We start from the raw sequence: 55,849 nt of genomic DNA, 5'->3' as shown, positions 1-55,849 counted from the left end.
CACGTGCTGGAAACGGACCCGAAAGAAAACGAAGTGCGCGCCATCTTCCGCCAGCGCGCGCAAAGCTACCAGGCGCGCATTGATGGCTTGCCCGCTTCCTGGGAACAAGGCCATCTGACGGCCCAGCGCCAGCTCGATAGTTTGCGCCAGCGCAATGCTTCGCTGTTCGACATCCGCAACGCGGAGCGCTACCTGATCGCCTATCCGAAAAGTCCGGACGAGGCACGCGTGCTGTGGCAGGCGGCACAGGCGCAAAACCAGAAACGCGCCGAGCCGATCATTCCGCACGCGCAGCCGTTTCCCGCCGCCGACCGGGAACAATCCGACATCAAGCGCAACAATTTCCTGGCCCTCGTGTTCTGCATGATGCTGGGCACGGCCGCCCTGCCCCACATCCTGATGCGATCGTACACCACGCCGTCCGTGCACGAAACGCGCGTATCCGTCTTCTGGACACTGTTCTTCATCTTGTTGATCTACCTCACGATTCCCGCACTGGCCGTGCTGGTCAAATACGATATTTACTCGGCGCTGGTGGGCACGCAATACGCGAACCTGCCCACCTGGGTGTCCTACTGGGCCAACGTGGACAAGCTCAGTCCCCTGATCAGCATCGTCGACGTCAACCGCGACGGCATCGTGCAGCTGGCGGAAATTTCCATCGACGCCGACGTGCTGGTGCTGGCCACGCCCGAGATCGCCGGCCTGCCCTATGTGATTTCCGGCCTGGTGGCGGCCGGCGGCCTGGCTGCCGCCCTGTCGACGGCCGACGGCTTGCTGCTGGCCATCTCCAACGCCCTGTCGCACGACATTTATTACAAGGTCGTCGATCCCACGGCCTCGACGCAAAAGCGCGTGACGATTTCAAAATTGCTGCTGCTGGCCGTGGCCTTCATCGCCGCCTATGCGGCCTCGCAAAAGCCGGCGGACATTTTGTCGCTCGTGGGCGTGGCCTTTTCCCTGGCCGCCTCGACCCTGTTTCCGCCGTTGGTGCTGGGCGTGTTCTGGAAACGCGCCAACCACCAGGGCGCGCTGGCCGGCATGCTGGCGGGCTTTGGCGTGTGCCTGTATTACATGCTGCACACGAGCACCATGCTGGGAGGTAATGCCAGCGGTCAATGGTTTCATATCGCTCCCATTTCCGCCGGCATCTTCGGCGTGCCGGCTGGCTTGGCCGCCGCCGTGCTGGTCAGCTGGCTGACGCCGGCGCCTGGGCGCCGTAGCACGGGGCTGGTCGAGCATATCCGGGCGCCGGAATAGCAGCGCATCCCGGCCAAGGGATGAAATGGAGAAATTCCACGACAGAACTATCGGAAAAACTGCGCCCCGGCAAAAAGGGAGTAGGCTGGAGGGCCGTTCCATTTACGAGGAAATCCCATGCCGTCTGGAAAAATTCTTGTCGCCCAAGGGGGCGGCCCCACCGCCGTCATCAACCAGTCGCTGGTGGGCGTGGTGCTCGAATCACGGCGCTTCCAACATGTCACGCGCGTGTATGGCGCGCTGCACGGCGTGCGCGGCATCATTAATGAAGAATTCGTCGATCTGACGCAGGAGACCAGCCATAACCTGGAACTGGTGGCCGCCACGCCCTCGTCGGCGCTCGGCTCCACGCGCGACAAGCCCGATATTGCCTACTGCCAGCAGATCTTCGAAGTGCTGCGCGCGCACGAGATCGAACACTTCTTTTACATCGGCGGCAATGACTCGTCCGACACGGTGCGCATCGTCAGCGAGGAAGCGCATAAGGCCGGCTATCCGCTGCGCTGCATCCACATCCCGAAAACCATCGACAACGACCTGGTGGGCAGCGACCACACGCCCGGCTTTCCCTCGGCCGCGCGCTTCGTCGCGCAAGCGTTCGCCGGCGCCAACCTCGATAACGCGGCCTTGCCCGGCGTGTACGTGGGCGTGGTGATGGGCCGCCACGCGGGCTTTTTGACGGCCGCCTCGGCGCTGGGCAAGAAGTTCCCCGACGATGGCCCGCACCTGATCTACCTGCCCGAGCGCGTCTTTGCGCTGGATCAATTCCTCGCCGACGTGAAGGCCACGTATGAAAAACATGGCCGCTGCGTGATCGCCGTGTCGGAAGGCATCCACGACGCCTCGGGCGAGCCGATCGCCAGCCTGCTGGCCACACAGGCGGGCAATGCGGTCGAGCGCGATGCGCACGGCAACGTGCAATTGTCCGGCACGGGCGCGCTGGCCGACCTGCTGTGCGACGAGATCAAGGCGAAACTGGGCATCAAGCGCGTGCGCGGCGATACCTTCGGCTATCTGCAGCGCTCCTTCATCGGCTGCGTCTCTGATGTAGATCAACGCGAAGCCCGCGAAGTGGGCGAAAAGGCCGTGCAATTCGCCATGTGGGGCGAGCGCGACGGTTCCGTCGCCATCAAGCGCACGGGCTTTTATTCCGTCGATTACGAGTTGCTGCCACTTTCCGATGTGGCGGGCAAGACGCGCACCATGGAAGACGAATTCATCAGCGCCAGCGGCACGGACGTGACGGATGCTTTCCGGCTGTACCTGCGCCCGCTGCTAGGCTCGGGCATGCCGGACGCCTTCCGCCTGCGCGCGGCCAAGGTGGCGAAGGTCTTGAAACCCTAGCTGTTTTCTGCCAGCAGCAGCGGCCGCAGCTTGACGGCCGCCTCCTTGAGCTGCGGTACGTGCTGCAGCAACTGCTCCACGGACTTGCGCGCCACAGGCGCGTGGCAGGCCACGGCCGCCACGATGCGTCCGTCGGCCGCGCAGATGGGCACGGCCACGGCCACCATGCCATGCACGAATTCCTCGTCGTCGATGCCGATGCCCAGGCGGGCGATGCGCACGATCTCGCGTTCCAGCAGGACAGGATCCGTGATGCTTTTCGGCGTGCGCGCCTGCAGGGTCAGCATGGCCAGCAATTCGCGCCGCTCCAGCAAAGTCATATGCGCCAGGAATAATTTTCCGCTCGCCGTGCAATGCATGGGCGCGCGCGTGCCCAGCACCAGGTGCAGGCGCAGCGGTTCCTGCGTTTCCACGCGATCCACATACACGATCGCATTGCCCTCGGGAATGGCGAGATTGCACGTCTCGCCCGTGGCCGCCACCAGGCTGCCCAGGATGCTGCGGCTCACACGGATCAGGGCATTGTTGCGCAGGGTCGCCAGCGCCAGGTTGGTGGACGCGGCACCGGGCACATAGCCGCGTCCCACGGGCGTGCGCAGCACATAGCCATGTTGCTCCAGGGTATCGAGCAGGCGCATCATGCTGGCCTTGGGCACCTGCATGCGTGCGGCCAGTTGCGACAGGGTCAAGGGCTGGCTGGCGCTGGCCAGGTGCTCGATCAAACGCAGCACGCGCAAGCCCCGCGCCTCGTCGCCATGGCTGGCCGCCGTGCTGGGCGCCGCCTGGCTACCCTCTTCGGCCTCGGCCGGCCGTTTTTGAAACGCATCATGCATGTTCTGTTTCACCTCTCGCTTATGCGGCTGTTTCCGCTTGTCCCGGTGCTGCACGTCTTTTATAAATGGAACAAGACGTTCCAAAAATAATCAATAAAGACCAGTGTATCGCAAAAAACGCCCGCCGAGGCGGCGCGATACCGCAACGCAGGAGACAAGCACCATGTTGCAAACACACTATGATTACATCGTCGTCGGCGCCGGTTCCGCCGGCTGCGTGCTGGCCAACCGCCTGTCGCACGACAGCAACAATCAGGTATTGCTGCTGGAAGCGGGCGGCAAGGACAACAATCCCTGGATACACGTGCCGGTCGGCTATTTCAAGACCATGCACGACCCGAATCTGGACTGGTGCTACCGCACGGAAGCGGACGCCGGCATCGCCGGGCGCCAGCTGCAATGGCCGCGCGGCAAGGTCTTGGGCGGTTCCAGCTCGCTCAACGGCTTGCTGTACGTGCGGGGGCAGAAGGAAGATTACGACCGCTGGGCCGAGCTGGGCAATGCTGGCTGGAGCTATGCCGAGGTGCTGCCCTACTTTAAAAAATCGGAAGACCAGGAACGGGGCGCCAGCGATTACCACGGCGTCGGTGGCCCATTGAAAGTGTCGGACTTGCGCCTGCGCCGTCCCATCGCGGAACACTTTATTGCGGGCGCCACGGAAAGCGGCATCCCTTTCAATGCCGATTACAACGGCGCCACGCAGGAAGGCGTCGGCTACTTCCAGCAGACGGCCAGCAAGGGTTTGCGCTGGAGCACGGCGAAAGCCTTTTTGCGGCCGGCCCGCAAGCGCGCCAACCTGCGCGTGGAAGTGCGCGCACAGATCACGCGCGTGCTGTTCGAGGGCAAGCGCGCCGTCGGCATCGAGTTTCGGCAAGATGGCCAGCTGCGCCAGGCGCGCGCCAGCGGCGAAGTGATTTTATGCGCGGGCGCCATCGGCTCGCCGCAGATCCTGCAATGCTCGGGCGTGGGTCCGCGCGCCCTGCTCGAGGAAGTCGGCGTGCCGCTGGTGCACGACTTGCCCGGCGTGGGACAGAACCTGCAAGACCACCTGCAAATCCGCCTCGTCTTCAAGACGCGCTTGAAAACCCTGAACGATGAAGTCAACAGCCTGTGGGGCAAGCTGTGGGTGGGCATGCAATATGTGTTTTCCCGCTCCGGGCCATTGACCCTGGCGGCCAGCCAGGTGACGGTATTTACCAAATCCTCGCCCGAGGTGGAGCGGCCCGACATACAGTTCCACATGCAGCCGCTGAGCGCCGACAAGCCGGGCGAAGGCGCGCATCCGTTTTCCGCCTTTACGTCGTCCGTGTGCCAGCTGCGCCCGCACAGCCGCGGCCACGTGTCGATCAAGTCCGCCGATCCCCTCGCTTATCCGGGCATCTACCCGAACTACCTGTCCGACCCGCGCGACCAGCGCACGGCGATCGCCGCCCTGCGCGTGGCGCGCAAAATCGCCGCCGCACCGTCGCTGGCGCCGCACATCATTGCCGAATTCGTGCCCGGCCCGCAATTCGAGACGGATGAAGAACTGCTGGACGCGGCGCGGCGCTTCAGCCAATCGATCTATCACCCCAGCGGCACCTGCAAGATGGGCCATGACGCGCTGGCCGTCGTCGATGCGCGCCTGCGCGTGCACGGCTTGCAGGGCTTGCGCGTGGTCGACGCGTCGATCATGCCGGAAATCGTCTCGGGCAACACGAACGCGCCCACCATCATGATCGCCGAAAAAGCGGCCGACATGATCCTGGCGGACGCCGTGCGGCTGCCGCAGGCGGCCTGACCCACCCGCTCCATTCCCAGCAAGGAGGATGCCAACGGCGGACAGACCGGCCCGCCCCCAATGACTCGGCAAGCAGCCCAGCATCAAAAAATACATAATCGATATCGATTGGAGACTAGATATGGACAACAATCCCAACAATCCGAAAAAAGCCAAAGAGCTACGGAAAGTCGTGATGGCCAGCGTGATCGGCGCCACCATCGAGTGGTACGACTTCTTTTTATACGGCGTCGTCGCCGGCATCGTGTTCAGCAAGCTGTATTTCCCGGGCGACGATCCGCTTGTTTCGACCATGCTGGCCTACGGCACCTTCGCCGTAGGCTTTTTGTCGCGCCCCATCGGCGGCGTGATCTTCGGCCACTTCGGCGACAAGATCGGCCGCAAGAGCATGCTGGTGATGACCCTGATGATCATGGGCATATCCACCTTCCTGATCGGCGTGCTGCCCACGTATGACCACATCGGCTACTGGGCGCCCGGCCTGCTGCTGTTCCTGCGCGTGCTGCAAGGCATCGGCCTCGGTGGAGAATGGGGCGGCGCCGTGCTGATGGCGTATGAATATGCGCCACCCAAGGAGCGCGGCTTCTATGCCAGCCTGCCGCAGATCGGCCTGGCCATCGGCCTGTGCCTCGCTTCCGGCGTGGTGGCGATCCTGTCGTACAGCCTGACGGATGCGCAATTCCTGTCCTGGGGCTGGCGCGTGGCCTTCATCCTGTCGGCCGCCCTTGTCTTCATCGGCATGTGGATACGCCTGAACGTGATGGAAACGCCGGAATTCCAGGCCGTCAAGGAAAAGAACGCGGAGACGCAGATTCCGTTTTTCGACCTGCTGAAACGCTACCCGGGCAACGTCTTGAAGGGCATGGGCGCGCGCTATATCGATGGCGTGTTCTTCAATATCTTCGGCGTGTTTTCCATCACCTATCTGACCAATACCATCAAGATCGCCCGCACGGAAGCGCTGATGGGCGTGATGGCGTCGGCCGTCGTGATGTGCTTTTGCATCCCGTTCTTCGGCCGCCTGTCGGACCGCATCGGCCGCACCAAGGTGTTTTTCTGGGGTTCGCTGATCACGGGCGTGTCGTCCATTCCTGCCTTCTGGATCATGCTCAACCACGCCGACAATCCGCTGCTGCTGTGGTGTTCCGTGATCATCCCGCTGGGCGTGCTGTATTCGGCCGTGTACGGCCCGGAAGCGGCCCTGTTCTGCGACCTGTTCGACGCCAAGGTGCGCTACACGGGCATCTCCTTCGTCTACCAGTTCTCCGGCATCTTCGCCAGCGGCCTGACTCCCATCATCGCCACCTACCTGCTGAAAACGGGCAATGGCGAACCGTGGCACATCGTCGGCTACATCCTGTTCGCGTCCCTCGTCTCGGCCGTCAGCGTGGCCATGATCGGCAGGGGCGGCTCGCAGCCGGATGGGCGCATGAAGCCGGCGCACGCAAGGTAAGCTGGCAACTGGCATAAAAAAAGCAGGCTCTCAAAGAGGCCTGCTTTTTTCTTACGAACGCCACAGCGCCTGACAAAGGCGTAGCGCGGCAGGGTTGGTCAGGTGATCAGATCACGATCGTCTGATGCTCGTCGCCCACGCGGGCACGGATGGTGCCGATGCGCGAGACGGTTTCGCCGGCCGCTTGCAGCTGGGCGATGGCGGCGTCCGCGTTTTCCTGCGAGACGATGACGGTCATGCCGATGCCGCAGTTGAAGACGCGGTGCATTTCGGCGTCAGCCACGCCGCCGTGCTGTTGCAGCCACATGAACAGCGGTGGCATGGTCCATGCCTTCGAGTCCAGCTCGGCCACCAGGCCAGGCTGCAGCACGCGCGGGATGTTTTCCACCAGGCCGCCACCGGTGATGTGCACCATGCCCTTGACTTCCATGGCATCCATCAGCGCCAGCAGCGGCTTGACGTAGATGCGCGTCGGCTGCATCAGCACGTCGGCCAGCTTGCGGCCGTGGAAGTCGCCTTCCAGGTCCGGTTTTGCCACTTCGATGATCTTGCGCACCAGCGAGTAACCATTCGAGTGCACGCCGGACGAGGCCAGGCCCAGCACCACGTCGCCCGGGGCGATCTTGGTGCCGTCGATGATTTTCGATTTTTCCACGGCGCCGACGGCAAAACCTGCAAGGTCGTATTCGCCGGCCGGGTACATGCTCGGCATTTCCGCCGTTTCGCCGCCGATCAGTGCGCAGCCCGCTTGTTCGCAACCCTGGGCGATGCCCTTGATGACATCGGTGGCGATCGCCACGTCCAGCTTGCCGCATGCGAAGTAGTCGAGGAAGAACAGTGGTTCGGCACCTTGCACCAGGATGTCGTTGACGCTCATGGCGACCAGGTCGATGCCGACCGTGTCATGACGGTTCAGTTCGAATGCCAGGCGCAATTTGGTACCCACGCCGTCGGTACCCGAGACGAGCACCGGTTCCTTGTACTTCTTGCTGATTTCAAACATGGCGCCAAAACCGCCCAGGCCGCCCATCACGCCTTCGCGCAGGGTGCGCTTGGCAAACGGCTTGATTGCTTCGACTAAAGCGTCGCCTGCGTCGATATCGACGCCAGCGTCACGGTAGGAAAGGGAAACATTAGAAGTCTGGTTCATGGTGTGGTGGCAGCGGAGGCGGTAAAATAGAAGGCGGATACCCGCCGGCACGCGCGCGCAAGCATGTTTTTCAACATCGTGCGGCAGGGCGCCAGCGGGTGAATTCGGTCGATCAAGTCGCTATTTTATCAAACTGCCCCGCCATTTCGTAATTAACTGCCTTTTTTTAACGCAACAGCACAAACTCCATGCCATTCGCCATCACCGCCGAACAGAAGCAAACAGCATTTTGGATCGCGGTCTGGCTGGCATTCCTGCTGCTGCTCGTCAGCCTGGGCCCCATCCTGACGCCCTTCCTGGCCGCCGCCATCCTCGCCTACGTGCTCAATCCCGGCGTGGACCGATTGCAACGCCTGCACTACAAGCGCTTTTACCTGCCCCGTCCGCTGGCCGTGCTGGTCGTCGTAGTGTTGTTTTTCCTCGCCATTACGGCGCTGGTGCTGATCGTCGTGCCCGTGCTGCAGAAGGAAATTCCCTTGCTGCAGGCGCAGATTCCCCAGTTTCTCAGCAAGGCGAACGAGTTCCTGGCGCCGAAACTGCGCGACCTGGGCATCCGCGTGCGCCTGGATGGCACGGGCATCAAACGCATGCTGAGCCAGCAGATGGCCACCAGCGGCGACGAAATCTGGAGCACAGTGCTGGCCTCGGCCCGTATCGGCGGCACGGCCGTGCTGGGCTGGCTGGCCACCGTGGTGCTGATTCCCGTCGTGCTGTTCTACCTATTGCTGGACTGGCATCCCATGCTGGCGCGCATCGCCGCCGCCGTGCCGCGCCGCTGGGTCGGCCGCACGGTGGGCATGGCGCAGGAAGTCGATACCCTGCTGGCGCAATACCTGCGCGGCCAGCTGCTCGTCATGCTGGTGCTGGCCACGTATTACTCGGCCGCGCTGGCCATCGCCGGTTTTGAGGTGGCATTGCCTGTGGGCATCATCACAGGCTTGCTGGTGTTCATCCCCTACCTGGGCTTCGGCCTGGGGCTGATGCTGGCGCTGATCGCCGCCCTGCTGCAGTTCGCCGACTGGAGCGGCGTGATCGCCGTGGCCGTCATCTACGGCTGCGGCCAGGTCATCGAGGGCTTTTTCCTCACGCCGCGCCTGGTAGGCGAACGCATCGGCCTGAACCCGTTGGCCGTGATCTTCGCCTTATTGGCTTTCGGGCAACTGTTTGGTTTCGTCGGCGTACTGCTCGCTTTACCCGCTTCTGCCGTGTTGATGGTCGCTTTTAAGCATCTAAGACGCCACTACCTGTCCAGCACCTTCTATAATGCATAATAAAAGCGGATATCATATCAACCTGGCAATACCAATGATGCACAAGCAGTAATGAAAAACAGGACAAGGCGTACGCCATGAAACAACTGGTGCTCGATTTAGGCACAGACCAGGCGCACAGCCTCGATACCTTCGAGGTGGGACAGAATGCCGAAGTGGCGCAGCTGATGCGCCAGTTCGCCGCGCGCACTTCGCGCGAACATTTTGCCTACCTGTGGGGCGAACTGGCCGCCGGCAAGAGCCATCTGCTCAAGGCCCTGGCCAGCACCGAGCGCGCGCGCTACATTTCGCCATTCTCGATCGAGTCCGAATTCGTGTATTCGCCCGACGTCGACCTGTACCTGCTCGACGACTGCGAAAAGCTGTCGCCGCTGGCGCAGATCGATGCCTTTGCCCTGTTCAATGAAATCCGCGCCAACAAGGCCTTCATGGTGTGCAGCGGCGCCGTGCCGCCGGCCGTGCTGCCCGTGCGCGAAGACTTGCGCACACGCATGGGCTGGGGCCTGATCTATCAAATCCACGGCTTGACCGACGATGAAAAAATCGCCGCCCTGACCCAGGCGGCCACCACCCGCGGCTTGACCTTGTCGCCCGGCGTGTTACCCTATCTGCTGTCCCATTTCCGGCGCGACATGCGTTCGCTGTCGACGATGCTGGACTCTCTCGACCTCTACTCCCTTGAAACCCAACGCCCGATCACCTTGCCATTATTGCGCGAGTTGCTGCAGGCGGAAGCGAAAGAATGATGAATCTGGCCCTGTTTGACCTCGACCACACCCTGCTGCCCATCGACTCGGATCACGAGTGGGGCGAATTCCTGGTACGCATCGGTGCCGTGGACGCCGCCGAATTCACCCGCCGCAACGACGAATTTTTCGCGCAATACCAGGCCGGTACGCTCGATCCGGTGGAATACCTGGAATTTTCGCTGGGCACCCTGGCGCAGTTTCCGCGCGAACGCCTGGAAGCGCTGCACAAGCAATTCATGGCCGAAGTGGTCATGCCGGCCATCCGCCCCGAAGTCGTGGCCTTGCTGAAACAGCACCAGGACGCGGGCGACCTGCTGGCCATCGTCACGGCCACCAACCATTTCATCACCAAACCCATCGCCGATGCGCTGGGCGTCGAACACCTGCTGGCCGCCATGCCCGAGTATGACGACAAAGGCAATGTCACGGGCAAGCTGGTGGGCACACCGACCCTGGGCGCGGGCAAGCTGACCCACACCCATGCCTGGCTAGAAAAAATGGGCAAGGAACTGGGGCAGTTCGAGCGCAGCTATTTTTACAGCGATTCGCACAACGACATTCCCTTGCTGTCGGTCGTGACTCACCCTGTCGCGACCAATCCCAATACCGCTTTGAGCGCACACGCATCCCTCCACGGCTGGCCATCACTCCACTTATTCAATGATTAAAAAATTCATCCGCAAGATCCTCGGCGTTAAAAAAGAGGCAGCGCGCGACACCACGGCACCCATCGTGCTCGGTCCTGCGCAACACGGAATCGACCCGAAACTGGTGTCGTCGAATGCCATTCGCGTCACCAGCAGCCTGCAGGAAGCGGGTTTTGAGGCCTTTGTCGTCGGCGGCGCCGTGCGCGACCTGCTGCTGGGCGTCAAACCGAAAGACTTCGACATCGCCACCAACGCCACGCCGGAACAGGTCAAGCGATTGTTCCGCCGCGCCTTCATCATCGGCAAGCGCTTCCAGATCGTACACGTGATGTTCGGCCAGGATTTGCTGGAAGTGACGACCTTCCGCGGCGCGGGCGCCGATTCCGCGCCCAAGGATGAACATGGCCGCGTCCTGCGCGACAATACCTTCGGCCTGCAGCACGAAGACGCGCTGCGCCGCGACTTCACCATCAACGCCATGTACTACAACCCGGCCACGCAGGAAGTGCTGGACTACCACGGCGGCGTGGAAGACATCCGCGCCAAGACCTTGCGCATGATCGGCAAGCCGGAAGAGCGCTACCGCGAAGACCCCGTGCGCATGCTGCGCGTGGTGCGCTTCGCCGCCAAGCTGAAATTCACCATCGAGCCGCATACGGCCGCGCCGATCCCCGTCATGGCGCCGCTGATCAACAATGTGCCCGCGCCGCGCGTGTTCGACGAGATGCTGAAACTGCTGATGAGCGGCCATGCGCTGGCCTGCCTGCAGCAGCTGCGCAAGGAAGGCTTGCATCACGGCTTGCTGCCGCTGCTCGACGTGGTGCTGGAGCAGCCGCTGGGCGCGAAATTCGTCACCCTGGCGCTGGACGCCACCGATGCCCGCATCGCCGCCGGCAAGACCGTCTCGCCAGGCTTCCTGTTTGCCTCGCTGCTGTGGCACCAGGTGCTGGAAAAATGGACGGCCTACCGCGCCGCCGGCGAATCGACGATCCCCGCGCTGCACCTGGCGGCCGACGACGTGCTCGATTCGCAAACGGAAAAACTGGCCTTGCAGCGCAAGATCGGCTCCGACATGCGCGACATCTGGTCGATGCAGCCGCGCTTCGAGCGCCGCGTCGGCAAGGCGCCGTATAAATTGCTGGAGCACCTGCGCTTCCGCGCCGGCTACGACTTCCTGCTGCTGCGCTGCGCCTCGGGCGAGATCGACATGGACATCGGCGAATGGTGGACGGCCTTCTACGAAGGCGACGAGGAAACGCGCGAAGCGCTGCTCGTCAGCGCCAATGCCGCGCCGGGCGCCGTCAAGAAGAAGCGTCCGCCACGCCGCAGCACGCGCAGCAAGACGGGCACCGGCGGCTCGACCAGCGGCAGCACCAGCGGCGAGTAAACGCAGCCATGCAGACAGCAACGGCAGTTATCGCTTATATCGGCATCGGGGCGAACCTGGGCGACGCGCGCGCCAACGTGCAGGATGCGCTTGCGCGCCTGGCGCGCCTGCCCGGCGCCAGCTTGCTGGACGCCTCGGCCAGCTACCGCACGGCGCCCATCGATTCGAGCGGCGACGACTACATCAACGCCGTGGCGCGCATCAGCACCACCGTGCCGGCAGAGGAACTGCTGCTGGCCCTGCACGCCATCGAAGCGGCGCACGGGCGCGAACGGCCCTACCGCAACGCCCCGCGCACGCTGGACCTGGACTTGCTGCTGTACGGCGACGAGCAGATCGCCAGCGCCACCCTGACGGTGCCGCATCCGCGCCTCACCGAGCGCGCCTTCGTGCTGGTGCCGCTGCTGGCCCTGGCGCCAGCCATCGCCGTGCCCGGCCTGGGGCCGGCGCAGGACTACCTGGCAAGCGTGGCCGACCAGGCCATCAGCCAGCTCTGACCCCGCCTCTGCGCCATCTCGCTCCCATCCTCTACAATGCCGCTCCTGCAGCGCGCCGCATAAAGTACTACACTAGCGGCGTCGCAATCGCATCACCCCCTTTCACTCTAGAGAATACCTATGTCCGCTTATTTGCAAGGAACAGATCTGGCAGCCAAAGACAAGGCCGCCGCACCGGCGCCGGCGCCATCCAAGCCTGTCGCCAACAAGGCCGTGACCATCCATACGCTGGCCACGCTGCGCGCCGCCGGCGAGAAGATCACCATGCTGACCTGCTATGACGCCAGCTTCGCGTCCCTGATGGACCGCTGCGGCGTGGAAATCCTGCTGATCGGCGATTCGCTCGGCATGGTCTGCAATGGCCACAGCTCCACCCTGCCCGTCACCGTGGCCGAACTGGCCTACCACACGGCATCCGTGGCGCGCGGCAGCAAGTCGGCCATGATCCTCGCCGACCTGCCGTTCGGCGCCTATGGCACGCCCGAGACAGCCTATGCCAACGCCGTCATCCTGATGCAGGCTGGCGCGCACATGATCAAGATCGAGGGCGGCGCCTGGCTGGCCGAGATCGTCCGTTTCCTCACCGAGCGCGGCATCCCCATCTGCGCCCACATCGGCCTGACGCCGCAATTCGTGCACCAGCTGGGCGGCTATAAAGTGCAGGGCAAGAGCACGGAAAGCGCCACGGAGCTGAAGAACGACGCGCTGACGCTGCAAAACGCGGGCGCCGCCATCGTGCTGATGGAAGCGATGCCGTCGCAACTGGGCAAGGAAGTGACCGAGATGCTGACGATCCCCACGATCGGCATCGGCGCCGGTCCCGATTGCTCGGGCCAGGTCCTCGTCATGCACGACATGCTGGGCGTCTTCCCAGGCCGCAAGGCACGCTTCGTGCGCAACTTCATGGAAGGCGCGGCCAGCATCGACGACGCCGTCATCGGCTATGTCAAAGCCGTCAAGGATGGCAGCTTCCCGGCGCTGGAACACTGCTTCTGATGTCATTCCGCCTGTCGGCCTGCGCGCTGCGCGCCAGGCCGACAGCGCTTCGCTTTACCCCACCTGTATCCACGTCGTCTTCAACTCCGTGTACTTGTCCAGCGCGTGCAGCGACTTGTCGCGCCCGTTGCCCGACTGCTTGTAACCGCCGAACGGCACGGTGATATCGTCGCCGTCGTACTGGTTGACGTGCACGGTGCCCGCGCGCAGGGCGCGCGCCGTCTGGATGGCCTTGGTGATGTCAGAGGTCCACACGGCCGCCTGCAAGCCGTACGGCGTGGCGTTGGCCTGTTTCACCGCCTCGGCAATATCCGTAAAGCCCAGCACGGACAAGACGGGCCCGAATATCTCTTCGCGCGCGATCGTCATGCCGGCGTCCACGCCGAAGACGGTGGGCTGCACATAGTAGCCCCCCGTATCAAGGCGCACGGCCTCGCCGCCGCCCAGCAGCTGTGCGCCTTCCTGCTTGCCGGAAGCGATATAGTCCATCACGGTCTTCATCTGCGTGGCGTCGACGATGGCCCCCATGACGGTGGCTTCATCGAGCGGGTCGCCCGGCTGAAAGCGGGGCAGCATAGCTAATGCCTTGGCCATGAATTCGTCCTTGATCGATTCTTCCATGAACAGGCGCGAAGGCGCATTGCAGCTTTCGCCCTGGTTGAAAAAGATGGAGCCGACGGCGGCCGCCACGGCCTTGTCCAGGTCAGGACAATCGGCGCAAACGATGTTGGCGGACTTGCCGCCCAGTTCCGTCCACGCCCGTTTCAGATTCGACTGGCCCGCCATCTGCACGATTAATTTTCCCGTGCGCGTGGAACCCGTAAAACCGATGCAATCGACATCCATGTGCAGTGCCAGCGCGGCGCCCGCCTCGTGGCCATAGCCGGGCAGCACATTGAAGACGCCTGCCGGCACGCCGGCTTCGAGCGCGATGTCGGCCAGGCGCAGCGCCGTCAGCGGCGATTTTTCGGATGGTTTCAAGATCACGCTGTTGCCGGCGGCGAGGGCTGGCGCGATCTTCCAGGCCGCCATGATCATCGGGTAATTCCACGGCACGATGGCGGCGACGACACCCACCGGTTCGCGCGTGATCAGGGCCAGACTGTTGGCAGGGGTGGGGGCGATTTCATCGTAGACCTTGTCGATCGCCTCGCCATACCAGCGCAGGCAGTTGGCCGTGGCGCCCACGTCCACGCTCTGGCTGTATTTGATCGGTTTACCCATGTCCAGGGTTTCCAGCAGGGCCAGCTCGGGACCGTATTTTTGCACCAGGTCGGCGAACTTGATCAGCACGCGCTTGCGCTGCGCGGGCGATTTTCCTGCCCAGCGGCGGTCGTCAAAGGCGGCACGGGCGGCCTGCACGGCCGCATCCACGTCCGCGCCATCGCAGCGCGCCACCTGCCCCAGCAAACGCCCATCGATGGGCGACAGATTGTCGAAGGTCTGGCCGGACCTGGCCACGACCCGCTCGCCATTGATGAAGGCACGCCCATCGATCTTGATCTCTGCGGCACGTGCGTGCCAGCTGGTGTTTTCCGTCATGGTCGTCTCCTGCAAGATGAAAACGCCAGCTTACTCCTAGTCCGCCAAATACGCCGCAGACAGTTGCTTGCGGCGGCGTCGGTCGGCGCGCGCCAGCATCACGGCATACGCGATCACGGCAAGTGTCACGACGAGGATGGTCAGCGCGGCGATGGCGTTCACGCGCGGATCGAGCCCGAGGCGCGCGCGCGAGAAGATCACCAGCGGCATGGTCGTCGAACCGGGGCCGGACAGGAAAGCTGACAGCACCACGTCATCGAGCGACAGGGTAAACGTCAGCAGCCAGGCCGATGCCAGGGCCTGCGTGATGTTCGGCAGGGTCACGAGGAAGAACACCTGGTGCGCGCGGCAGCCCAGGTCCATGGCCGCTTCGGCCAGGGATTTACTCATCTCCTGCAGGCGCGACTGCACCACCACGGCCGCATACGCCATGCCCAGCAGGGTGTGGCCGAGCCAGATGGTCAGCACGCCACGTTCGGGGAAACCGAAGACCTTTTGCATGGACACCAGCATCAGCAGCAGGGACAGGCCGATGATCACTTCCGGCATCACCAAAGGCGCGCTGACCATGGACGAGAACAAGGTGCGGCCACGGAAGCGCTGGTAGCTGGTCAAGGCGAAGGCGGCGAACGTGCCGAGGATGACGGAAGATGTCGCCGACATGAAGGCGATCTTCAAGGACAAACCGAAACCCGCGATGATTTCCGTGTCGCTCATCAGCTCCTGGTACCAGCGCAGCGAGAAGCCGCTCCACACCATGTCCTGGCGCGAGCTGTTGAACGAAAAGACGATCAGCACGATGATGGGCAAGTACAGGAACAGATAGCCAAGCGAGAGCCAGCCGCGCCCGAACCAGCGCTGCAGGAAATTACGTCCGTTCATGTGCGCTCCTCCGCGTCCTGGTCCGTCTTGTATTTGTTAAAAATGGCCATCGGCACGAGGATCAGCAGGATCACCAGCACCGTTACCGACGAAGCCATGGCCCAGTCGTTATTGGTGAAGTACTCATCCCACAGCACCCTGCCGATCATCAGGGTTTCCGGGCCGCCCAGCAGCTCGGGAATCACGTATTCGCCCACGGACGGGATGAACACCAGCATGGCGCCGGCGATGATGCCCGACTTCGACAGAGGCACCGTGATGCGCCAGAACGCCTGCAATGGCGTGGCGCCCAGGTCGGCCGCTGCTTCCAGGTAGCGCATGTCCATTTTGACCAGGTTGGCGTACAGGGGCAGGATCATGAAGGGCAGGTAGGCGTACACCATGCCGACCACCAGGGAAAACGAGGTATTCATCATGTGCAGCGGTTCGCTCACCACGCCCAGCGCGATCAGCAAGTCGTTGAGCAAGCCGTGATTGGCCAGGATGCCCTTCCACGCATACACGCGCAGCAGGAACGAGGTCCAGAACGGCAACATCACCAGCATCATCAGCACGGGGCGGATCGACGGTTTGGCGCGCGCCATGAAGTAGGCGAACGGGTAGCCGATAAACAGGCAGATGGCCGTGGTAATGGCCGCGTACTTGATGGAACTGAGGTAGGTAAGCAGATACAGTTCATCGGCGGCGATGAACAGGTAATTGGCGATTTTCACCTTCAGCACGACGATGCCGTCGACATACGACAGCAAGCCGCCGAACGGGCTGCCCGCCGTGTCCATGTCGGACAGGCTGATGCGCAGCACGATCAGGAAGGGCACCAGAAAGGCGGCGGCCAGGAACAGCGACGGCACGGCGATGACAACGTTGCGGCCCGCATTTTTCCCCGTTATCCAGCGCAGGGTGACGAGATTGCGCAGCAATTGCAGAATAGGCGTCATGATGGCCTCAGCTGGTCAGCACGACGATGTCGGCGCCATCCCACCATACCCACACGCGCTGCTCGCGCTCGAGGCGCGAGACATCGTGGCGGGCCGCGTTGGTGCGCGAGACTTTCACCACCGTGCCGCTGTCGAGGCGCACGTGGTAACTGGTTTCATTGCCAAAATACGCCATGGCGACGATCACGCCCTGGGCACAGTTGTAGCCATGTTCCGCCGGCGACGCGCGCTCCTCCAGGGCGGGAGGCTCGATCTGGATGCCGATTTTTTCGGGGCGCACGGCCACCGAGACATCCATGCCCAGGTTGCCCGTGATGCCATGCGCGACATACTGGCGGCCGTCGGGCGTATCGATGATCACGTGATCCGGTTCGTCTTCCGTGATGCGGCCATCGAACAGGTTCACGCTGCCGATGAAGTCGGCCACGAAACGGCAGTTCGGCGTTTCGTAGATTTCGCCGGGCGCGCCCACCTGCAGGATGCGCCCTTCGCTCATGACGGCGATGCGCGTCGCCATGCTCATGGCCTCGTCCTGGTCGTGCGTGACCATCACGCAGGTGACGCCCACCTGCTCGATGATGTTCACCAGTTCCATCTGCGTGCGTTCGCGCAGTTTTTTATCCAGCGCGCCCAACGGCTCGTCGAGCAGCAGCAATTGCGGCCGCTTGGCCAGGCTGCGCGCCAGCGCCACACGCTGCTGCTGGCCGCCCGACAGCTGGTGCGGCTTGCGCTTCGCGTATTGGTCCAACTGCACCAGCGCCAGCATCTGTTCGACGCGCGCCGCCACTTCCGCTTTCGGCAAGCCGTCGCGGCGCAGGCCGAAGGCGATGTTGTCCCACACGGACAAATGGGGGAACAGCGCGTACGACTGGAACATCATGTTGATGGGGCGCTGGTGCGGCGGCACATCGACGATGCTGTTGCCCGCCAGGGCGATGCGGCCCGACGTCGGCGTCTCGAAACCGGCCAGCATGCGCAGCAGGGTCGACTTGCCGCAACCTGAACTGCCCAGCAAGGCGAATATCTCGCCCTTGTTGATCGTCACGGAAATATCATTGACGGCGCGCACGCCATCGAATTCCTTGACCAGTTGATCAATCAGCAAAAAAGGCGCAGGGGCGTCGCTGGCCGAAGCAAAGGGTGTTGCTATCGTCATGTGTGGGTGGCTTCTGGGTAAGAGGGTGTCAAAATGAAAAACTGGCCGCTATAGTAGCGGCCAAGATGGAAGTTTAGCGGAACTGCCGCCATTGCGGTCCAAAAAATGCGCAGATGGCGGCAAAATGGGGCAAAAACCTACACCCAGCCCTTCGCCTGCACGTCCACATGGGTCTTGTCCAGGCATACCCGTATCAAGCCCACCATTTCGTCGATCTGCGCGCGCGTCATGACCAGCGGCGGGGCGACGATCATGCGCTCGCCCACGGCGCGCATGATGACGCCATTGTCGAACATGTGGCCGCGGCAGATCATGCCCACGCCCTGGTCCTCGTCGAACAGTTCGTTGTCATGCACGGTGGCGCCCTTCCGACGCACCAGGTTCAGGCCCGCGACCAGGCCGCAGCTGTCCGCATAACCGACCAGCGGATGTTCGCCCAGGCTGGCAAAGCACTGTTTCAGGTACGGTCCCGTATCCTCGGCCACCTTGGCCACCAGTTGCTCGTCCTCGATGATGCGGATATTTTCCAGCGCGGCCGCGCAGGCCACGGGGTGGCCTGAATACGTGAAACCGTGCGTGAATTCGCCGCCCTGCTCGATCAGCACCTTGGCCACCCTGTCCCCCACCAGCACGCCGCCCAGCGGCACATAGCCCGAGGTGACACCCTTGGCAAAGGTGATCAGGTCGGGCTTGATGCCGAACAGTTCGGAGCCGAACCAGCGCCCCAGGCGGCCGAATCCGCAGATGACTTCATCGGCGATGAGCAAAATGCCGTACTTGTCGCAGATGCGCTGGATCTCGGGCCAGTAGGTCGATGGCGGGATGATGACGCCGCCGGCGCCCTGTACCGGTTCGCCGATGAAGGCGGCCACCTTGTCCGCGCCGATTTCCAGGATTTTTTCCTCCAGCCAGCCGGCCGCCTTGATACCGAATTCCTCGGGACTCAAGCCGTGACCCGATTCCAGGTAATTCGGCTGGCCGATGTGCGCGATGCCAGGTATCGGCATACCGCCCTGCGCATGCATGCCATCCATGCCGCCCAGCGACGCTCCAGCCACCGTGCTGCCGTGATACGCATTGTGGCGGCTGATGATGGTGTGGCGTTCCTTGTGGCCAAGAATGTCCCAGTAGCGGCGCACCATGCGCAAATTCGTGTCGTTGCCCTCGGAGCCGGAGCTGGTGAAGAACACGTGCTGGAACTGCGGCGGCGATATTTGCGCCAGCTTGGCCGCCAGCTGCGCGGCCGGCACGTTGGTCGTGCCAAAGAAGCTGTTATAGAACGGCAGCGTCTCCATTTGCCGGTACACGGCCTGCGAGATCGACGTGCGGCCATAACCCACGTTCACGCACCACAGGCCCGACATGCCATCGACGATTTTTTTGCCCTGGCTATCCCACAGGTAAACACCATCGCCGCGCACCATCACGCGCGCCCCCTTGCTGGCGAGGTCCTGGAAATCGGTGAACGGGTGCAGGTAGTGGGCCGAGTCCATCTGCTGGATGGCGGCCGTGTCGTACACCTGCGGCGCCGCGTTTTTCTGCGCCACGGAGGCGACCAGGGCGGCGCTGGGCGCCAGCGGATTGTGTGTTGTGCTCATTGCGATCCTTTCCTATACATGCAGCAGCAGATGTTCGCGCTCCCACGGACTGATGACGGTCATGAATTCCTGGTGCTCGAGATCCTTGATGGCCGCATACACGTCGATGAAGCGCTCGCCCAGCACCGTGCGCAGCTTGTCTTCCGCGCGCAGCAGCTGCAACGCCTCGGGCAAGCCTTGCGGCAGTTCGAATTTCAGGTCATACGCGCTGCCCACCATCATCGGCGTCGCTTCCAGCTGTTCCGTCATGCCGAGATATCCGCAGGCCAGGGTCACGGCCAGCGCCAGGTATGGATTCGCGTCGGCACCGATGATGCGGTTTTCCACGCGCCGGTCCTGCACGCCCGACTCGGGCACGCGGAAGCCCACCGTGCGGTTATCCAGGCCCCACTGGATGTTGATGGGCGCGGCCGTGTGGCGCACGATGCGGCGATATGAATTCACGTAGGGCGCGACGATGGCCATGGCCGACGGCATGTAGCGCTGCAGGCCCGCGATGTAATGCTTGAAGATAGGCGCAGCCGAACCGTCCTCGTTGCTGAAGATGTTCAGGCCCGTCTTCGCATCGACGACACTCTGGTGCACGTGCATGGCGGAACCCGGTTCGCCCGCCATGGGCTTGGCCATGAAGGTGGCGTACATATCGTGTTTCAGGGCCGCTTCGCGCAGGGTGCGCTTGAAGAAAAACACCTTGTCGGCCAGGCCCAGCGGATCGCCGTGCAGGAAGTTGATTTCCATCTGCCCTGCGCCGATCTCGTGGATTAAGGTGTCGACGTCGAGGTTCATCAGTTCGCAGTAATCGTAGATATCCTCGAACAGCGGGTCGAACTCGTTGACGGCGTCGATGCTGTACACCTGGCGGCTCGTCTCGGCCCTGCCGCTGCGGCCAATCGGCGGCTTCAAGGGCAGGTCCGGGTCCGTGTTTTTCGCCGTCAGGTAGAACTCCAGCTCCGGCGCCACCACGGGTTTCCAGCCCTTGTCCGCATACAGCTTCAGTACACGGCGCAGCACGGAGCGCGGGGCGAAATCAACCAGCATGCCGTCGGCGAAATAGCAATCGTGGATGACTTGCGCAGTAGGATCGGTAGCCCACGGCACCATGGTGATGGTGGTGGGATCGGCCTTCAAAATCATGTCGCGGTCGGTGCTGGAAATAGCGCGGTCGTAGCCGCCGTCGTCGACCGGGTAATTGCCCGTCACCGTCATGCCCAGCACCGCTTCCGGGATGCGCATGCCGCGCTCCTGGGTGAATTTTCCGCGCGGCAGGATCTTCCCCCGCGCCACGCCCGTCAAATCGGGCACCAGGCATTCGATTTCCGTGACGCGCTTTTCATTGAGCCACAAATCCATATCCGTATAGGTGAAATTTTCGCGTATTGCCATGTTTCCCTCTCGTTGGTCTTGCGCTTTTCCTGATTAAGCGCCGCATGGTGCCGGTGCGGCGCACCTGTCATCCTTGCCTGTTATCTTTCCTTTCTGTGCTGCTGTTCCTGGTAATCGCGGCAAGCCTGGCCGAAGGCATCGAACAGGCGCATGGACTGCGGATTGTCTTCCACCTGCCATTCCGGGTGCCATTGCACGGCCAGGGTAAAACCGGCGGCACTGGCCACGCTATACGCTTCCACCAGGCCGTCATCGGCCAGGGCTTCCACCAGCAAGCCGTCGGCCAGCCGGGCGACGCCCTGGCCATGCAGGGAATTGACCATCATCTCGCTCTCGCCGCCCAGCAGGCGCGACAGCAGGCCGTCGGGCATCAGCTTGATGCGGTGCGCGGGCGCATACTGGCGCCCCAGGGGATCGAGCACGTTCTCCCGGTGGTCTTGCATGCCCGGCACGGCGTGCACGGCCTGGTGCAGGCTGCCGCCAAGGGCCACATTGACTTCCTCGAAGCCGCGGCAGATTGCGAGCAAGGGCAGCTGGCGCGCCAGCGCGGCGCGGATCAGGGGCAAGGTGGTGGCGTCGCGCGCGGGGTCTTGCGGCAGGTCGGGATGCAGGATGTCTTCGCCATACAGGCGCGCGTCGACGTTCGAGGCGGAACCGGTCAGCATGACGCCGTCGGCGATGTGCAGCGCCGCTTCCAGGTCCGCAGCTGCGCCCAAGGCGGGCAGCAGCAGCGGCATGCAGCCGGCGCCGTGCAACACGGCGTGCAGGTATTTTTCCTGCGCCATGTGCCAGGCGTGGCTGCCAAGCTGGCGCTGGCAGGCGGGGACGAGAACGATGGGACGGCGCATAGAGTGCTACCTCGCTGGCGTGACGATCCAATGACAGCGCATGACGGCGCTGCCGCTCGCTTCACTGTACAGCAGAGCCGGCAGGGGCGGCCACACCGATGACCGTGGCCAGCGGCGGCACACATCGCCTACACTACGGCTTTGCAATATTGCCTTTGTTAAAATCATCATATGCCCGTCCGGCGCCAAATACCAGCGCCACCGGCAAAGTCTTCTTACTTTCCCATGCATCCACACCGTTTTCCAGCCTTTCCAAGTCCCTGTTCCACCCTGCGGGAGCAGCCATGAAGCACATGCCATGGCGCGACTTCTTCGCCCTCGTGGTGAGCATCGGCGTGGTGGGCCTGGGCCTGGGCGCCACCATGCCGCTCACCGCGCTGACCCTGCACCAGCGCGGCGTGGGCACGGACATCATCGGCATGATCACGGCCGTCAGCGCCCTCGGCATCCTGGCCGCCTCGCCATTCGTCTCGCGCTGGGTGGGACGCTTCGGCGCGCGCGCCACCATGCTGGGCGCCGTCTGGGTGGCGTCGCTGGCGACGGTCGCCATGCAGTTCACCGACCATCTGCTGGCGTGGAGCGTGCTGCGTTTCCTGTTCGGCGGCGCCATGGGCGTGCTGTTTACCATCGGCGAGGCGTGGGTGAACCGCCTGGCGCCCGATAATTCGCGCGGCCGCGTGGTGGCCATGTACACCACCAGTTTTACTTTCTTTCAGCTGATCGGCCCTGCCCTGGTGGCGCTCTTCAACGACAAGATCAGCTGGAGCTTCGCCGCCTGCGGCCTGCTGTTTTTGCTGGCCGTGCCGGGATTGATGCTGATCTCGAACAGCGGCCCGGAACGCGAACCGGAAGAACACGGCGTGAAGTGGACCCTGATCCTGCCGCGCATGCCGATGATCGTGCTGGGCGCCGCCTTCTTCGCCCTGTTCGACACGCTAGCATTGAGCCTGCTGCCCCTGTACGCGATGGAGCACGGCATCGGCACGGACCTGGCCCTGCTGTCGGCCACCGTGGTGCTGGTGGGCGACACGGGCCTGCAATTCGTACTCGGATGGATGGCCGACCGCTTCGGCCGCGCCAAAGTGCACGCGGGCTGCGGCGTGGCCGTCTGCCTGCTGCTGCCGCTGCTGCCGTTCGCCGTCGGCACGCCGTGGCTGTGGTGGACCTTGCTGCTCTTGCTGGGCGCGGCGGCGGGCGGCATCTACATGCTGGCGCTGGTGGCCTGCGGCGAACGTTTCACGGGACTGTCGCTGACCAGCGCCAGCGCCATCGTCAACGCCACCTGGGGCGTGACCAGCGGTGGCGGCCCCCTGCTGACGGGCGTCCTGATGCAATCGGTGGGCGTCAACGCGCTGCCGGCCGTGATGTGGGTGTGCGCCGCCATTTTCGTGGGCAGCGCCGTGTGGGAACGCCGGAAGGGGATCGTTTAACTTCCGCTACTTCTTTTCCAGGCGCCGCTGCAATTCCTCGGCCACGGGATAATCGGGATACGCCTGCCGGAACGCCGTCCACTCCTCGTGCGCCAATGCGCCTTCGCCAGCCTTGAGCAAGGCGTCGATCTTCACCAGCCACACGGAAGCGTCGAGCTTTGCGGAAGGCGGCAGCGGGGCGGAACGGGCCGCGACGGGCGCGGGCATGGCCAGCGCGCGCTGCACGGGCGCCTGGCGCTGCATGCTGGACTCGGCCTGCATGGCCGCTTGCTGCCCCATGGCCTGAGGCATTGTCGTGGCAGGAGGCGGTGGGGCCGGTGGCGCTGGCGGAGGCACGGGTGCTGGCATGTGTGCCGGCACTGGCTCGACCTGCACCGGCGGCCTCGGTACCGCCTTGGCCATGGCGCGCGGTGCCGGGGGCGGTGGCGCAGACTCCGTCGCGGGCGCAGCGGCCGGTTCGGACATCACCTCCTGCGTGACCGGTTCCCCGACCACGGGAAATTGCGCCGGCTTCGAGCCGAACCAGTCCACGCCGATCAGGTTGACCGTCAACAGCACGGCCGCCGCCAGTCCCAGCGGAACGCGCCAGCGCTGCAGGTAGTCCGGTGCTTTCTTGGCGGGCAAGGTGCGCAGCACACCATCGGCGCTGTCGTTCGCGGCCGCCGGCTGCTGCAGGGCTTTTTCAGCGTCCGCCAGAATGGCCGCATCGAGCGCGCTGGAAGGCGCGGGCTGCGGCAAACTGGCCAGCAGCGCGTTCAATTCTTCGTCGTGATGATCTTGATGATCTGTACCGTGCGTATTCATGCCTGTCCTCCCGCGCCAGCGGCGCTGTCCAAGCCCGTGCGCAATTTCTGCATGGCGTAGCGCAGCCGGCTCTTGACGGTTTCCGCTTCCGCCCCCGTCACCACGGCGATCTCGAGGATACTCATGCCGCTGAACTGCTGCAGCACCAGCGCTTCCTTCTGCTCGGCCGGCAGCGCGGCGATGGCCGCATGCAGCAGCGCGTGCTGCTGTTTCTGCTCCAGCGACTGCGGCGGCGATGCCCCCTCGTCCGCCAGTTCGCCCACGTCATCGTGTTCCTGTCCTTCCCGCTGGCGCAGCAGGTCGATCAGGCGGTTGCGCGCGATCTGGTACAGATAGGTGCGAAACGCCGCCTGCGGCTGGTAGCCGGCGCGCGCCGCATGCAGGCTGGCCCATGCATCCTGCACGATCTCGTCCACCCACGCGCGGCGCGGCGCGCGCCAGGCCACGAAGCGGTACAGTCCCTGGCTATGACGCCGATACAATTCGCGAAACGACGGCAGGTCACCGGCGCTATAGCGCAGCATCAGGTCTTCATCCGTCGCGGTAATGAGGGTGTCGGGCATGCGAAACAGTGTAGCCGAACTGCGCGGCAGCGGCAATTTCCCTGCTCCTTCAGCGTAAAGTGGACGCAATGGGCGCATAGCTGATGCGGCGCACTTCGCGGATCTGTCCTTCCTTGAGCGCTCCTTCCACCAATTCATAGCCGAGCAGGGCGAAGACCCGCCCCTGCAGGAACAGGGGACGCGCATTGCCATACCAGTCCACGCAGGACGCGCGGCAGCCGTCGTCCGGGGGCTGGCCGGGCCGGGCCGCCAGCGCGCCCAGTTCCGTCAATTGCAAGCCGCTGTTGCGCAGGTATAGCACGGAAGCCGATGACTTGTTCAAGCCTGGCCGCTCGTCCCCGCCCAGGATGGGCAGGCCGATCATGCCCTCCCCCGCCGCTTGCGGCTTGTAGAAAAAACCGTGGCTGCGCGATTCGCCCTGCGCCGCATCGGCGCGGATGTAGCGCGCGGCAATCGCCGCCTGCGCCCCCAGGCGGATGCTGCTGAAATGCAGATCCTTGCCCTGCGCGCCGATCACCACGGCGTCATCGCCCAGCGCTTCGATGCGTTCCACGCCGTGCGGCAGGGACAAGGCTTGCACGCTGCCCCCATCGGCCCAGCGTAAGGCATACAGGGGCTGGCGCGGCCAGGCCTGGTCGGCCTTGCGGCGTCCGGGATTGCCCGGATTACCGTACAACAGATAAGGTCCCACATAGCGGTTCTGCAGCCCGTAGCCGCCACCGGGCAGCGCCTTGTAGCTGCTGGCTGGCGCACTGTCGCGGCCATCGGAAAACGACGCCAATGGCACGCGCAGCAGCGCCATGTCGCCTCGGCCACGCGTGCCATCCCACATGGCGTCGCCCTGGCCTTCTGCGCGCAACAGGACGTTCAGGTGGCCATCCGCGCTTCCCAGGAACGAGAACTGATCAACGGGTGCGCCGGCCACCTTCAGGACGCTGGGCGCCGTGCCGTCGAGGGGGATGCGGAACACGCCCGAGTCGCTGCCGCGCCGCGTGATCCAGACAAAGACGGATTCGCCCGACACATAGAACACGCGCCCCTGCGGTCCCATCACGGCGGTCGCTTCACAGCGCATGTCGCGCTGCGCCAGGTCGCACACGGTGACCGTATGCAGGGTCAGGCCGGCGCCCATCTCGGGTTCTTCGTCGGTGCGGTAGATGCGCGTGGCTGGGGCGATGCGTTTGAAGTCCGATGGTACGGCGTCGGGACGCCAGCGGCGCAGCGCGGGAAAGCCGCCAAACGGGTCGCCACGGCGCAAGTTCAGCGACAAGGGCGAGTAAAACACCAGCTTGCTGCCGATCAAACGGCTCGCGTAGTTGCGCGACGAGTAATAGTCGTTGGAGCGCAAGTGGTAGGTGGCACGGTAGGCCAGCTTGCCGTCCGCATCGATGTCGAACAGGCCGATCTCCGTGCCGCCCCGGCTGTAGCTGTAGCCGATCACCACCACCGTGTCGCGATCGATCAGCATTTCGTCATACCAGCTCCCGGAAGGGTCGCTGCCCGGCGCGAACGCGTCGAGCGAGGCGACGGGCTGCAGGGCCTTGCCCCCCACCTGCACGGTGAACAACTTGCCGCGCCGCAGCATCACCAGGTGCTTGCCATGCAGCTTGACGATGCCGCCTTCGTCCACGCCCGCCGTCTGCACATTGGTGACGGATTCCGCCGCTTCTGCCGACGCTGCCGGCGCGGCTTTCGCCGCCATCGGCGCGGGAGGGGCCGGCGCTGGTACTGCCATGTACTGCGCCGTGGCGCGCTGCAGTTTCTGCTGCTCCCTTTGCAGCGCCGCCTGGCGCGCCTGCAACTGCTGCAGGTAGCTGCTCAAGGCCTGCTCGCTGGTAAACGGCGCCAGGGTCTTGCGCGGCGCCGTGCCGGCGGCGTGGCAGCCCGCCGACAGCAGCAGGGACAGTATCAATGTGATCTTGAGGGCGCTGGACATCGCTTCTTCTCCGGTTGGCTGGGGTGTCCAACATGAAACGCAGCGGCGGAGAAAAAGGGGTTAAATGCGCGTAAAAATATTCAGGAAGCCAGCGCCCTATTCAAATCCGCGAATCCGGTCGCCATTGAAATTCGGCAGGCGCCACTCGAAGTGCAAAGCCAGGAAGCGGAACAGGAAACCAGCGCCGATGGACGCCAGTTGCGCCACGGAGCTGTCGACCTTGAAGTACAGCAGGCCGACATACAGGCTGCCCGTAAACAGGGCCACGGTGGCATACACTTCGCGCTGCAGCACGAGGGGAATCTGGTTGCACAGGATATCGCGCAGCAGGCCGCCGAAAACGCCCGTGATCATCCCCGCCAGCACGACGATGGCCGGATGCATCTTGGCCGACATGGCGATGTCGCAACCGATCACGCAAAACGCCACCAGGCCCAGTCCATCGACCAGCAGGAAGACGGCGCGCAGATGGTGCAGGTAGCGCGCGACAAAGGCCGTAACGACGGCCGCGCCGATGGTAAACAGCAGGTACTCGGGATGCGCGATCCAGCCCAGCGGATAGTGCCCCAGCAGCACGTCGCGCACCGTGCCGCCGCCGAGCGCCGTGACGGTGCCGATCATGCAGATGCCGAACAAATCCATACCGCGCCGCATGCCCATGATGGCGCCGGACATCGCTTCGGCGACAATCGCCACCAGGTAAATCGTATATAACAGCATGCTATTACTCTTCCGAAAATGATTTGAGAATTTGTTCGCGTTCGCGCGCTTCGCTCAGAGTGCGCGCCTCGTTCGTGCCAGTGCTGGAGCCGCCGTTGCCAGCATCGTCGTGCGCCATGCGTGTATCCGCCCCCAGGCTGCCGCAGCTGACGCTGCTGTGGATAAAGGCAAAGTTATCCTTCAGGCAGTCGCCGGCCAGGTATTCGGCATACACGTAATCGCCGTCGAGCAGGGCCAGGCCTGCCGGTTCGGCCAGCACCTGCTCGCGGCGGCCCTGTACGGCCACCTGCATGTAGTCGCGCCAGACGGGCAGCGCCAGGGTGCCGCCGGTGGCATTGCCCAGGCTCTTGGGCTGGTCGTAGCCGAGCCAGACGACGGAGACGAGGCCCGAGGAATAGCCGGCGAACCAGGCGTCGTAGGCGTTGTTCGAGGTGCCCGTCTTGCCGGCCGCGTCGCCGCGTCCCAGCGCCAGCGCGCCGCGTCCCGTGCCGCTCTTGACGACGTCGCGCAGCATGCTGTCCATGACGTAGGCGTTGCGCGTGGAGATCACTTGCGTGCCCGGCGCCGGTTCTCCCTTGGCGCGTGGCGCCGCATCGCTGAACAGCACTTCGCCGCTGCGGCTGCGCACTTCCTTGATCAATTTCGGCGGCATCTGCATGCCGCCATTGGCAAACACGGCATACGATTGCGCCAGCTGCAGCGGCGTGACGGCGCCCGCGCCCAGCGCCAGCGGCAAGGAAACGGGATTGCGCGCGCCCTCGAAGCCGAAGCGCGTGGCGTAGTGCTGCACGTAGCCGGGACCGGCCGCCTGCATCAGGCTGACGGCCACCAGGTTTTTCGAGCGCACGAGGCCCCGCCGCACGCTGATGAAGCCTTCATAGTTATTGCCGTAATTGCGCGGACGCCAAGGCTGCGCGCCCGTTTCCTGCGGCAGCAGCAGGCGCTGCGTATCGTCCACGGCCGTGCCGGGGAAATATCCCTTTTCCAGCGCCGCCGAATACACGAAGGGCTTGAAGCTGGAACCGGGCTGGCGGTAGGCCTGCATGGCGTGGTTGTAGTGGTTGCGGTAGAAATCGAAGCCGCCCGCCATGGCGACGATTTCGCCGCTGTGCGCCTCGACGGAAATGAGCGCGCCTTCCATTTCGGGCAACTGGCTCACCAGCCAGCGCTTCTTTGCCGCGTCGTGCATCACGCGGATCACGCTGCCCTCGACGATGGCGCGCTTGCCATCCCATTGCAGCTTGCCGCCCAGGCGCGCATCCGATGCCGCCAGCACGATCTCGTCGCCATTGCGCAGCTGCGCCGTCACCTGGCGCTTGCCGGCGGTTTCCACTTTGCGCACGAGGGCGGCGCGCAATTCTCCGCTGTCCGGGTAGGCGGCCAGCTGGCGCGCCACGCTGTCTTCGGAAGCGGCCAGGCGCGCTTCCGGGCCACGGTAGCCGCGCCGCGCCTGCGCATTCAATAGCCCGTCGCGCAGCGACTTGTCGGCCGCCCGCTGCGGCGCCATGCGGATGGTCGTCGTCACGTCCAGGCCCATGCTGTAGGCGCCCTCGGGATAGCTTTGCAGGATCAATTGGCGCGCTTCTTCGACCGCATACGCGGCCGCATGCACGGAGCTGTTGCGGTCCTTGTTCAGCGCCAGTTTTTCCGCCACGGCGGCCGTGTATTCGGCCGGCGTGATGTAACCGAGTTCGCGCATGCGCTGCAGGATATAGTGCTGGCGCACGGTCGCGCGCTGCGGATTGGCGACAGGGTTGTAGGCCGATGGAGCCTTCGGCAAGCCGGCCAGCATGGCTGCTTCGGCGATGCTGACCTCGGCCAGGGGCTTGTCAAAGTAAATGTTCGAGGCGGCGGAAAAGCCGTAGGAGCGTTCGCCCAGGTAAATCTGGTTCATATACAGTTCCAGCAGCTTGTCCTTGCCATAGTGCTGTTCCAGCTTGTAGGCCAGCAGCATCTCCGTCAGCTTGCGCTGCACGGTCTTGTCGCGCGACAGGAAAAAGTCGCGCGCCACCTGCATGGTGATGGTGCTGGCGCCCTGCGCGTGGTGGCCCGTGACGACATTAGCGAGCGTGGCGCGCGTGAGGCCATAGAAATCGACGGCGCCGTGTTCGTAGAAGCGCGCATCCTCGATGGCCAGCAAGGCTTGGCGCATGCGCAGGGGGATCTCCTTCAAAGGCAGGAATTCGCGGCGCTCTTCGCCGTATTCGGCCAGCAGCTCGCCTTCGCTGGAGAAAATGCGCAGCGGCAGCGCGGGCTTGTACTGGGCCAGGTGCTCGACGGCGGGCAAATCCTGCCACGCCTGGCGCAGCCACCAACCGCCCGCCAGGGCTGCGGACAAGCCCAGGCCCAGGGTCAGTCCCAGGCCGAATTTCAGATTGCGCGCCAGCTTGGATGGCGGCTTGCGCGCCGTGGTGCCGTCTTTGCCGTTGTCTTGCGAGCTGTCTTGCGCCGTATCTTGCGTTTCCATATTGTCATTCCTTTGCTGCCAGGAGGCCCCGCGCAGGCGCGCGGCACTCCATCAAAGAGGTATTGTGCACTGCAACACACCTATCCTTATGAAAAGTAAGTATTATTTAGTATTGATAAATTTTTCTTATGTTAGGCGCGCACCATGGACCTCAATCCCAAGCACACGGAAGCGTTCCGCGCCGTCGTCGAAACGGGCAGCTTCGAACAGGCGGCGCTGCGGCTGCACCTGACGTCGCCCGCCATTTCGCAGCGGGTGCGGGCGCTGGAAAGCCAGCTGGGCAATGCGCTGATCGTGCGCAGCCGTCCCGCACGCGCCACGCGCATGGGCCAGCGGCTGATGCAGTATCTGAAGCGGGCCAAGCTGCTGGAGGCGGACTTGCAGGCGGAACTGGCGGTGCAGCAGGATGCCCCGCTGACCCTGGTGCTGGCGCTGAACGCGGACTCGATGGGCACCTGGTTCTTCCCTGCCCTGTCCGAGGTGCTGATACGCGAGCGCGTGCTGCTGGACCTGACCGTGGAAGACCAGGACCACACCTACACCTTGCTGGAAACGGGCATGGCGATCGGCTGCATCAGCACGGAGCCCAAGCCCATGCGCGGCTGCACGGCCGAGCCGCTGGGCGTGATGCGCTACTGGCTGGTGGCCACGCCCGCGTTCCGCCAGCAGTGGTTCGCGCACGGGCTGACGCGCAAGGCGGCGCGCACGGCGCCCGTCGTCGCCTACACGCGCAAGGACACCCTGCAATCGTCGTTCCTGCAAGAGGCGCTGGGCTTGCCCGAAGGGGCCTACCCCTGCCATTACGTGCCGGGCGCCACCTCGCACTTCAACGCCATCCGCTACGGCCTCGGCTACGGCATGGTGCCGGAGCTGTTACTGAAGGCAAATACGGATGGCGAGCTGGTGGAAATGCTCACGCCCAAGACCCCGGCCGACGTGGCCCTGTACTGGCACACGTGGAAAGTGCAATCGCCGCGCCTGGAGCAGCTGTCGCGGCAAATCGTCGCGGCGGCGCGCAGCATGCTGAAGTAACTACCGCTGCATGCCCCAGCGCTTGAGAGTCACGCGTTCCAGGCTGCGAAAGCCGATGTTTTCCACCAGCAGGCCGATGACGATGACGGCGGCCAGGCCGGCGAACACCTTGTCCGTGTACAGCTCGTTGCGGTTCTGGAAGATGTACCAGCCCAGGCCGCCCTGTCCAGACGTGGTGCCGAATACCAGCTCGGCCGCGATCAGGGTACGCCAGGCAAACGCCCAGCCGATCTTGAGGCCCGAGACGATGGAGGGCAAGGCGCCCGGCACGAGGATGTGCAGCACCAGGCGCAAGCCGTTCAAGCCGTAATTGCGGCCCGCCATGCGCAGGGTGTCGGGCACGCCCTGGAAGCCCGCATACGTGTTCAGGGCCAGCGGCCACATCACGGAATGAACGATGACAAAGATCAAACTGGCGCGCCCCAGGCCAAACCACAGCAAGGCCAGCGGCAACAGGGCGATGGCCGGCAAGGGATTCAACATGGCCGTCAGGGTTTCCAGCACGTCGCGCCCGATGCGGCTCGACACGGCCAGCAAAGTCAGCACGAAGGCGGCCAGCACGCCCACGGCATAGCCCTGCAGCAAGACGACGAGGGATGCGGCCGTACGCGTGAGCAACTCACCGCTGGCGATGCCGCCGATGAATGCCTGCGCCGTCTGCAAAAAACTGGGCAACAATAAATCATTGTGCGTCCAGCGCGCCGCGCCTTCCCACAGCAGGGCCAGGCTGAGCAAAATCAAGGCCTTGCGCCATAGCGCATGCTGGCCCAGGCGCTGCCAGCGCGACAGCGGCCGCTCGACGGTGCCGCCGGCCGGCGGCGGCGCCGCATAGACGAATTCCTGGCGGATCGGCGGTTCCAGCAGCGCGCTCATACGGCCTCCCTGTGCGCAGTCTGTGCTGGCGGGACGGCAACGGTTTCCTCATCGAACAGCAAACCATGGATGCGGCTGCTGGCGGCCTGGAATTCCGCGCTGCCGGCGCTGTGCAGGCCGAACTGGTGACTATTGAGTTCGGCGCGCACCCGGCCCGGATGGGGCGACAGCAGCAGGATACGGTTGCCCACGACCAAGGCTTCCTCGATCGAATGCGTGACGAACACGAGCGTAAAACGCAGCTCTTCCCACAAGCGGCTCAGCTCTTCCTGCATCTTGCGCCGCGTCAAGGCGTCGAGGGCGGCAAACGGCTCGTCCATCAGCAGCACTTCCGGCTGCATGGCCAGGGCGCGGGCGATGGCCACCCGCTGCTTCATGCCGCCCGACAAGGTATGCGGATGGGCATCCTCGAAACCGGCCAGGCCCACCTTGGCGATCCAGTGATGGGCACGCTCGCGGGCCGCCATCTTGTCCAGCCGCTTGCTGGCAAGCAAGGGGAACATGACGTTTTCCAGCACCGTTTTCCATGGCGGCAACTGGTCGAATTCCTGGAACACGACGACACGGTCCGGCCCCGGTTTCTGGATGGGCTGGCCCTGCATGGCGATGCTGCCCGCGCGCGGCGCGATGAAGCCGGCCACGGCTTTCAGCAAGGACGATTTGCCGCAGCCGGATGGCCCCAGCAGCACAAAACGGTCGCCGCGGAACACGTCGAAACTGACGTCATGCGTGGCGCGCACGGTGCGCTGTTCCGTGCGGTATTCCAGGCTGACATTCTTGACGCTGAGCAAAGGCTGTAAGGCGACTGGCGGACGTACCAGGTGAAAAGCGGGTGCGTTCATGTCAGCCTCCTTGCGTAATGGCAGGGTCGTCAAAGAAGTAGTCGCGCCAGCTGTCAGGCAGGTTGCGGATGGCGTTCACGCGGTGCAAAAATTGCGCCAGGCCATGGGTGTTTTGCGGCGCGATCTTGAATTGCACTTGCGGATTCGCAAAGATTTTCAGCAACAGGTTGCGGTCCACCTTGCTCTTGTTGACCTTGATATAGATGTCGGCCGCGCCTTGCGGATTGCTGCTCGCGTACTGCGCCGCTTCCGCCAAGGCGGCGATGAAGGCGCGGTAAGTCTTCGGATTGTCCTTGCGGTACTTTTCCGTCGCATACAGCAGGGTCGACGAGCTGGGTCCGCCTTGCACGTCGTACGAGTTCAGGATGATGTGAGCGTTCGGGTTTTGCGCCAGTTCCTGTTCCTGGAACGGCGAATTGCCGAAGTGGCCCGTCAGCTCCGTGCCGCCGGCGATGATGGCGGCCGCCGCGTCCGGGTGCGGCAGGGTTTGCGTGATTTTATCCAGGCGGGCGAATTCCTTGTCGCCCCACTGCTTCGCCACGGCCATCTGCAATATCCTCGCCTGGACGGACACGGAGACGGCGGGCAAGGCGATGCGGTCCTTGTCCGTCAAGTCCGCCAGGGTTTTCACCTTGGGGTTGTTGCTGATCAAATAGTAGGGAAAATTACCGAGCGAAGCCACGCCGCGCACGTTCTGCCTTCCCTTGGTGCGGTCCCAGATGGTCAGCAGCGGCCCCAGCCCAGCCCCCGCGATATCGATATTGCCGGACAACAAAGCGTCATTGATGGCCGGCCCGCCGGACAGGGTGATCCACTCGACTTTGACGTCGACGCCCTGCTGCTTGCCATGCTTTTCGATCAGCTTTTGTTCCTGCGCAATATTGAGCAGCAAGAAGGTGATGCCATGCTGGCCCGCGATGCGAATCTGCCCTTCGGCCCGGGCCATGGGCATGGCCATGCACAGTAGGGCGATGGCGGCGAGCAGGCGGCGGGCAAAGCTAAAGATCGGCAACATGGACACTCCTTGGGTTAAATCAACGGTCAAAGTCAGTACGGCGCATCGCCTTCGATGGTGGTTCGGTAGAGCTTGCGGCGCTGGTCGGGCGGACAGCCCGTCGCCAGGTGCATCAGCGAGCGGTTGTCCCAGAACACCAGGTCGTGCGGCTGCCAGCGGTGCACATATAAATGCTCGGGGCGCACGCTGTGGGCAAACAGTTCATCGAGCAGGGCGCGGCTTTCATCGTCGGGCAAGCCGACGATACGCGTGGTGAAGTGTTCGCTGACAAACAGGGCGCGGCGCCCCGTTTCCGGGTGCACGCGCACGACGGGGTGCGTCACGGGTTTGACTTCATCGACCTGCGCTTGCGTCAGGGCGGGCCGCCATGGGTTGCGGCGGCGCAATTCCTCGTACTGGCTCAGGTAGCTGTGCTCGGCATGGGCGCCGCGCACGGCGTGGCGCAGCGCGGCAGGCAAGCTTTCCCAGGCCAGGTGCATATTCGCAAACACGGTATCGCCTCCGTCCTGCGGCAACTCTTGCGCGTGCAACATGGAACCGAGGCTGGGCACTTCCTTGTACGACAGGTCGGAATGCCAGAAATGGCCCGCGTCGCCCAGGCCGATGGGCTGGCCATCCTCGACGATGTTCGAGATGATCAGCACTTCCGGCTGCGTGGGCAGCTGGAACTGGCGCAGCACGTGGATTTGCAGGGGGCCGAAGCGGCGGCTGAAATCGACTTGCTGCTGCGGCGTGATGCGCTGGTCGCGGAACACCAGCACGTGATGGTCGAGGTGGGCGTGGTGCAGGCGCTGGAAGTCGCCCAGCGACAGCGGCTGCGCCAGGTCCAGCCCCAGCACTTGCGCGCCGAGCGGCGCATCGAAAGTCTCGATACGGAACGGGCTGGAAGAAAACGCGGGTTTCAGGACGGCCGACATGGGAACTCGACTAGAGTCAGGGGAAGTCCACTGTATGCTGGCCAGCCATGCTTGCAAACGAAGCATTTACTATATGGATATGCGCGGCGCGTTGCGCCACGCTGCCACAGCGGCTGTCACGAATTGGCACAGCAGCACCGGCCTTGCCTGGGCATGGCGCTAGCACGAAACTTGCTTATCCATCAAGCTTTAACCCTAGCCCCGGGAAAGCCATGTCCCCCTACGCCCTGCTGCTCGCCTTGCTGTTTACCGTTCCCGTCCATGCCCAGGATAGCCAGGGTGAAAGTGATCTCAGCTACAAAGCCTATGTGCACAGCGACAAGCGCATCAAGTGCTTGTACGGCTATGCGGCCGACAAGACGGGCGACCATGCGGCCGCCGTCGCCATCTTTGAAGATTGCATCCGGCGCTGGAACGATGTGTATTCGATGATTTGGCTGGCCCAGCTGTATGAAACGGGCATCGGCGTGACCAAGGACCTGGCGCAGGCGACGGCGCTGATGCGGCGCGGCGCGCATACGAATGATGACGCCGCCTACGCGCGGCTGGCGCGCTATCACTATGGCGTGGCGCTGGCCGAAGGCCGGGGCACGCCGCAGGACATTCCCCAGGCCAAGACCTGGCTGCGCCGGGCGGCGCAAGAGGGCGTGCGGGAGGCGGCCGACTACCTGGGCCGCCTGGAAGGCGCGGCACCTTAGCGCCGCGCCAGCATCGCTGGCTTACGCCGTCGCTTCGTAGCGGGCCAGGCGGGCCGCCATGCGCGGCGCCAGCTCGTGGCCGGCCTTGACGGTCACTTCCAGGTCGTTCAGCAAGCCATCCTTCAAGCCATAGACCCAGCCATGGACGCTGAGTTCCTGGCCGCGTTCCCACGCATCTTGCACGATGGTGGTCTGGCACACGTTCAAGACTTGTTCCACCACGTTCAGTTCGCACAGGCGGTCGCCGCGCTGGCGGCTGGTCAGCACGTCGCCCAGGTAGCGCTCGTGCTTCTGGCCCACGTCCTGGACGTGGCGCAGCCAGTTGTCGACCAGGCCGATGCGCGTGCCCGTCATGGCCGCATGCACGCCCTTGCAGCCGTAATGGCCGACGATGATGACATGTTTGACTTTCAGCACGTCCACGGCAAATTGCAGGACGGACAGGCAATTGAGGTCGGAATGCACGACCACATTGGCAATATTACGGTGTACAAACACGTCGCCAGGCGCCATGCCCAGCAGTTCGTTGGCGGGCACGCGGCTGTCGGAGCAGCCGATCCACAGGTATTCGGGCGACGTTTGCGCTTCCAGATTCTTGAAGAAGTTCGGGTCTTTCGCCACCATCGAGTCGGCCCAGCGGCGGTTACGCTGCAGCAGTTCCGCCAGGGCCAGGCCATTTTTCGGTTCGGTCATATCGCTCCCATTGTGTGCGTACGACTGAGTTGGCGGCAGATCGCGCCCATAGGCCGGCGATGCGCGCACATTTCTCAGTCGTGGTGAAAAAAACGCCGGGATGTTTCAGCATCCCGGCGCATGGTATTACGTGTGCTTACTCAAAAAAATCCTTGACCTTGTCTTTCCAGGTCTTGCTTTGCGGACTGTGCTTGGCACCGCCCTCGGTCGTCGACTTTTCAAAGTCGCGCAGCAGGTCTTTCTGTTTTTCCGTCAGTTTCACCGGCGTTTCGATGGCCACGTGGCAGAACAGGTCGCCCGCGTAACCGGAGCGCACGCCCTTGATGCCCTTGCCTTTCAGGCGGAAGGTTTTACCCGACTGGGTACCTTCGGGAATCGTGAACGACACTTTGCCGTTCAGGGTCGGCACTTCGATTTCGCCGCCCAGGGCCGCCTTGGTGAACGAAATCGGCATTTCGCAATGCAAGTCGTCGCCTTCGCGCTGGAACACGGCGTGCGGCTTGATGTGGATTTCCACATACAGGTCGCCCGACGGACCGCCATTCGTGCCCGGTTCGCCGTTGCCGGACGAACGGATACGCATGCCGTTGTCGATACCGACTGGAATTTTCACTTCCAGGGTCTTGTTGCGCTTGATGCGACCGGCGCCGCCGCATGGCGTGCACGGGTCGGTGATAACCTTGCCGCTGCCATGGCATTTCGGGCAGGTTTGCTGGATGCTGAAGAAACCTTGCTGCATGCGTACCTGACCGTGGCCACCGCACGTACCGCAAGTGGTGGGCGAAGTGCCCGGCTTGGCGCCGCTGCCGTGGCACGTGTCGCACTTATCCCAGCTCGGCACGCGGATGGTCGTGTCGAAGCCGTGAGCAGCTTGCTCCAGTGTAATTTCCAGGTTGTAGCGCAAGTCGGCGCCACGGTACACCTGTGGACCCGCATTGCGGCTGCGTCCACCGCCACCGCCAAAGATGTCGCCGAAGATATCGCCGAAGCTGTCGGCAAAGCCGCCAGCACCGCCGCCGAAGCCGCCACCGCCGCCCATGTTCGGGTCCACGCCAGCGTGACCGTAACGGTCATACGCATCGCGCTTTTCCGGATTGGTCAGCATCTCGTAGGCTTCTTTGACTTCCTTAAACTTTTCTTCCGATTCCTTGCTATCCGGATTGCGGTCCGGATGGTATTTCATCGCCAGTTTACGGTAAGACTTTTTGATCTCTTCTTCCGAAGCATTTTTTGCGACACCGAGTGTCTCGTAAAAATCACGCTTTGCCATGTTGTCGGCACCTTGCAGTCTATCTACTGATGTAAAAATTACACGAAAAAGCCGAGTCGAGTGCTGCGCTAGGCGCAGCGACTCGGCTCGGCCGGTCTTCGCGGCTAATCCCGCGATGTAGCGTTCAGCCCGGCTACCCCCAGTTCATGGGAGCGCAAGACAATTACTTGCTGTCTTTGACTTCTTTGAAGTCAGCGTCAACAACGTCGTCTTGCTTGGCGCCTGCGTCCGATGCGCCAGCAGCTTGCTGTGCACCTTCCGCGCCGCCGGCAGCTTGCTGCGCTTGCATGTCGGCATACATTTTTTCGCCCAGTTTCTGCGATGCGCTCGACAGTGCTTCCACCTTGGCGTCGATCTCAGCCTTGTCGCCCGCCTTGATGCTTGCTTCCAGGTCGGTGATCGCCGCTTCGATCTTCTCTTTCTCGCCCGCATCCAGCTTGTCGCCGTATTCGGTCAAGGATTTCCGGGTCGAGTGTACCAGAGCATCGGCCTGGTTGCGCGACTCGGCCAATTCTTTGACCTTCTTGTCTTCTTCCGCGTTCAACTCGGCGTCTTTCACCATCTTCTGGATTTCCGCCTCAGTCAAGCCGGAATTGGCCTTGATCGTGATCTTGTTTTCCTTGCCGGTGGCCTTGTCTTTCGCGCCGACATGCAAGATGCCGTTGGCGTCGATGTCGAAGGTCACTTCGATCTGCGGCGTGCCACGCGATGCTGGCGGGATGCCTTCCAGATTGAATTCGCCCAGACCCTTGTTGCCGGCGGCGATTTCGCGCTCACCCTGGAAGACCTTGATGGTCACCGCAGGCTGATTGTCGTCGGCCGTCGAGAAGACCTGGCTGAACTTGGTCGGAATCGTCGTGTTTTTGTGGATCATCTTGGTCATCACGCCGCCCAGGGTTTCGATACCCAGGGACAGAGGGGTGACGTCCAGCAACAGCAAGTCCTTGCGTTCGCCCGACAGGACCGAACCTTGAATCGCTGCGCCCACGGCGACGGCTTCGTCCGGGTTCACGTCCTTGCGTGGATCCTTGCCGAAGAATTCCTTCACTTTTTCCTGTACCTTCGGCATACGCGTCATACCGCCGACCAGGATGATGTCATCGATGTCCGACACTTTCACGCCTGCATCTTTGATGGCGGTACGGCATGGTTCCATCGTGGCCGTGATCAGCTCTTCCACCAAGGACTCCAGCTTGGCGCGGGTCATCTTCAGGTTCAAGTGGACCGGTGCGCCGTTCGCCATGGCGATGTACGGCTCGTTGATCTCGGTTTGTTGCGACGACGACAATTCGATCTTCGCGCGCTCGGCCGAAGCCTTGATGCGCTGCAGGGCGATCGGATCTTTTTTCAGGTCGATGCCGTTGATCTTCTTGAACTCGTCGATGATGTAATCGATGACGCGCTGGTCGAAGTCTTCGCCGCCCAGGAAGGTGTCGCCGTTGGTCGACAACACTTCAAATTGTTTCTCACCATCAACATCTGCGATTTCGATGATCGACACGTCGAACGTACCGCCACCCAAGTCATACACGGCGATTTTACGGTCGCCTTTTTCGGTCTTGTCCAGGCCGAACGCCAGCGCTGCCGCGGTTGGCTCGTTGATGATGCGCTTGACGTCCAGGCCAGCGATACGGCCGGCATCCTTGGTGGCTTGACGCTGCGAGTCGTTGAAGTACGCAGGCACGGTGATGACGGCTTCGGTGACTTCTTCACCGAGGTAGTCTTCTGCCGTTTTCTTCATCTTGCGCAGGACTTCAGCCGAAATTTGCGGCGGCGCCAGTTTTTTGTCGCGTACGCCGATCCATGCATCGCCGTTGTCGGCTTTCATGATTTGGTACGGCATCAGCGCGATGTCTTTTTGTACTTCTTTTTCGTCGAACTTGCGACCGATCAAACGCTTGACTGCGTACAGCGTGTTTTTCGGATTGGTCACGGCCTGGCGTTTCGCTGGCGCGCCGACGAGAATTTCGCCATCTTCTTGATAAGCAATAATCGACGGCGTCGTGCGTGCGCCTTCAGCGTTTTCGATTACCTTTGGTTGACCGTTTTCCATGATGGAAACGCAGGAATTCGTGGTTCCCAGATCGATACCGATAATTCTACCCATGATTTTTTTCCTTTTATTTGCTAGATTTCAGATGGTTCTTATATGTGGCAAAGCGGCATGGTTTCAAGGCTTGCTTGATGCCGCACTCTGATTATTTTGCTTGCGCGGTCGTTACAATGGCTGGACGCAGCAGGCGGTCCGCAATCATATAGCCCTTTTGCAGGACTGACACGATGGTATTGGCTTCCTGGTCCGCTGGCACCACGGCAACAGCCTGGTGTTTCATCGGATCGAGCTTCTCGCCCTGCACCGGCAACACTTCCACCAGGCGGTTGCGCTCGAACGCGGCGTTCAGTTGCTTCAGGGTCATCTCGACGCCTTCTTTCAGCGAATCGATGGTCGGTGTTTCCACCGTCAGCGCCGTTTCCAGGCTGTCTTTCACCGGCACCATGGCTTCGGCAAAGCTTTCCACTGCGAATTTATGCGCTTTAGCAACATCTTCCTGCGCGCGGCGGCGGATATTTTCGCCATCGGCCTTGGCGCGCATGAAGGCATCGTGCATCTCTGCAAGACGCGCTTCGGTACTCGCCAGCTGCTCTTCCAAAGTAGGCTCTGCGGGAGTCGATGGGGCAGTCGCCGCGGCGTCCGCTTGCGGATTAGGTACAGCTTGGTTTTCCTGATCTTGCATCTGAAAAGCTCCTACAATCAATGACTTAAATGAGTTAGTCTAACTATCTTTACAACACTAACGGGCAGATGGGGCTATATCCTATTGTTTCAAGGGGTATGCATGGCAAAACCGGAATTACAGCGATCCATGTTACAGCTTATTACAAAGCACTTCCCATTTCAGGCAGCGATCCGTGCGCGCCCCCTTGATTTTCCAGGCTTCCCACGGCAAAGCGGGCATTCTACCAGCCCCGCCGCGGCCATCGCCACTGGCGATGTTGCTATTCGGAAAACCCCTTGGCTGCGCCAGACATGACAAAGCCGCGCAAGCGCGGCTTTTTATTGTCAAAAAATAATTTCCTTTAATTCGACGCGCCCAGGGCCAGGGCCGCCGTGCGCGCCTGCTCGCCCGCCTTCTTGTCCGCTTCGCGCTGCGCCGCCGTCTTCATCGTCGGCCAGCCAATCATGTGCTGTTCGGCAATTTCCGCCAGGCCCGCGATCCAGGCTGGCGTTTCGTTCAGGCAAGCGATGTAATGAAACTGCTGGCCGCCGGCCGCTTCGAAGTCATGCTTGGCTTCCATGGCAATCTCTTCCAGGGTTTCCAGGCAATCGCTGGTAAAGCCCGGACACAGCAGGTCGACGCGCTTGACACCCTGTTGCGCCAGCGCCACGAGGGTGGGCGCCGTGTACGGCTGCAGCCATTCGGCCTTGCCAAAGCGCGACTGGAAGGTCACCACGTATTGATCTTTGCTTAATTTCAACTTTTCCGCCAGCAAGCGCGCCGTTTTCAGACATTGGCAGTGGTAGGGATCGCCGAGCAGCAAGGTACGCTTGGGCACGCCATGAAAGCTCATCACCAGTTTTTCCGGACGGCCATGCGCTTCCCAATGGTTCAGCACGGAATCGCGCAAGGCGTCGATATACGTGTCGTGCTCGTGATACTGCTTGATAAAGCGCAATTCCGGCACATTGCGCACCGTGGCGTAATGGGCAAACACGGCGTCGTAGATGGAACCCGTCGTCGTGCCCGAGTATTGCGGATAGGCCGGCAGGATGGCGATGCGCTCACAGCCTTCGCTTTTCAACCTGGCCAGCACTTCGGGCAGCGAAGGCGAACCGTAGCGCATGGCCATGGCGACGGTGACGCCGTCGTGACCCCGCTCGGCCAGGGCGCCGGCCAGCAACTTCGCCTGCTTTTGCGTGTGCACTTTCAGGGGCGAACCGTCGCGCGTCCAGATCGACGCGTATTTCTTGGCCGACTGGCCGGAGCGGAAAGGCAAAATGATCAGGTTCAAAATGAACCACCAGACGAGACGAGGAATCTCCACCACGCGCGGGTCCGACAAAAATTGCTTCAGGTAGCGCCGCACGGCCGACGAGGTCGGCGCATCGGGCGTGCCCAGGTTGACCAGCACCACGGCGCTGCGGTCGATACTGCCATGCGTGTACGGCGGTTCTGTTTGAAATGACATGAAAGCTCTTCGAAGGCGTTGGATGGATTAGCCGACCATTATAGTTACATTGCGTCAACATCGGGGAGTGCTGCCAGGCGAAGGCAGCGCTCCCCGCAGTCCAAGGTCAAATCGCCAGCAATTCGCGTGCATGCTTGCGCGTGGTGGCCGTGATTTCCAGGCCGCCCAGCATGCGCGCCACTTCTTCCACCCGGGCTTTGGCGTCGAGCATGTCGATGCGCGACGCCGTCTTGCCATTGTCCAGGGTGCTTTTTGCCACCTGGAAATGCTGATTCGCCTGGCTGGCCACTTGCGGCAAGTGGGTTACGCACAGCACTTGCCGTCCCTGCCCCAGGCGTTTCAACAAACGCCCCACCACTTCGGCGACGGCGCCGCCGATGCCGCTGTCGACCTCGTCGAAGATCAGGGTCGGCGTGGTGGTGGCGTGCGAGGTGATGACGGAGATGGCCAGCGCGATGCGCGCCAGTTCGCCGCCGGACGCGACTTTCGCCAGCGAGCGGGGCGCCGTGCCCGCATGGCCGGCGACGAGGAATTCCACCTGCTCCAGGCCATGCGCGGCCGGTTCGCACGGGTGCAGGGCGATTTCAAAGCTGCCGCCCGTCATGCTCAGTTCCTGCATGGCGCGCGTGACGGCATGGCCCAGTTCCAGGGCGGCGGCGCGCCGCGTGTTTGATAACCGTTCGGCCACGGCGCGGTATTCCGCCTCGATCTTCGCTTCCTGGCGCAGCAAGCCCTCGATATCGGATGCGTCGGCAAGGTGCTGCAGCTTTTCCGACAGCTTCGCGTGTTCCTCAGGCAACTCTTCCGGCGTGACGCGGAATTTGCGGGCCGTGCTGTGCATGGCTTCCATGCGTGCGTCGAGCTGGTGCAGGCGCTCCGGGTCCAGCTCGACCCGGTCCAGGTAATTGTTCAGCGCGTACACGGATTCCTGCAATTGAATGCGCGACGATTCGATCAGGTCGACAATCGGTTGCAATTCCGCATCGACGGACACCAGCTTGCCCAGCTTCTGGTTCAGGGCCGACAGTTGCGACACGATCGGATGATCTTCCTGCTCAGAAATGATGGACAAGGCTTCCTGCGCCCCTTCCAGCAGGCTGGCCGCGTGCGACAGGCGGCTGTGCTCGTTCGTGATCTCCGTCCATTCGCCGGGCTTGGCAGCCAGTTTTTCCAGTTCTCCCACTTGCCATTCCAGGCGTTCGCGCTCGTACAGCACGTTGGCGGCGTTGGTTTCGAATTCCTCGCGCTGGCGCACGAGGGCGCGCCAGCGCTTGTGCAGGGCGGCAACTTGCCGCGCATCCTGCTCCGCGCCCGCTTCGCGCGCCGTCGCCTGGCCGTCGAGCAAGGCGCGCTGCGCTTCGCTTTTCAGCAAGGACTGGTGCGCATGCTGGCCGTGGATGTCGACCAGCATGTCGCCCAGCTCGCGCAGCTGCGCGGCCGTGGCGGGAATACCGTTGATATACGCCTTCGAGCGGCCCGCGTTGTCGATTACGCGGCGCAACAGGGCGCCGCCCTCGTCGTTGGCGAACTCATTGGCGGCCAGCCACGCTTGCGCCACCTCGCTGACGGAAAAATCGGCCGTGATGTCGGCCTTGGCCGCGCCTTCGCGCACTACGCTGGCGTCGCCGCGCCCGCCCAGCGCCAGCGTCAGCGCATCGATGAGGATGGACTTGCCGGCGCCCGTCTCCCCCGTCAGCACGCTGAAGCCGGCGGAAAATTCCAGTTCAATGGTATCGACAATGACAAAATCGCGAATGGACAGTGTATGGAGCATGGCTTCTGTGGTTGGGCGGCGCACCGCGGGTTGACGTGGAGAAAATGTTAGCTGAGCTTGCCCTCGCCCGACGGGTACTCATTCCAGTGCAATTTTTCACGCAGAGTGTTGTAGTAACTCCACCCTTCCGGATGCAGGAAGGTAATCGCATGCGGCGAACGGCGGATGAGGATGCGGTCTTGCTGCACCAGGCTGGCAAAGGTCTGCATGTCGAAATTGACGCTGATATCGCGCCCGCGCACGATTTCCACAACGATCTGGCTGGAGTCGGGCAGGACGATGGGGCGGTTCGACAACGCATGCGGGGCGATGGGCACGAGCACGATGCCGCCCAGGGTCGGATGCAGCAGGGGGCCGCCGGCCGACAGCGAGTATGCGGTCGAGCCCGTGGGCGTGGAAATGATCAAGCCATCCGAGCGCTGGTTGTACATAAAGTGGCCATCGACCTCGACGCGCAATTCGGCCATGCCGGCGCCGCCGCCGCGCGAGACGACGACATCGTTGACGGCCATGCCCACGTGTATCGACTCGCCGTCACGCAGCACGCTGCCTTCGAGCAAGGTACGGCGTTCGGCCTTGAAGCGGCCGCCGAGAATTTGCGCCAGCACGGGCAGCATGCGCTCGAGCGGAATATCCGTCATGAAACCCAAACGCCCCTGATTGATACCGATCAAAGGTACGTCGAATGGCGCCAGCTGGCGCGCAATGCCCAGCATGGTGCCGTCGCCGCCCATGACAATGGCGCAATCGGCGGCGGCGCCGATCTCGGCCGGCGACATGGCGCGCACGCCGGGAAACGCCAGGTTCAGGTGCGCGGCCGTCTCCGCCTCGAAGACCACCGTGTGGCCCAGCACTTGCAGGAAATCGACGATGCTTTTCACGGGCTCGGCAATGCCATCCGTATTCTGGCGCACGACCAGGGCGATGGTCTTGGCGCCCAGGTTGAAGCGCTCGCCCGGGGCTGGCAAGGTCGCGGCTGGCTGTTCGGCGTGTGTATCGACGGGCATAAGAGTCTCGGTAGTGAATTCGGTGGCAAACCGCCCCAGGCTGTCGCATCGCACGCCGGCATCGCATAATACTGTATATATGCACAGTATAGTGCGGCTGCCGCGTGCCTGCAAGGGGCGTTCTTGATGTTGCACGCAGTGTAGCGCAGAAAAAGAATCGTCCATGCGTGCGCCAGCGCTCCCTGCCCTGACAAATCCGCTTGCGGGCAGCACGGCGCGGCAGGACACTGATGGCACATCATTTTTACTGTCAGGAGGCCATATGGCTACCCAGCCAAGCGAGCGCAAGATCAATACCGATGAAAAAGTCAGCAATGACGGCGTCGACCGCCTGCCGCACGAGCGCGACGAGTCGCCCGATGCGCAAAACGTGCGCCCGCGCAAGATCATGCAGCAGGCAGCCAGCGACCTGGAGCAAGGCCTGGTCGATACGGACCGGCGTGCCCAGCCCGGCGTGGAAAAGGTCAAGCCGGCCGAACCGAAACAGGCGCGTCCCGACGCAGAACTGGAACCAAAGAAGGCGCGCTGAGTCGAACCGTCATGGGCCGCGCATGCTCCCACAGTGTGACGCAACGAACGGAAGCGGCAAGCCCCGGCGCGCATGATGGACGCTCGAACCACGCAAGGAGTACATCATGAAAAAAACAGGATCAGCCGTCTGGAGTGGCGGCCTTAAAGATGGCAAAGGGTTTATTTCCACCCAAAGCGGCGCGCTCGACAACGTAGCCTATGGCTTCAACACACGCTTCGAAGACGGTCCCGGCAGCAATCCGGAAGAACTCATCGGCGCCGCCCATGCGGCCTGCTTCACCATGGCCCTGTCCGGCCAGCTGGGCGAGGCGGGCTTGCGCGCCACGGCCCTGAAAACCACGGCCGATGTCAGCCTGGAAAAAATCGATGGCAGCTATGCCATCACGGCCGTGCACCTGACCCTCGTGGCCACCATCCCCGGCGCCACCGACGAAGCGTTCCAGGACGCGGCCCTGCGCGCCAAGCTCGGCTGCCCCGTATCCAAATTGCTGGCCACGGAAATCACCCTGGACGCCCATCTGGAGTAATGCCGGCATGCCGTCCGCTGCCGTCCCCTCACCGGACGGCAGGGGCGGCCTCGGCAAGAAAGCCGTAAAACGCATAAAATCCTGCCATTCCCCTATCACCCTCAAGGATTTACGATGCGTATTTTGCACACCATGTTACGGGTCGGCGACCTGCAGCGCTCCATCGATTTTTACACCAAGGTCCTGGGCATGAAATTGCTGCGCACCAGCGACAACCCGGAATACCAGTACACGCTGGCCTTCGTCGGCTATGGATCGAATCCCGACCATGCGGAACTGGAACTGACGTATAACTATGGCACCACCAGCTACGAGCTGGGCACGGCGTATGGCCACATCGCCATCTCGGCCGACGACATCGTCGCCGCTTGCGACGCGGCACGCGCGAATGGCGGCAACGTCACGCGCGAACCGGGCCCCGTGAAAGGCGGCAACACGGTCATCGCCTTCATCACCGACCCGGACGGCTACAAGATCGAATTGATCGAGCGCAAGTTCGACGGCCAGGGCGGCGGCCTGTAGTACCTCAGCCTGGCTCGGCGGCCTGTGCAATGGCCGCGCGCAGCCAGGCGATGCCCGCATCACCGTCCGTGCGGCGGTGCCGTATCACTTCAAACGCAAACGGCGCGATGGCAAACGGCGCAGCGTACTGTGCCAGCCCTTGCGCCGCGCTGCCCTGCAAAGCGCGCCGCGCCACCGTCAGGATCAAGTCCGTCCCCCTCACGACATCCGGTGCGACCGTCCAGTACGGCACGCGCACGGCGATGCGGCGCGTCTGTCCCAGCTGGGCCAGGGCCGCGTCGACTTCGGCCGCCATGCCGCCCTCGCTGGACGCCACCAGCACATGGGGACGCGCCAGATAGGTGTCCAAACTCAGCATTTCACCGGCCGCCAGGCTGGCCGGATCGAGCGCGCACGCGAACGTTTCCTCAAATAAAGTTTCTCTGTGTAGCTGCTCGGGCAGTTGCGGGAATACACCGAGCGCCAGGTCGATCTCGCCATCCTGCACGCCAGCGATCACGGCCGGACGGCTGGCGTAGCTGACAGCCAGGTCGATGCCGGGCGCGTCCGCGCGCAAACGCCGCAGCAAAGCAGGCAAGAGCAAGGCCGCGCCGTAATCCGACATGGCCAGGCGAAACACGCGCTGCGCCGTGGCCGCCTCGAAGACGGCGCCGCCCAGCACGGAACGCACGCTTTGCAGGGCTTCGGCCAAGGGCCGCGCCAATTCCAGCGCGCGCGCCGTCGGCTGGAAGCCGCCCTTGCCGCGCAATAGCAGCGGGTCGCCGAGCAGGTGGCGCAAGCGGGCCAGCGCATGGCTGACGGCAGGCTGGCTCATATGTAACCGTTCGGCCGCGCGCGACAAATGGCGCTCGCTGAGCAGCGCATCCAGGATCACCAGCAAGTTCAAATCGACGGCGCGCAGATTATTCATTTCATGCATAGTTGGATGACAAACTACGAATTGGATTTAATCATGACAGCATAATACGATGATCGCATCAACTCAACAAAGATGGAGTCGCACATGTATGGATGGATCACCGTATTTGCCCCGCTGGCCATGCTGGCCGGCGCCGTCGTCCCCTTCCAGGCGGGCGCGAATGCCGCGCTGGGCCGCAACCTGGGCCACCCGCTGTGGGCCACCCTCGCCTCGCTGGCCGTCAGCGCCGTGCTCGCGTCGCTCGTGATGCTGTTCTGGCGGGTGCCGGCGCCGGATGTCCAGCTCGCCATGCGCGGGCCGGGCTGGTCCTGGCTGGGTGGCGCGGCCGGCGTGTTCTATATTACCGCCGCGCTGATGCTGGCGCCGCGCATGGGGTCCGGTCCCTTCATGGCGGCCGTCATCGGCGGGCAAATGCTGGCCGCGCTGGCCATCGACCGCTACGGCTTGCTGGGCTTTGCCGTGAAGCATATTTCTCCGCTGCACTGGGCCGGTGCGGGACTGGTGGTGGCGGGCGTGATCCTGACGCAAGTGGCCAACAGCCGCGCCGTGTGATAACGCGGCAAGACGAAAAAAAACCAGCGCCGTCGCCGGGGCTGGTTTTCATTCAAAGCAAGACCGCGCTTACTTGTCCAGCAAGGCATTGACCGGCATCAAATCCGTTTCCTTCAGGGTGCCGGCCGCTGCCTTCAGGCGCAAGCCGTTCATGATGGTGTCGTAGCGGGCTTTCGACAGGTCTTTTTGCGTCGAGAACAATTGTTTCTGCGCATTCAACACGTCGATATTGATGCGCACGCCCACTTGATAGCCGAGCTGGTTCGACTCCAGCGCCGATTTGCTCGACACTTCCGCCGCTTCCAGCGCCTTGACTTGCGCCAGGCCGCTATTGACGCCCAGGAAAGCCTGGCGCGCGCCTTGCGAGGCCGTGCGGCGTGCCGTTTCCAGGTCGTTGCGGGCCTTGTTTTCCAGCGCGATCGATTCGCGCACCTTGCTGGTGACGGCAAAGCCGCTGAAGATCGGAATGCTCCACTGCACGCCGATGGCATTATTGTTATTGCCGTTGCCATTGCCGCCGCCCGAGGAATAGGTATGGCCAGCGTTGGCGATCAGGTCCACGGTCGGGTAGTGTCCGGCGCGGTTGCGGCCGATGTCGCGCTTGGCCGATTCCACATTGAACTGGGCCGTGACGACGCCGTAGTTCTGCTCTTCCGCGGACGACACCCACGGCTCGACGGCAGCCGGTTCGGGCGCGCTGATGACCACGCCCGTGCGCATCGGCGCCAGGGTGGTCGGCGCTTCGCCGATGATGGTTTGCAAGGCGCTGCGCTTGTTGGCCAGGTCATTGATGGCGGCAAATTCCTGCGCCACCACCAGGTCGTAGGCCGCTTGCGCTTCGTGCGTGTCGGTAATCGTTTGCGTGCCGACTTCGAAGTTGCGCTTGGCCGATGCCAGTTGTTCCGTCGTGGCGACCTTTTGCGCCTGCGTGGCGCCCAGGTTGTCCTGCGCGCTCAGCACGTCGAAATACGCCTGCGCCACGCGGGTGATCAGGTCTTGCTGCACTTGCGCAAATTGCGCTTCGGCAATCGCCTGCGCCAGCTTGCTTTGCTGATAGGTTTCCCAGCGATCCCAGCGGAACAGCGGTTGCGCCAGTGTCAAATTGTAGGCATTCGTGCGCACATTCACGGACGGCGAGGTGATCTTGTTGCCGCCATTGTTCTGGGCGATCTGTTCCTGGTTGCCACGCGTATTGCTGCCCGACGCGGAGATTTGCGGCAGCAAGCCTGCCAATCCCTGCGGAACCCGCTCCATCCCGGCCGACAGGGCCGCGCGCGCGCTGGCGTACTGCGCGTCATTGGCCAGCGCCTGCTGGTACACCTGGATGAGATCGGCCGCCTGCGCCTGCAGCGAGTATGTCATCGAGACAAAGGCGCTGGTCATCAGCACGGCGATAAGGGGTTTCCGCATTGCATTTCTCCGTTGGAGTCGTCAAAAGTTGATGGAATCAAAAATCTGCTACCGCTTGCCTTGCGCCCGCCGGGTGAGCGGGGTACAGGCCTCCGCAGGCATGCAGGAAAACATGCCTGGGTGCATCTACTGCAAAATAACTTAGTATTTAGGCATCGCGCTGTCGACTTGCAGCGCCCAGGCATGCACGCCGCCCGTCAAATTACTGATCTTGCCAAAACCATTGCGCTCCAGGAAGGCTGCCACTTGCATGCTGCGCATGCCGTGATGGCAGATGCAGACGATCTCGGCGTCTTCATCGAGGTCATCGATGCGCGCAGGAATCGAATTCATCTGCATCAGGGTGGCACCGTCGAGGTGGCACAGGTCGAACTCCCACTGTTCCCGCACGTCCAGCAACAAGGGGTGCGGGCGGGAAGGGTCAGCCAGCCAGGCGGCCAGCTGCGGTGCACTCAAATGCTCCATCGAATCGGTCGCCTCAGAACTGGAAATGCGACGGTGCCACGGCTTGCAGCGGCGTGACATTGGTTTCAAACAGCTTGCGCGTGTCGTAGGCCTTGTCCGAGCTGCGCGTGATCAGGTGCGCCGACATGATCGGCGCTTCGCCGATGATGGCCAGGATGCGGCCGCCGACTTTCACTTGTTGCAACAGTGCTTCCGGCAACACGGCCAGGGCGCCGGACACGACGATCACGTCATACGGTGCGCCCTTGCTCCAGCCCTGGGCGCCGTCGCCCAGTTCCACGGTGACATTCGTCACGCCGTTGGCGGCCAGGGTCTGCTCGGCCTGGGTTTTCAATTGGGGAACGATTTCCACGCTCGTCACATGACGTGCCTTGTGCGCCAGCAACGCGGCCATGTAGCCGCTGCCGGTGCCGATTTCCAGCACATTTTCATGCTTTTTGACGGCTACGTCTTGCAAAATGCGCGCTTCCAGCTTCGGCGTCAACATGCATTCGCCACCGCCCAGTGGAATTTCGGTATCGACGAAGGCCAAGTTCTTATAGGCGGCCGGCACGAAATCTTCACGCTTGACCACGTTCAACAGCTCCAATACGTCGATATCCAGTACGTCCCATGGACGGATCTGCTGTTCGATCATATTGAAGCGGGCTTGTTCGATATTCATCTTTGGACTCGGTAAGTGAAGTAATAATCCGCCATTTTATCGTTGAACTGGCTGAAAGCACATGTTAACCATAAAGGCGGGGAATGGAGGAAATTTGCGACGATCTGCAGATTTGGGGGGGCGAACCTTGGAAAAGGGGCAACTGAACGGTAGAGGCTAGCTCCGCTTATCAACTTTTCCCGGGCGCCTCCACCTGCAAGCTGCGCAAGCTCATGTCGATAAAGGCATCCATGTAGGCGGCGGGATCGATGTTCTTGACCTCGCACGGCAGGAAGGAGTGCGTCCACATCATGAGCATGGTGACGGGCGCGCTGAGGATGGTGCTGACCAGCACGGGATCGACCTGGCGGAATTCGCCGCGCTGCATGCCCCGTTCCAGCAAGGTGGCGATCAGCGCATTGCCGCGCGTGACCACCTCTTCGTTGTAAAACTGCGCCAGTTCCGGGAAATTGTTCGCTTCGGCCAGCATCAGCTTGGTCAAACCGGCCAGCTTGGTGGCGCCAAATTCTTCCCACCATTGCATCATCATGCTGCGCAACAACTCGGCACTGGTGCTGTCCGAGGCGGCCATGCTGTCTTCCGCCTCGCCGATGGAATGCACGATATTGTCGCGCACCACGGCCTTGAACAGCTCTTGCTTGTTCTCAAAGTACAGGTACAGGGTGCCTTTCGACACGCCGGCCCGCTTGGCCACATCCTCCAGGCGCGTCGATGCGAAGCCCCGTTCGACAAACAGGTCGAGGGCGGCGGCGAGCAATTCCTGCGGGCGGGCATCCTTGCGCCGCTCCCAGCGGGGCTTGGTATCAATCGGGGCTTGCATGTGTCTTTCCAAGTAACTTACTTTTGAGTCATTAATGGTAGACCGGTCTACCGTCAAGGTCAAGCGCTTCCCATGCGCGCAGCGCGGGACATCGTTCGGCACGCCGAACACCGGCATTGTACGCTCCGTGCCGGCGTTGGCGGCACCTCCCTCTGGCGCCGGACTGCGGCGCCGGGTGAAGCAGAATGCGTTTCAGCCCCCATTTTGCGCAGTTCGTCGCATTTCCCTGCCAGCCAGCGCACCGCTTTGCTATCTTCTCATCGACAGCACGGCAGCCGCGGCGCGGCAGCCGGCTCTTTTCTTGTCCCGAACTAAAACAATCATAAAGGAAACACCATGCGTACCTTGCTGGCCCTGTGCTGTGCCGTTGCCCTTGGCGGTTGCGCCATCGTCATCAACCCCAACGATGGCGAAGTGCGCTATGCCGATTCCAGCAGCAATGTCATCCAGGGCAATGGGCAAGTGAGCCGCGACGTGCGCCAGGTCAGCAACATCAGCGCGCTCGACATCGATAACATGAAGCGCATCGACATCAAGATCGACGTGCGCGTCGGCCCGACGGCATCGCTGGTGATCGAAGCGGACAGCAATCTGCAACCGCTGATCCATAGCGACGTGAACGGCAATACGCTGCGCCTGTGGAGCGACACGAACATTCGCAGCAGCAATGGCATCCACGTCATCTATACGACGCCACAATTGAGGAAGATCAACATCTCCGGCTCGGGCCGCCTGGTGGTCAGCGGCCTGAATGGCGACGATTTCAGCCTGGAACAGCGCGGGTCGATGAAGAGCGAATTGTCGGGCACGACGGGACGCTTCGACGTGGCCAACAATGGCTCGGGCAGCATCAACGCGGCGGCCCTCGCCAGCGGCAACACGGACGCGGTGCAGAACGGCTCAGGCAGCATCCAGCTGGGCAGCGTGCACGGCGAACGCATCAACGTAGCCGTCAACGGCTCGGGCAGCATCAGCGCCAACGGCGCCGTGCAGCGCCTGGACGCCAACGTGAATGGCTCGGGCGATGTCAACCTGGCGTCGCTGCGCAGCGACGTTGCCTATCTGGCGAGCAACGGCTCCGGCGACATCGACGTCAGCGTCCAGAATGAAGTCAACGCCCGCGCCAGCGGTTCCGGCCGGATCACCGTGCATGGCGATCCGGCCCGCCGCACTTTGTCGGGCAAGCGCGTCAGCATCGTGCGCTGAACGCGCCCGGGCAACACGCGGGAGCCGGCTTGCTATACTGTCGGCTCCTCACCCGCCCGTCTGAACTCCCATGTCACCATCTGCCACCCTGGCATGCCGTCCCTCGTGCGGCGCCTGCTGCACCGCCCCGTCCATCACCAGCCCGATTCCCGGCATGCCGAAGGGAAAACCGGCGGGCGTGCGCTGCGTGCAGCTGGCCGATGACAACCGTTGCAAGATCTTTGGCCAGCCGGAACGGCCCGCGTTTTGCGGCGGCTTGCAGCCATCCGCGGAGATGTGCGGCGACAGCCGCGAACACGCGGTGCACTGGCTGGCCGAGCTGGAACGGCTGACGGCGCCCTGAGCGGCGACGCGCACGGCGTCCCTGCTTGCGTCGCCCTTAGCGCGCGTCTTCCGCTTCCTTGGCGTCGCGCTGCGGCTTGTATTCCAGCAAGGTGGCAATCCCCAGATAGATCAGCAGCAGGCACACGGAATCGCGTGCATCGCTCCAGCCCAGCGTGCCATGACGCATCCAATGCAGCGCATTCAACACGATCATCATGCCCAGGATCAACCATCCACTGCGGCGCAGGGCGCGGCCCGGCAAGCTTGCCTTGAAAGAGGCACTTGAAAACATGGCGTCCCTTATTTCATTCTATTTTTTACAACACCAACAGAATTTATATCTTTTCAGCAATATTTGACGAAAACCTACGTACGCTTGACTCTGTTTGCACGTTTGCGTATATTCATGCACATTCTTGCACGTTTATAGGTTCACCATGTCCGCCACCTTGCTCCTCAAACAACGCCACGCGCTGATCCAGCAACAATTGCATGCCGACGGTCGCGTGCTGGCGCTGGACCTGGCGCGCCAGCTCGACGTGTCCGAAGATACGATACGGCGCGATCTGCGCGAGATGGCGGCGGCCGGTCTGTGCCAGCGCGTGTATGGCGGCGCCCTGCCGCTGGCGCCGGACGGCGGCACCTTGAGCCAGCGCAAGCAGGAAGCGCCGGAACGCAAGGCGCGCCTGGCGCAGGCCGCCGTGTCACTCGTACGCGCTGGCCAGGTGCTGTTTCTCGATGCGGGTTCGACCAATCTGGCCATCGCCAGCGCCCTGCCAGAGTTAGCGCTCACTGTCATCACCAATGCCCCCGCGATCGCCATGGCGCTGATGGAGCGCCCGGAAATCGAGCTGATCATGGCCGGTGGCAGGGTCGACCGGCGCGCCGGCGCCAGCCTGGGCCCGCAGGCCTTGCGCACGGTCGAGCGCATGCATCCCGACCTGTGCTTCCTGGGCGCCTGCGGCGCCGATGCGGACGCGGGCGTGACGGCGTTCAACTACGACGAGGCCGAGTTCAAGCGCAGCATCGCCGGCGCCAGCAAGGCCGTGGTCGTGGCCGTCACCAGCGACAAGCTGGGCACCGCCGCACCCTTTGGCGTACTGGCCACGGGCTTACTGCAGCACCTGGTGCTGGAAGCCGATGCCGACGCTGCCCACGTGGCCGCCTTTGAACGGCTGGGCGTGCAAGTGTTGCGCGCCCGCGCCTGATTTTATCCACCCCGACTTTGAAAAGCTCCCCCATGCATCTCACCGGCACCCTGCAACAACGCGCCACCCGCCTGGTCTTCTTCGCCGCCGGCCTCGGCATGGCCGCCTGGGCCCCCTTGGTTCCCTACGCCAAGTCGCGCCTGGGCCTCGATGAAGCCACCCTCGGCATTTTGCTGCTGTGCCTGGGCGCCGGCTCGCTGTGCGCGATGCCGTTTACGGGCATGCTCACGGCACGCTTCGGCTGCCGCAAGGTCATTGTCGGCGCTGGCCTGCTCCTGACCGCCATCCTGCCCGGCCTGGCGCTGGCTGCCACGCCGCTGCAACTGGGCCTGGTGCTGCTGGTGTTCGGCGCGGCCATGGGCACGTTTGACGTGGCCATCAATATCCAGGCCGTGATCATCGAAAAAGCCAACGGCGGCGCCATGATGTCGGGCTTTCATGCGCTGTTCAGCGTGGGCGGCTTCGCCGGTGCGGCCTGCATGGCCCTGCTGTTGTGGCTGGGCCTGACGCCGGCCTGGTCCTGCGTGGTGGTGATGTTGCTGCTGTGCGGCGTGCTGGGCGCGGCGCAAGGCCATCTGCTGCCGACGGCGTCCGCCTCCGGCGAAAAGACGCCGCTGTTCGTCATGCCGCATGGCGCCGTCATTTTCATTGGCCTGTTGTGCTTTATCGTCTTCCTGGCCGAAGGCGCCATCCTCGACTGGAGCGCCCTGTTCCTCACCACCACGCGCGGCGTGGAAGAAGCCAAGGGCGGCCTCGGCTACGCCGCCTTCGCCATCGCCATGACGGTGGGCCGTTTCACCGGCGACAAGGTGGTCAGCCGTTTTGGCGGCAAGCGTGTGCTCACTTTTGGCGGCTTGTGCGCAGCGGCGGGCTTTTTCCTGGCCGTGCTGGCGCCGCACGCCAGCCTGGCCATGCTTGGCTTCGTGCTGATCGGCCTGGGCGCGGCAAATATCGTGCCCATCCTGTTTACGGCGGCAGGCAACCAGCATGCCATGCCGGCCAGCCTGGCCGTGGCGGCCATCACCACCATCGGCTACGCGGGCATCCTGGCCGGCCCGGCCGTGATCGGCTTCGTCGCCCACGCCACCAGCCTGAACATCGCCTTTGCCATGCTGGGCGCCGCCCTGCTGCTGGTGGCGGCCAGCGCGCGCCTGGTGGCGCAGGCAAAACAAGTATCCTGATCCTTCCTCCTGCCTGGCGGACGGCGCTAAAAAAGCGCCGCCCAACTGCGCCCAAATAAGGTCCGCGGGCCTGCGGCATGGTAAGCTTCGACCCCGCGCACATTGCTGGCGCCACGCGGTCATCCCATCCTGTCACTTATACCCGTACTTATACCCTTTTATACATCTATGGATCTCATTCTTGCGTTAAAAGCCATCATCATGGGGCTGGTCGAAGGTTTTACCGAATTCTTGCCGATTTCCTCCACGGGACATCTGATCCTGGCCGGCAGCCTGCTCGACTTTACCAAGGATGTCTCGAAAGAAGTCATGGATGTCTTCGAGATCGCCATCCAGGCCGGCGCCATCCTGGCCGTGTGCTGGGAATACCGCCAGCGCATCGGCAGCGTGCTGTCCACCTTCAGCACCGAAGTCAAGTCGCGCAAATTCGTGCTGAACGTGGCCATCGCCTTCATTCCGCTGGCCGTCATCGGCCTGGCCATCGGCAAGATGATCAAGCATGCGCTATTCAAGCCAGTACCGGTCGCCATGGCCTTCATCATCGGTGGCATCATCATCTTGCTGGTGGAGCGCCGCGCGCGCACCAACCCCGTCACCGTGCGCGTCAACTCGGTCGATGAAATGACGCCGTTCGACGCCCTGAAGGTGGGCTGCGCGCAGGCATTCGCGCTGATTCCGGGCACCAGCCGTTCCGGCTCGACCATCATCGGCGGCATGCTGCTGGGCCTGTCGCGCAAGACAGCCACCGAATTCTCGTTCTTCCTGGCCATCCCGACCTTGTTCGCGGCCACCTTCTACTCGCTGTACAAAGCGCGCGACATCCTGTCGGCCACCGACGTGCCCCTGTTCGGCCTGGGCACCGTGGCCGCCTTCATTTCCGCCTTCCTGTGCGTGCGCTGGCTGCTGCGCTACATCAGCTCGCACGACTTCACGTTTTTTGCCTGGTACCGCATTGTGTTCGGCTTGCTGGTGTTGGCCAGCGCCCACTACGGCTGGGTTGTTTGGGCAGAATAAGGCACTATGAATCAAGATCTTAACCAGCGCGCGCTGCACCTGCTGCAAACCGTTTTCGGCTACCCGGCCTTCCGCGGCCAGCAAGCCGACATCGTCGACCACGTCAGCCATGGCGGCGACGCGCTGGTGCTGATGCCCACGGGCGGCGGCAAATCCCTGTGCTACCAGATTCCCGCCCTGCTGCGCGACGGCGTCGGCGTCGTCGTCTCGCCATTGATCGCGCTGATGCAGGACCAGGTGGACGCGCTGGAGGAAGTCGGCGTGCGCGCCGCCTTCCTCAATTCCACGCAAACCTACGAGGAAGCGAGCCGCATCGAGCGCCTGGTGCGCACGGGCGGCATCGACGTCGTCTACGTGGCGCCAGAACGCCTGATGACGCAGCGTTGCCTGGACCTGTTCCAGGCGTCGAAGATCTCGCTGTTCGCCATCGACGAGGCGCATTGCGTGGCCCAGTGGGGCCACGACTTCCGCCCCGAATACATCAAGCTGTCGGTGCTGCACGAGCAGTTTCCGGACGTGCCGCGCATTGCGCTCACAGCCACCGCCGACCCGCAGACGCGCGC

55 protein-coding genes (2 of these 55 only partly in view) are annotated in these 55,849 nt (G+C 63.0%); 23 read left to right on the top strand and 32 right to left on the bottom strand.

Features of this window, described 5'->3' with window-relative positions; genetic code table 11:
- Both OX460_RS23845 and OX460_RS23840 read left to right on the top strand, forming a co-directional pair.
- Positions 1–1,260, top strand: partial view of a sodium:solute symporter family protein gene (locus OX460_RS23845; RefSeq protein WP_251350119.1) — the 3' portion only. 789 nt of this gene lie to the left of the window's left edge; only the last 1,260 of its 2,049 coding nucleotides appear in the window; its start codon lies beyond the left edge, outside the window; its stop codon occupies positions 1,258–1,260.
- Positions 1,261–1,377: 117 nt separating this feature from the next.
- Positions 1,378–2,604, top strand: a complete 1,227-nt coding sequence (locus tag OX460_RS23840; RefSeq protein ID WP_289900140.1) for a 6-phosphofructokinase — start codon at positions 1,378–1,380, stop codon at positions 2,602–2,604.
- Here OX460_RS23840 and OX460_RS23835 read toward each other — a convergent pair.
- The gene (locus OX460_RS23835; protein WP_289900139.1) at positions 2,601–3,437 is read right to left on the bottom strand and encodes an IclR family transcriptional regulator; all 837 of its coding nucleotides are present in this window, start codon (positions 3,435–3,437) and stop codon (positions 2,601–2,603) included. The two genes, OX460_RS23840 and OX460_RS23835, sit on opposite strands and share 4 nt — an antisense overlap.
- A gap of 163 nt (positions 3,438–3,600) precedes the next feature.
- On the opposite strand from OX460_RS23835, the gene OX460_RS23830 reads away from it, so the two are divergent.
- Entirely contained in the window at positions 3,601–5,217 is a 1,617-nt protein-coding gene (locus OX460_RS23830; protein WP_289900138.1) for a choline dehydrogenase, read from the top strand.
- A gap of 121 nt (positions 5,218–5,338) precedes the next feature.
- Entirely contained in the window at positions 5,339–6,670 is a 1,332-nt protein-coding gene (locus OX460_RS23825; protein WP_289900137.1) for an MFS transporter, read from the top strand.
- Between the two features lie 106 nt (positions 6,671–6,776).
- On the opposite strand, the gene purM is transcribed toward OX460_RS23825, so the two are convergent.
- The gene (gene purM / locus OX460_RS23820; RefSeq protein ID WP_289900136.1) at positions 6,777–7,820 is read right to left on the bottom strand and encodes a phosphoribosylformylglycinamidine cyclo-ligase; all 1,044 of its coding nucleotides are present in this window, start codon (positions 7,818–7,820) and stop codon (positions 6,777–6,779) included.
- A gap of 188 nt (positions 7,821–8,008) precedes the next feature.
- Here purM and OX460_RS23815 point away from each other — a divergent pair, with 188 nt between their 5' ends.
- The 6 genes from OX460_RS23815 (at position 8,009) to panB (ending at position 13,367) form a co-directional block, all read left to right on the top strand.
- Positions 8,009–9,091, top strand: a complete 1,083-nt coding sequence (locus tag OX460_RS23815) for an AI-2E family transporter (protein ID WP_099666348.1) — start codon at positions 8,009–8,011, stop codon at positions 9,089–9,091.
- 77 nt (positions 9,092–9,168) lie between these two features.
- A complete protein-coding gene (hda, locus tag OX460_RS23810; protein ID WP_058048421.1) occupies positions 9,169–9,837 on the top strand; it encodes a DnaA regulatory inactivator Hda in 669 nt (222 codons plus the stop codon).
- Positions 9,837–10,508 (top strand): HAD family hydrolase, encoded by a 672-nt coding sequence (locus OX460_RS23805; RefSeq protein ID WP_099668341.1) that lies wholly within the window; start codon positions 9,837–9,839, stop codon positions 10,506–10,508. The genes hda and OX460_RS23805 overlap by 1 nt, the downstream gene beginning before the upstream one ends.
- Positions 10,501–11,874: a polynucleotide adenylyltransferase PcnB gene (gene pcnB / locus OX460_RS23800; protein ID WP_289900135.1), complete on the top strand. Its 1,374-nt coding sequence runs from the start codon at positions 10,501–10,503 to the stop codon at positions 11,872–11,874. Before OX460_RS23805 ends, pcnB begins: the two co-directional genes overlap by 8 nt.
- Positions 11,875–11,882: 8 nt before the next feature.
- Positions 11,883–12,371: a 2-amino-4-hydroxy-6-hydroxymethyldihydropteridine diphosphokinase gene (gene folK / locus OX460_RS23795; RefSeq protein ID WP_099666346.1), complete on the top strand. Its 489-nt coding sequence runs from the start codon at positions 11,883–11,885 to the stop codon at positions 12,369–12,371.
- Positions 12,372–12,491: 120 nt separating this feature from the next.
- Positions 12,492–13,367 carry a 3-methyl-2-oxobutanoate hydroxymethyltransferase gene (panB, locus tag OX460_RS23790; protein WP_180278676.1) on the top strand — a complete coding sequence of 292 codons (876 nt, stop codon included), beginning with the start codon at positions 12,492–12,494 and terminating at the stop codon, positions 13,365–13,367.
- 54 nt (positions 13,368–13,421) lie between these two features.
- Here the strand turns inward: panB and OX460_RS23785 are convergent, their stop codons facing one another.
- From OX460_RS23785 to OX460_RS23750, 8 genes are all read right to left on the bottom strand, one after another.
- Positions 13,422–14,909: an aldehyde dehydrogenase gene (locus OX460_RS23785; RefSeq protein WP_289900134.1), complete on the bottom strand. Its 1,488-nt coding sequence runs from the start codon at positions 14,907–14,909 to the stop codon at positions 13,422–13,424.
- A gap of 36 nt (positions 14,910–14,945) precedes the next feature.
- Entirely contained in the window at positions 14,946–15,791 is an 846-nt protein-coding gene (locus OX460_RS23780; RefSeq protein WP_289900133.1) for an ABC transporter permease subunit, read from the bottom strand.
- Positions 15,788–16,729 carry an ABC transporter permease subunit gene (locus OX460_RS23775; protein ID WP_251350108.1) on the bottom strand — a complete coding sequence of 314 codons (942 nt, stop codon included), beginning with the start codon at positions 16,727–16,729 and terminating at the stop codon, positions 15,788–15,790. The genes OX460_RS23780 and OX460_RS23775 overlap by 4 nt, the downstream gene beginning before the upstream one ends.
- Positions 16,730–16,736: 7 nt before the next feature.
- Complete coding sequence (gene potA / locus OX460_RS23770; RefSeq protein ID WP_289900132.1) at positions 16,737–17,885, bottom strand: polyamine ABC transporter ATP-binding protein; 1,149 nt, start codon at positions 17,883–17,885, stop codon at positions 16,737–16,739.
- 137 nt (positions 17,886–18,022) lie between these two features.
- Positions 18,023–19,483 carry an aspartate aminotransferase family protein gene (locus OX460_RS23765; protein WP_289900131.1) on the bottom strand — a complete coding sequence of 487 codons (1,461 nt, stop codon included), beginning with the start codon at positions 19,481–19,483 and terminating at the stop codon, positions 18,023–18,025.
- A gap of 12 nt (positions 19,484–19,495) precedes the next feature.
- Positions 19,496–20,866 (bottom strand): glutamine synthetase family protein, encoded by a 1,371-nt coding sequence (locus OX460_RS23760; protein WP_152284186.1) that lies wholly within the window; start codon positions 20,864–20,866, stop codon positions 19,496–19,498.
- Positions 20,867–20,946: 80 nt separating this feature from the next.
- A complete protein-coding gene (locus OX460_RS23755) occupies positions 20,947–21,714 on the bottom strand; it encodes a gamma-glutamyl-gamma-aminobutyrate hydrolase family protein (RefSeq protein WP_289900130.1) in 768 nt (255 codons plus the stop codon).
- 133 nt (positions 21,715–21,847) lie between these two features.
- A complete protein-coding gene (locus OX460_RS23750; protein ID WP_180278675.1) occupies positions 21,848–22,000 on the bottom strand; it encodes a hypothetical protein in 153 nt (50 codons plus the stop codon).
- On the opposite strand from OX460_RS23750, the gene OX460_RS23745 reads away from it, so the two are divergent.
- Positions 21,999–23,144 (top strand): MFS transporter, encoded by a 1,146-nt coding sequence (locus tag OX460_RS23745; protein ID WP_289900129.1) that lies wholly within the window; start codon positions 21,999–22,001, stop codon positions 23,142–23,144. The genes OX460_RS23750 and OX460_RS23745 overlap by 2 nt on opposite strands.
- 6 nt (positions 23,145–23,150) lie before the next feature.
- On the opposite strand, the gene OX460_RS23740 is transcribed toward OX460_RS23745, so the two are convergent.
- The 5 genes from OX460_RS23740 to OX460_RS23720 all read right to left on the bottom strand — a co-directional run bounded on the left by OX460_RS23740 (position 23,151) and on the right by OX460_RS23720 (position 29,634).
- Positions 23,151–23,948, bottom strand: coding sequence for a hypothetical protein (locus OX460_RS23740; protein ID WP_289900128.1), 798 nt, complete (start codon positions 23,946–23,948; stop codon positions 23,151–23,153).
- On the bottom strand, positions 23,945–24,511 hold the full coding sequence (locus tag OX460_RS23735) for a sigma-70 family RNA polymerase sigma factor (protein ID WP_289900127.1): 567 nt from the start codon (positions 24,509–24,511) through the stop codon (positions 23,945–23,947). The genes OX460_RS23740 and OX460_RS23735 overlap by 4 nt, the downstream gene beginning before the upstream one ends.
- Before the next feature lie 49 nt (positions 24,512–24,560).
- Positions 24,561–26,447, bottom strand: a complete 1,887-nt coding sequence (locus OX460_RS23730; RefSeq protein WP_289900126.1) for a beta-propeller domain-containing protein — start codon at positions 26,445–26,447, stop codon at positions 24,561–24,563.
- A 96-nt stretch (positions 26,448–26,543) separates the two neighbouring features.
- Positions 26,544–27,167: a trimeric intracellular cation channel family protein gene (locus OX460_RS23725; protein WP_099376350.1), complete on the bottom strand. Its 624-nt coding sequence runs from the start codon at positions 27,165–27,167 to the stop codon at positions 26,544–26,546.
- Between the two features lie 4 nt (positions 27,168–27,171).
- Positions 27,172–29,634, bottom strand: a complete 2,463-nt coding sequence (locus OX460_RS23720) for a PBP1A family penicillin-binding protein (RefSeq protein ID WP_289900125.1) — start codon at positions 29,632–29,634, stop codon at positions 27,172–27,174.
- Between the two features lie 144 nt (positions 29,635–29,778).
- On the opposite strand from OX460_RS23720, the gene OX460_RS23715 reads away from it, so the two are divergent.
- On the top strand, positions 29,779–30,666 hold the full coding sequence (locus OX460_RS23715) for an HTH-type transcriptional regulator ArgP (RefSeq protein WP_099666334.1): 888 nt from the start codon (positions 29,779–29,781) through the stop codon (positions 30,664–30,666).
- Here OX460_RS23715 and OX460_RS23710 read toward each other — a convergent pair whose 3' ends face one another.
- The 4 genes from OX460_RS23710 to OX460_RS23695 form a co-directional block, all read right to left on the bottom strand.
- Positions 30,667–31,539 carry an ABC transporter permease gene (locus tag OX460_RS23710; protein WP_289900124.1) on the bottom strand — a complete coding sequence of 291 codons (873 nt, stop codon included), beginning with the start codon at positions 31,537–31,539 and terminating at the stop codon, positions 30,667–30,669.
- Complete coding sequence (locus OX460_RS23705; protein ID WP_289900123.1) at positions 31,536–32,381, bottom strand: ABC transporter ATP-binding protein; 846 nt, start codon at positions 32,379–32,381, stop codon at positions 31,536–31,538. The genes OX460_RS23710 and OX460_RS23705 overlap by 4 nt, the downstream gene beginning before the upstream one ends.
- A gap of 1 nt (position 32,382) precedes the next feature.
- Positions 32,383–33,339: an ABC transporter substrate-binding protein gene (locus OX460_RS23700; protein ID WP_257219071.1), complete on the bottom strand. Its 957-nt coding sequence runs from the start codon at positions 33,337–33,339 to the stop codon at positions 32,383–32,385.
- Between the two features lie 89 nt (positions 33,340–33,428).
- Positions 33,429–34,313 carry a TauD/TfdA family dioxygenase gene (locus OX460_RS23695; protein ID WP_289900122.1) on the bottom strand — a complete coding sequence of 295 codons (885 nt, stop codon included), beginning with the start codon at positions 34,311–34,313 and terminating at the stop codon, positions 33,429–33,431.
- 212 nt (positions 34,314–34,525) lie between these two features.
- Here OX460_RS23695 and OX460_RS23690 point away from each other — a divergent pair, with 212 nt between their 5' ends.
- Positions 34,526–35,011: a sel1 repeat family protein gene (locus tag OX460_RS23690; RefSeq protein ID WP_289900121.1), complete on the top strand. Its 486-nt coding sequence runs from the start codon at positions 34,526–34,528 to the stop codon at positions 35,009–35,011.
- Between the two features lie 21 nt (positions 35,012–35,032).
- Here OX460_RS23690 and can read toward each other — a convergent pair whose 3' ends face one another.
- From can to OX460_RS23655, 7 genes are all read right to left on the bottom strand, one after another.
- Positions 35,033–35,704: a carbonate dehydratase gene (can, locus tag OX460_RS23685; RefSeq protein ID WP_099666328.1), complete on the bottom strand. Its 672-nt coding sequence runs from the start codon at positions 35,702–35,704 to the stop codon at positions 35,033–35,035.
- A gap of 136 nt (positions 35,705–35,840) precedes the next feature.
- Positions 35,841–36,974, bottom strand: coding sequence for a molecular chaperone DnaJ (gene dnaJ, locus OX460_RS23680; RefSeq protein WP_034745985.1), 1,134 nt, complete (start codon positions 36,972–36,974; stop codon positions 35,841–35,843).
- 163 nt (positions 36,975–37,137) lie between these two features.
- On the bottom strand, positions 37,138–39,081 hold the full coding sequence (gene dnaK, locus OX460_RS23675) for a molecular chaperone DnaK (protein WP_070290878.1): 1,944 nt from the start codon (positions 39,079–39,081) through the stop codon (positions 37,138–37,140).
- A gap of 91 nt (positions 39,082–39,172) precedes the next feature.
- Entirely contained in the window at positions 39,173–39,709 is a 537-nt protein-coding gene (gene grpE, locus OX460_RS23670) for a nucleotide exchange factor GrpE (RefSeq protein WP_251350097.1), read from the bottom strand.
- Between the two features lie 343 nt (positions 39,710–40,052).
- A complete protein-coding gene (gene hemH / locus OX460_RS23665) occupies positions 40,053–41,162 on the bottom strand; it encodes a ferrochelatase (protein WP_289900120.1) in 1,110 nt (369 codons plus the stop codon).
- Between the two features lie 106 nt (positions 41,163–41,268).
- Positions 41,269–42,936 (bottom strand): DNA repair protein RecN, encoded by a 1,668-nt coding sequence (gene recN, locus OX460_RS23660; RefSeq protein ID WP_289900119.1) that lies wholly within the window; start codon positions 42,934–42,936, stop codon positions 41,269–41,271.
- A gap of 47 nt (positions 42,937–42,983) precedes the next feature.
- On the bottom strand, positions 42,984–43,943 hold the full coding sequence (locus OX460_RS23655) for an NAD kinase (protein ID WP_257218838.1): 960 nt from the start codon (positions 43,941–43,943) through the stop codon (positions 42,984–42,986).
- 262 nt (positions 43,944–44,205) lie between these two features.
- Between OX460_RS23655 and OX460_RS23650 the strand changes: the two genes are divergently transcribed.
- The 3 genes from OX460_RS23650 (at position 44,206) to gloA (ending at position 45,523) form a co-directional block, all read left to right on the top strand.
- Complete coding sequence (locus tag OX460_RS23650) at positions 44,206–44,472, top strand: hypothetical protein (RefSeq protein ID WP_289900118.1); 267 nt, start codon at positions 44,206–44,208, stop codon at positions 44,470–44,472.
- Between the two features lie 106 nt (positions 44,473–44,578).
- Complete coding sequence (locus OX460_RS23645) at positions 44,579–45,001, top strand: OsmC family protein (RefSeq protein ID WP_035828320.1); 423 nt, start codon at positions 44,579–44,581, stop codon at positions 44,999–45,001.
- Between the two features lie 114 nt (positions 45,002–45,115).
- Positions 45,116–45,523, top strand: a complete 408-nt coding sequence (gene gloA / locus OX460_RS23640; RefSeq protein WP_010401713.1) for a lactoylglutathione lyase — start codon at positions 45,116–45,118, stop codon at positions 45,521–45,523.
- Positions 45,524–45,527: 4 nt separating this feature from the next.
- Here gloA and OX460_RS23635 read toward each other — a convergent pair whose 3' ends face one another.
- Positions 45,528–46,433, bottom strand: coding sequence for a LysR substrate-binding domain-containing protein (locus tag OX460_RS23635; protein WP_289900117.1), 906 nt, complete (start codon positions 46,431–46,433; stop codon positions 45,528–45,530).
- A gap of 93 nt (positions 46,434–46,526) precedes the next feature.
- Here OX460_RS23635 and OX460_RS23630 point away from each other — a divergent pair, with 93 nt between their 5' ends.
- A complete protein-coding gene (locus tag OX460_RS23630) occupies positions 46,527–46,994 on the top strand; it encodes a DMT family transporter (protein WP_289900116.1) in 468 nt (155 codons plus the stop codon).
- Positions 46,995–47,063: 69 nt separating this feature from the next.
- On the opposite strand, the gene OX460_RS23625 is transcribed toward OX460_RS23630, so the two are convergent.
- From OX460_RS23625 to OX460_RS23610, 4 genes are all read right to left on the bottom strand, one after another.
- On the bottom strand, positions 47,064–48,404 hold the full coding sequence (locus OX460_RS23625; protein ID WP_099666320.1) for a TolC family outer membrane protein: 1,341 nt from the start codon (positions 48,402–48,404) through the stop codon (positions 47,064–47,066).
- 141 nt (positions 48,405–48,545) lie between these two features.
- Positions 48,546–48,869: a rhodanese-like domain-containing protein gene (locus tag OX460_RS23620; RefSeq protein WP_289900115.1), complete on the bottom strand. Its 324-nt coding sequence runs from the start codon at positions 48,867–48,869 to the stop codon at positions 48,546–48,548.
- 13 nt (positions 48,870–48,882) lie between these two features.
- A complete protein-coding gene (locus OX460_RS23615) occupies positions 48,883–49,533 on the bottom strand; it encodes a protein-L-isoaspartate O-methyltransferase (protein WP_289900114.1) in 651 nt (216 codons plus the stop codon).
- A gap of 169 nt (positions 49,534–49,702) precedes the next feature.
- The gene (locus OX460_RS23610; RefSeq protein ID WP_289900113.1) at positions 49,703–50,353 is read right to left on the bottom strand and encodes a TetR/AcrR family transcriptional regulator; all 651 of its coding nucleotides are present in this window, start codon (positions 50,351–50,353) and stop codon (positions 49,703–49,705) included.
- A 336-nt stretch (positions 50,354–50,689) separates the two neighbouring features.
- Here OX460_RS23610 and OX460_RS23605 point away from each other — a divergent pair, with 336 nt between their 5' ends.
- A complete protein-coding gene (locus OX460_RS23605) occupies positions 50,690–51,559 on the top strand; it encodes a head GIN domain-containing protein (RefSeq protein WP_077408727.1) in 870 nt (289 codons plus the stop codon).
- Positions 51,560–51,629: 70 nt separating this feature from the next.
- Entirely contained in the window at positions 51,630–51,902 is a 273-nt protein-coding gene (locus OX460_RS23600; protein ID WP_289900112.1) for a YkgJ family cysteine cluster protein, read from the top strand.
- Positions 51,903–51,938: 36 nt separating this feature from the next.
- Here OX460_RS23600 and OX460_RS23595 read toward each other — a convergent pair whose 3' ends face one another.
- Positions 51,939–52,175 (bottom strand): hypothetical protein, encoded by a 237-nt coding sequence (locus OX460_RS23595; RefSeq protein WP_289900111.1) that lies wholly within the window; start codon positions 52,173–52,175, stop codon positions 51,939–51,941.
- 145 nt (positions 52,176–52,320) lie between these two features.
- Between OX460_RS23595 and OX460_RS23590 the strand changes: the two genes are divergently transcribed.
- From OX460_RS23590 to recQ, 4 genes are all read left to right on the top strand, one after another.
- Entirely contained in the window at positions 52,321–53,091 is a 771-nt protein-coding gene (locus OX460_RS23590; RefSeq protein ID WP_289900110.1) for a DeoR/GlpR family DNA-binding transcription regulator, read from the top strand.
- Between the two features lie 32 nt (positions 53,092–53,123).
- Positions 53,124–54,272: an MFS transporter gene (locus OX460_RS23585; RefSeq protein ID WP_289900109.1), complete on the top strand. Its 1,149-nt coding sequence runs from the start codon at positions 53,124–53,126 to the stop codon at positions 54,270–54,272.
- Between the two features lie 168 nt (positions 54,273–54,440).
- Positions 54,441–55,286, top strand: a complete 846-nt coding sequence (locus OX460_RS23580) for an undecaprenyl-diphosphate phosphatase (protein ID WP_099666310.1) — start codon at positions 54,441–54,443, stop codon at positions 55,284–55,286.
- 6 nt (positions 55,287–55,292) lie between these two features.
- Positions 55,293–55,849: the 5' portion of a DNA helicase RecQ gene (gene recQ / locus OX460_RS23575; RefSeq protein ID WP_287775263.1), read on the top strand. It continues 1,267 nt past the right edge of the window; only the first 557 of its 1,824 coding nucleotides appear in the window; it begins with the start codon at positions 55,293–55,295; its stop codon lies beyond the right edge, outside the window.

Source organism: Janthinobacterium sp. SUN033 (assembly GCF_030397595.1).
Classification (GTDB): domain Bacteria; phylum Pseudomonadota; class Gammaproteobacteria; order Burkholderiales; family Burkholderiaceae_D; genus Janthinobacterium; species Janthinobacterium kumbetense.
This window is presented reverse-complemented; position numbering and strand designations above follow the sequence as displayed.

Bases quoted from the DNA above. Each gene is read 5' to 3' on its own strand.
- OX460_RS23840 (WP_289900140.1), top strand. From the start codon at position 1,378: ATGCCGTCTGGAAAAATTCTTGTCGCCCAAGGGGGCGGCCCCACCGCC.
- OX460_RS23835 (WP_289900139.1), bottom strand. From the start codon at position 3,437: ATGCATGATGCGTTTCAAAAACGGCCGGCCGAGGCCGAAGAGGGTAGC.
- OX460_RS23830 (WP_289900138.1), top strand. From the start codon at position 3,601: ATGTTGCAAACACACTATGATTACATCGTCGTCGGCGCCGGTTCCGCC.
- OX460_RS23825 (WP_289900137.1), top strand. From the start codon at position 5,339: ATGGACAACAATCCCAACAATCCGAAAAAAGCCAAAGAGCTACGGAAA.
- purM (WP_289900136.1), bottom strand. From the start codon at position 7,820: ATGAACCAGACTTCTAATGTTTCCCTTTCCTACCGTGACGCTGGCGTC.
- OX460_RS23815 (WP_099666348.1), top strand. From the start codon at position 8,009: ATGCCATTCGCCATCACCGCCGAACAGAAGCAAACAGCATTTTGGATC.
- hda (WP_058048421.1), top strand. From the start codon at position 9,169: ATGAAACAACTGGTGCTCGATTTAGGCACAGACCAGGCGCACAGCCTC.
- OX460_RS23805 (WP_099668341.1), top strand. From the start codon at position 9,837: ATGAATCTGGCCCTGTTTGACCTCGACCACACCCTGCTGCCCATCGAC.
- pcnB (WP_289900135.1), top strand. From the start codon at position 10,501: ATGATTAAAAAATTCATCCGCAAGATCCTCGGCGTTAAAAAAGAGGCA.
- folK (WP_099666346.1), top strand. From the start codon at position 11,883: ATGCAGACAGCAACGGCAGTTATCGCTTATATCGGCATCGGGGCGAAC.
- panB (WP_180278676.1), top strand. From the start codon at position 12,492: ATGTCCGCTTATTTGCAAGGAACAGATCTGGCAGCCAAAGACAAGGCC.
- OX460_RS23785 (WP_289900134.1), bottom strand. From the start codon at position 14,909: ATGACGGAAAACACCAGCTGGCACGCACGTGCCGCAGAGATCAAGATC.
- OX460_RS23780 (WP_289900133.1), bottom strand. From the start codon at position 15,791: ATGAACGGACGTAATTTCCTGCAGCGCTGGTTCGGGCGCGGCTGGCTC.
- OX460_RS23775 (WP_251350108.1), bottom strand. From the start codon at position 16,729: ATGACGCCTATTCTGCAATTGCTGCGCAATCTCGTCACCCTGCGCTGG.
- potA (WP_289900132.1), bottom strand. From the start codon at position 17,885: ATGACGATAGCAACACCCTTTGCTTCGGCCAGCGACGCCCCTGCGCCT.
- OX460_RS23765 (WP_289900131.1), bottom strand. From the start codon at position 19,483: ATGAGCACAACACACAATCCGCTGGCGCCCAGCGCCGCCCTGGTCGCC.
- OX460_RS23760 (WP_152284186.1), bottom strand. From the start codon at position 20,866: ATGGCAATACGCGAAAATTTCACCTATACGGATATGGATTTGTGGCTC.
- OX460_RS23755 (WP_289900130.1), bottom strand. From the start codon at position 21,714: ATGCGCCGTCCCATCGTTCTCGTCCCCGCCTGCCAGCGCCAGCTTGGC.
- OX460_RS23745 (WP_289900129.1), top strand. From the start codon at position 21,999: ATGAAGCACATGCCATGGCGCGACTTCTTCGCCCTCGTGGTGAGCATC.
- OX460_RS23750 (WP_180278675.1), bottom strand. From the start codon at position 22,000: ATGGCTGCTCCCGCAGGGTGGAACAGGGACTTGGAAAGGCTGGAAAAC.
- OX460_RS23740 (WP_289900128.1), bottom strand. From the start codon at position 23,948: ATGAATACGCACGGTACAGATCATCAAGATCATCACGACGAAGAATTG.
- OX460_RS23735 (WP_289900127.1), bottom strand. From the start codon at position 24,511: ATGCCCGACACCCTCATTACCGCGACGGATGAAGACCTGATGCTGCGC.
- OX460_RS23730 (WP_289900126.1), bottom strand. From the start codon at position 26,447: ATGTCCAGCGCCCTCAAGATCACATTGATACTGTCCCTGCTGCTGTCG.
- OX460_RS23725 (WP_099376350.1), bottom strand. From the start codon at position 27,167: ATGCTGTTATATACGATTTACCTGGTGGCGATTGTCGCCGAAGCGATG.
- OX460_RS23720 (WP_289900125.1), bottom strand. From the start codon at position 29,634: ATGGAAACGCAAGATACGGCGCAAGACAGCTCGCAAGACAACGGCAAA.
- OX460_RS23715 (WP_099666334.1), top strand. From the start codon at position 29,779: ATGGACCTCAATCCCAAGCACACGGAAGCGTTCCGCGCCGTCGTCGAA.
- OX460_RS23710 (WP_289900124.1), bottom strand. From the start codon at position 31,539: ATGAGCGCGCTGCTGGAACCGCCGATCCGCCAGGAATTCGTCTATGCG.
- OX460_RS23705 (WP_289900123.1), bottom strand. From the start codon at position 32,381: ATGAACGCACCCGCTTTTCACCTGGTACGTCCGCCAGTCGCCTTACAG.
- OX460_RS23700 (WP_257219071.1), bottom strand. From the start codon at position 33,339: ATGGCCATGCCCATGGCCCGGGCCGAAGGGCAGATTCGCATCGCGGGC.
- OX460_RS23695 (WP_289900122.1), bottom strand. From the start codon at position 34,313: ATGTCGGCCGTCCTGAAACCCGCGTTTTCTTCCAGCCCGTTCCGTATC.
- OX460_RS23690 (WP_289900121.1), top strand. From the start codon at position 34,526: ATGTCCCCCTACGCCCTGCTGCTCGCCTTGCTGTTTACCGTTCCCGTC.
- can (WP_099666328.1), bottom strand. From the start codon at position 35,704: ATGACCGAACCGAAAAATGGCCTGGCCCTGGCGGAACTGCTGCAGCGT.
- dnaJ (WP_034745985.1), bottom strand. From the start codon at position 36,974: ATGGCAAAGCGTGATTTTTACGAGACACTCGGTGTCGCAAAAAATGCT.
- dnaK (WP_070290878.1), bottom strand. From the start codon at position 39,081: ATGGGTAGAATTATCGGTATCGATCTGGGAACCACGAATTCCTGCGTT.
- grpE (WP_251350097.1), bottom strand. From the start codon at position 39,709: ATGCAAGATCAGGAAAACCAAGCTGTACCTAATCCGCAAGCGGACGCC.
- hemH (WP_289900120.1), bottom strand. From the start codon at position 41,162: ATGTCATTTCAAACAGAACCGCCGTACACGCATGGCAGTATCGACCGC.
- recN (WP_289900119.1), bottom strand. From the start codon at position 42,936: ATGCTCCATACACTGTCCATTCGCGATTTTGTCATTGTCGATACCATT.
- OX460_RS23655 (WP_257218838.1), bottom strand. From the start codon at position 43,943: ATGCCCGTCGATACACACGCCGAACAGCCAGCCGCGACCTTGCCAGCC.
- OX460_RS23650 (WP_289900118.1), top strand. From the start codon at position 44,206: ATGGCTACCCAGCCAAGCGAGCGCAAGATCAATACCGATGAAAAAGTC.
- OX460_RS23645 (WP_035828320.1), top strand. From the start codon at position 44,579: ATGAAAAAAACAGGATCAGCCGTCTGGAGTGGCGGCCTTAAAGATGGC.
- gloA (WP_010401713.1), top strand. From the start codon at position 45,116: ATGCGTATTTTGCACACCATGTTACGGGTCGGCGACCTGCAGCGCTCC.
- OX460_RS23635 (WP_289900117.1), bottom strand. From the start codon at position 46,433: ATGAATAATCTGCGCGCCGTCGATTTGAACTTGCTGGTGATCCTGGAT.
- OX460_RS23630 (WP_289900116.1), top strand. From the start codon at position 46,527: ATGTATGGATGGATCACCGTATTTGCCCCGCTGGCCATGCTGGCCGGC.
- OX460_RS23625 (WP_099666320.1), bottom strand. From the start codon at position 48,404: ATGCGGAAACCCCTTATCGCCGTGCTGATGACCAGCGCCTTTGTCTCG.
- OX460_RS23620 (WP_289900115.1), bottom strand. From the start codon at position 48,869: ATGGAGCATTTGAGTGCACCGCAGCTGGCCGCCTGGCTGGCTGACCCT.
- OX460_RS23615 (WP_289900114.1), bottom strand. From the start codon at position 49,533: ATGAATATCGAACAAGCCCGCTTCAATATGATCGAACAGCAGATCCGT.
- OX460_RS23610 (WP_289900113.1), bottom strand. From the start codon at position 50,353: ATGCAAGCCCCGATTGATACCAAGCCCCGCTGGGAGCGGCGCAAGGAT.
- OX460_RS23605 (WP_077408727.1), top strand. From the start codon at position 50,690: ATGCGTACCTTGCTGGCCCTGTGCTGTGCCGTTGCCCTTGGCGGTTGC.
- OX460_RS23600 (WP_289900112.1), top strand. From the start codon at position 51,630: ATGTCACCATCTGCCACCCTGGCATGCCGTCCCTCGTGCGGCGCCTGC.
- OX460_RS23595 (WP_289900111.1), bottom strand. From the start codon at position 52,175: ATGTTTTCAAGTGCCTCTTTCAAGGCAAGCTTGCCGGGCCGCGCCCTG.
- OX460_RS23590 (WP_289900110.1), top strand. From the start codon at position 52,321: ATGTCCGCCACCTTGCTCCTCAAACAACGCCACGCGCTGATCCAGCAA.
- OX460_RS23585 (WP_289900109.1), top strand. From the start codon at position 53,124: ATGCATCTCACCGGCACCCTGCAACAACGCGCCACCCGCCTGGTCTTC.
- OX460_RS23580 (WP_099666310.1), top strand. From the start codon at position 54,441: ATGGATCTCATTCTTGCGTTAAAAGCCATCATCATGGGGCTGGTCGAA.